Source organism: Cellulomonas sp. Leaf334 (assembly GCF_001424195.1).
Lineage (GTDB): Bacteria > Actinomycetota > Actinomycetes > Actinomycetales > Cellulomonadaceae > Cellulomonas.
In genome coordinates this window covers 1-56,157 of sequence record NZ_LMOO01000008.1, presented here as the reverse complement: position 1 = coordinate 56,157, position 56,157 = coordinate 1, and the positions used below count along the sequence as shown (strand labels likewise).

The 56,157-nt window shown below is 72.4% G+C and carries 53 protein-coding genes and 1 pseudogene (1 of these 54 only partly in view); 35 read left to right on the top strand and 19 right to left on the bottom strand.

Annotation, left to right across the window (positions count from 1 at the left end):
- Nucleotides 1-694 carry the 3' portion of an FHA domain-containing protein gene (locus tag ASF78_RS18345; protein WP_056592975.1) on the top strand. Its footprint begins 119 nt before the window's first position, so the window shows 694 of its 813 coding nt (coding positions 120-813); its start codon lies beyond the left edge, outside the window; it ends in the stop codon at nt 692-694.
- Here the strand turns inward: ASF78_RS18345 and ASF78_RS18340 are convergent.
- Nucleotides 691-1,380 (bottom strand): rhomboid-like protein, encoded by a 690-nt coding sequence (locus ASF78_RS18340; protein ID WP_056592973.1) that lies wholly within the window; start codon nt 1,378-1,380, stop codon nt 691-693. The two genes, ASF78_RS18345 and ASF78_RS18340, sit on opposite strands and share 4 nt — an antisense overlap.
- A gap of 147 nt (nt 1,381-1,527) precedes the next feature.
- Here ASF78_RS18340 and ASF78_RS18335 point away from each other — a divergent pair, with 147 nt between their 5' ends.
- The 5 genes from ASF78_RS18335 to narI are packed head-to-tail and all read left to right on the top strand — an operon-like array spanning nt 1,528 to nt 9,443.
- Nucleotides 1,528-2,739 carry a nitrate/nitrite transporter gene (locus ASF78_RS18335; RefSeq protein WP_056592970.1) on the top strand — a complete coding sequence of 404 codons (1,212 nt, stop codon included), beginning with the start codon at nt 1,528-1,530 and terminating at the stop codon, nt 2,737-2,739.
- 8 nt (nt 2,740-2,747) lie between these two features.
- On the top strand, nt 2,748-6,440 hold the full coding sequence (locus ASF78_RS18330) for a nitrate reductase subunit alpha (protein ID WP_056592967.1): 3,693 nt from the start codon (nt 2,748-2,750) through the stop codon (nt 6,438-6,440).
- Nucleotides 6,440-8,101 (top strand): nitrate reductase subunit beta, encoded by a 1,662-nt coding sequence (gene narH, locus ASF78_RS18325; protein WP_056592964.1) that lies wholly within the window; start codon nt 6,440-6,442, stop codon nt 8,099-8,101. Before ASF78_RS18330 ends, narH begins: the two co-directional genes overlap by 1 nt.
- Nucleotides 8,098-8,703, top strand: a complete 606-nt coding sequence (gene narJ, locus ASF78_RS18320; protein ID WP_056592961.1) for a nitrate reductase molybdenum cofactor assembly chaperone — start codon at nt 8,098-8,100, stop codon at nt 8,701-8,703. Before narH ends, narJ begins: the two co-directional genes overlap by 4 nt.
- Entirely contained in the window at nt 8,700-9,443 is a 744-nt protein-coding gene (narI, locus tag ASF78_RS18315; RefSeq protein ID WP_056592958.1) for a respiratory nitrate reductase subunit gamma, read from the top strand. The genes narJ and narI overlap by 4 nt, the downstream gene beginning before the upstream one ends.
- Here the strand turns inward: narI and ASF78_RS18310 are convergent.
- Nucleotides 9,440-9,679 (bottom strand): hypothetical protein, encoded by a 240-nt coding sequence (locus ASF78_RS18310; protein WP_056592956.1) that lies wholly within the window; start codon nt 9,677-9,679, stop codon nt 9,440-9,442. The two genes, narI and ASF78_RS18310, sit on opposite strands and share 4 nt — an antisense overlap.
- 385 nt (nt 9,680-10,064) lie before the next feature.
- Here ASF78_RS18310 and ASF78_RS18305 point away from each other — a divergent pair, with 385 nt between their 5' ends.
- Both ASF78_RS18305 and ASF78_RS18300 read left to right on the top strand, forming a co-directional pair.
- A complete protein-coding gene (locus ASF78_RS18305; protein ID WP_082495187.1) occupies nt 10,065-11,714 on the top strand; it encodes a glycosyl hydrolase family 18 protein in 1,650 nt (549 codons plus the stop codon).
- A gap of 146 nt (nt 11,715-11,860) precedes the next feature.
- Nucleotides 11,861-12,400, top strand: a complete 540-nt coding sequence (locus ASF78_RS18300) for a hypothetical protein (protein ID WP_056592953.1) — start codon at nt 11,861-11,863, stop codon at nt 12,398-12,400.
- Here the strand turns inward: ASF78_RS18300 and ASF78_RS18295 are convergent, their stop codons facing one another.
- Nucleotides 12,401-13,186, bottom strand: coding sequence for an alpha/beta fold hydrolase (locus ASF78_RS18295; RefSeq protein ID WP_056592951.1), 786 nt, complete (start codon nt 13,184-13,186; stop codon nt 12,401-12,403). It lies immediately after the preceding gene.
- Nucleotides 13,187-13,310: 124 nt separating this feature from the next.
- On the opposite strand from ASF78_RS18295, the gene ASF78_RS18290 reads away from it, so the two are divergent.
- The 5 genes and pseudogenes from ASF78_RS18290 (at nt 13,311) to ASF78_RS18275 (ending at nt 17,824) form a co-directional block, all read left to right on the top strand.
- Complete coding sequence (locus ASF78_RS18290; protein ID WP_056592948.1) at nt 13,311-13,649, top strand: YciI family protein; 339 nt, start codon at nt 13,311-13,313, stop codon at nt 13,647-13,649.
- A pseudogene (locus ASF78_RS23440) lies at nt 13,646-14,119 on the top strand (sigma-70 family RNA polymerase sigma factor); the annotation flags it as partial. The gene ASF78_RS18290 and the pseudogene ASF78_RS23440, both read left to right, overlap by 4 nt.
- Nucleotides 14,093-14,851 (top strand): RNA polymerase sigma factor, encoded by a 759-nt coding sequence (locus ASF78_RS23435; protein WP_369816351.1) that lies wholly within the window; start codon nt 14,093-14,095, stop codon nt 14,849-14,851. The pseudogene ASF78_RS23440 and the gene ASF78_RS23435, both read left to right, overlap by 27 nt.
- 34 nt (nt 14,852-14,885) lie before the next feature.
- Nucleotides 14,886-16,352 (top strand): PQQ-binding-like beta-propeller repeat protein, encoded by a 1,467-nt coding sequence (locus ASF78_RS18280; RefSeq protein ID WP_162243376.1) that lies wholly within the window; start codon nt 14,886-14,888, stop codon nt 16,350-16,352.
- On the top strand, nt 16,349-17,824 hold the full coding sequence (locus tag ASF78_RS18275) for a PQQ-binding-like beta-propeller repeat protein (RefSeq protein WP_056592937.1): 1,476 nt from the start codon (nt 16,349-16,351) through the stop codon (nt 17,822-17,824). The genes ASF78_RS18280 and ASF78_RS18275 overlap by 4 nt, the downstream gene beginning before the upstream one ends.
- A 40-nt stretch (nt 17,825-17,864) precedes the next feature.
- On the opposite strand, the gene aztD is transcribed toward ASF78_RS18275, so the two are convergent.
- Nucleotides 17,865-19,115: a zinc metallochaperone AztD gene (gene aztD, locus ASF78_RS18270; protein ID WP_056592933.1), complete on the bottom strand. Its 1,251-nt coding sequence runs from the start codon at nt 19,113-19,115 to the stop codon at nt 17,865-17,867.
- A 66-nt stretch (nt 19,116-19,181) separates the two neighbouring features.
- Between aztD and ASF78_RS18265 the strand changes: the two genes are divergently transcribed.
- The gene (locus ASF78_RS18265) at nt 19,182-20,648 is read left to right on the top strand and encodes a PQQ-binding-like beta-propeller repeat protein (RefSeq protein WP_056592930.1); all 1,467 of its coding nucleotides are present in this window, start codon (nt 19,182-19,184) and stop codon (nt 20,646-20,648) included.
- Between the two features lie 21 nt (nt 20,649-20,669).
- The gene (locus tag ASF78_RS18260; protein ID WP_056592927.1) at nt 20,670-22,154 is read left to right on the top strand and encodes a PQQ-binding-like beta-propeller repeat protein; all 1,485 of its coding nucleotides are present in this window, start codon (nt 20,670-20,672) and stop codon (nt 22,152-22,154) included.
- A gap of 3 nt (nt 22,155-22,157) precedes the next feature.
- Here the strand turns inward: ASF78_RS18260 and ASF78_RS18255 are convergent, their stop codons facing one another.
- Entirely contained in the window at nt 22,158-22,934 is a 777-nt protein-coding gene (locus tag ASF78_RS18255) for an aldo/keto reductase (RefSeq protein WP_056593978.1), read from the bottom strand.
- 59 nt (nt 22,935-22,993) lie between these two features.
- Here ASF78_RS18255 and ASF78_RS18250 point away from each other — a divergent pair, with 59 nt between their 5' ends.
- From ASF78_RS18250 to ASF78_RS18240, 3 genes are all read left to right on the top strand, one after another.
- Nucleotides 22,994-24,484, top strand: coding sequence for a glycosyltransferase family 39 protein (locus ASF78_RS18250; protein WP_056592924.1), 1,491 nt, complete (start codon nt 22,994-22,996; stop codon nt 24,482-24,484).
- 220 nt (nt 24,485-24,704) lie between these two features.
- A complete protein-coding gene (locus ASF78_RS18245; RefSeq protein ID WP_056592921.1) occupies nt 24,705-26,744 on the top strand; it encodes a glycosyl hydrolase family 28-related protein in 2,040 nt (679 codons plus the stop codon).
- 82 nt (nt 26,745-26,826) lie between these two features.
- On the top strand, nt 26,827-27,141 hold the full coding sequence (locus tag ASF78_RS18240) for a cyclopropane-fatty-acyl-phospholipid synthase family protein (RefSeq protein ID WP_156374233.1): 315 nt from the start codon (nt 26,827-26,829) through the stop codon (nt 27,139-27,141).
- An 88-nt stretch (nt 27,142-27,229) separates the two neighbouring features.
- Here ASF78_RS18240 and ASF78_RS18235 read toward each other — a convergent pair whose 3' ends face one another.
- The 4 genes from ASF78_RS18235 to ASF78_RS23135 form a co-directional block, all read right to left on the bottom strand.
- Nucleotides 27,230-28,507 (bottom strand): alpha-amylase family glycosyl hydrolase, encoded by a 1,278-nt coding sequence (locus tag ASF78_RS18235; protein ID WP_056592914.1) that lies wholly within the window; start codon nt 28,505-28,507, stop codon nt 27,230-27,232.
- 83 nt (nt 28,508-28,590) lie between these two features.
- Entirely contained in the window at nt 28,591-28,944 is a 354-nt protein-coding gene (locus ASF78_RS22630; RefSeq protein ID WP_056592911.1) for an MmcQ/YjbR family DNA-binding protein, read from the bottom strand.
- 241 nt (nt 28,945-29,185) lie between these two features.
- Nucleotides 29,186-30,223: an HNH endonuclease signature motif containing protein gene (locus tag ASF78_RS18225; RefSeq protein WP_235518731.1), complete on the bottom strand. Its 1,038-nt coding sequence runs from the start codon at nt 30,221-30,223 to the stop codon at nt 29,186-29,188.
- Nucleotides 30,118-30,558, bottom strand: a complete 441-nt coding sequence (locus ASF78_RS23135) for a hypothetical protein (protein WP_056592905.1) — start codon at nt 30,556-30,558, stop codon at nt 30,118-30,120. Before ASF78_RS23135 ends, ASF78_RS18225 begins: the two co-directional genes overlap by 106 nt.
- A gap of 358 nt (nt 30,559-30,916) precedes the next feature.
- On the opposite strand from ASF78_RS23135, the gene ASF78_RS18215 reads away from it, so the two are divergent.
- Both ASF78_RS18215 and ASF78_RS18210 read left to right on the top strand, forming a co-directional pair.
- Nucleotides 30,917-31,198 carry a hypothetical protein gene (locus tag ASF78_RS18215; RefSeq protein ID WP_056592903.1) on the top strand — a complete coding sequence of 94 codons (282 nt, stop codon included), beginning with the start codon at nt 30,917-30,919 and terminating at the stop codon, nt 31,196-31,198.
- 57 nt (nt 31,199-31,255) lie between these two features.
- The gene (locus tag ASF78_RS18210; protein ID WP_056593975.1) at nt 31,256-32,008 is read left to right on the top strand and encodes a M15 family metallopeptidase; all 753 of its coding nucleotides are present in this window, start codon (nt 31,256-31,258) and stop codon (nt 32,006-32,008) included.
- 57 nt (nt 32,009-32,065) lie between these two features.
- Here the strand turns inward: ASF78_RS18210 and ASF78_RS18205 are convergent, their stop codons facing one another.
- Nucleotides 32,066-32,440 carry an iron chaperone gene (locus ASF78_RS18205; protein ID WP_056592900.1) on the bottom strand — a complete coding sequence of 125 codons (375 nt, stop codon included), beginning with the start codon at nt 32,438-32,440 and terminating at the stop codon, nt 32,066-32,068.
- 206 nt (nt 32,441-32,646) lie between these two features.
- Here ASF78_RS18205 and ASF78_RS18200 point away from each other — a divergent pair, with 206 nt between their 5' ends.
- A complete protein-coding gene (locus ASF78_RS18200) occupies nt 32,647-32,922 on the top strand; it encodes a hypothetical protein (protein WP_056592898.1) in 276 nt (91 codons plus the stop codon).
- Between the two features lie 166 nt (nt 32,923-33,088).
- Here the strand turns inward: ASF78_RS18200 and ASF78_RS18195 are convergent, their stop codons facing one another.
- Nucleotides 33,089-33,709: an FMN reductase gene (locus tag ASF78_RS18195; protein WP_056593973.1), complete on the bottom strand. Its 621-nt coding sequence runs from the start codon at nt 33,707-33,709 to the stop codon at nt 33,089-33,091.
- Nucleotides 33,710-33,729: 20 nt separating this feature from the next.
- The gene (locus tag ASF78_RS18190) at nt 33,730-34,884 is read right to left on the bottom strand and encodes an LLM class flavin-dependent oxidoreductase (RefSeq protein ID WP_056592896.1); all 1,155 of its coding nucleotides are present in this window, start codon (nt 34,882-34,884) and stop codon (nt 33,730-33,732) included.
- A gap of 207 nt (nt 34,885-35,091) precedes the next feature.
- Here ASF78_RS18190 and ASF78_RS18185 point away from each other — a divergent pair, with 207 nt between their 5' ends.
- The 8 genes from ASF78_RS18185 to ASF78_RS18150 all read left to right on the top strand — a co-directional run bounded on the left by ASF78_RS18185 (nt 35,092) and on the right by ASF78_RS18150 (nt 43,187).
- Nucleotides 35,092-36,174, top strand: coding sequence for a response regulator (locus ASF78_RS18185; RefSeq protein ID WP_056592894.1), 1,083 nt, complete (start codon nt 35,092-35,094; stop codon nt 36,172-36,174).
- Nucleotides 36,171-37,139 carry an ATP-grasp domain-containing protein gene (locus ASF78_RS18180; RefSeq protein WP_056592892.1) on the top strand — a complete coding sequence of 323 codons (969 nt, stop codon included), beginning with the start codon at nt 36,171-36,173 and terminating at the stop codon, nt 37,137-37,139. The genes ASF78_RS18185 and ASF78_RS18180 overlap by 4 nt, the downstream gene beginning before the upstream one ends.
- A 10-nt stretch (nt 37,140-37,149) precedes the next feature.
- Nucleotides 37,150-37,860, top strand: a complete 711-nt coding sequence (locus ASF78_RS18175; RefSeq protein WP_056592889.1) for a PHP domain-containing protein — start codon at nt 37,150-37,152, stop codon at nt 37,858-37,860.
- Complete coding sequence (locus tag ASF78_RS18170) at nt 37,857-39,341, top strand: glycosyltransferase family 2 protein (protein ID WP_056592886.1); 1,485 nt, start codon at nt 37,857-37,859, stop codon at nt 39,339-39,341. Before ASF78_RS18175 ends, ASF78_RS18170 begins: the two co-directional genes overlap by 4 nt.
- Nucleotides 39,338-39,523 carry a hypothetical protein gene (locus ASF78_RS18165; RefSeq protein ID WP_056592883.1) on the top strand — a complete coding sequence of 62 codons (186 nt, stop codon included), beginning with the start codon at nt 39,338-39,340 and terminating at the stop codon, nt 39,521-39,523. The genes ASF78_RS18170 and ASF78_RS18165 overlap by 4 nt, the downstream gene beginning before the upstream one ends.
- Nucleotides 39,520-39,870, top strand: coding sequence for a response regulator (locus tag ASF78_RS18160; RefSeq protein ID WP_056592880.1), 351 nt, complete (start codon nt 39,520-39,522; stop codon nt 39,868-39,870). The genes ASF78_RS18165 and ASF78_RS18160 overlap by 4 nt, the downstream gene beginning before the upstream one ends.
- Before the next feature lie 7 nt (nt 39,871-39,877).
- Nucleotides 39,878-41,668: a cell wall metabolism sensor histidine kinase WalK gene (locus tag ASF78_RS18155; RefSeq protein WP_056592877.1), complete on the top strand. Its 1,791-nt coding sequence runs from the start codon at nt 39,878-39,880 to the stop codon at nt 41,666-41,668.
- Nucleotides 41,669-41,783: 115 nt separating this feature from the next.
- Complete coding sequence (locus ASF78_RS18150) at nt 41,784-43,187, top strand: FAD-binding oxidoreductase (RefSeq protein WP_056592874.1); 1,404 nt, start codon at nt 41,784-41,786, stop codon at nt 43,185-43,187.
- 2 nt (nt 43,188-43,189) lie between these two features.
- On the opposite strand, the gene ASF78_RS22480 is transcribed toward ASF78_RS18150, so the two are convergent.
- The 4 genes from ASF78_RS22480 to ASF78_RS18135 all read right to left on the bottom strand — a co-directional run bounded on the left by ASF78_RS22480 (nt 43,190) and on the right by ASF78_RS18135 (nt 47,011).
- Nucleotides 43,190-43,405, bottom strand: a complete 216-nt coding sequence (locus ASF78_RS22480) for a hypothetical protein (RefSeq protein WP_156374231.1) — start codon at nt 43,403-43,405, stop codon at nt 43,190-43,192.
- A complete protein-coding gene (locus ASF78_RS18145; protein ID WP_082495185.1) occupies nt 43,386-44,123 on the bottom strand; it encodes a signal peptidase I in 738 nt (245 codons plus the stop codon). Before ASF78_RS18145 ends, ASF78_RS22480 begins: the two co-directional genes overlap by 20 nt.
- 5 nt (nt 44,124-44,128) lie before the next feature.
- A complete protein-coding gene (locus ASF78_RS18140) occupies nt 44,129-44,818 on the bottom strand; it encodes a TasA family protein (protein ID WP_056592871.1) in 690 nt (229 codons plus the stop codon).
- A 72-nt stretch (nt 44,819-44,890) separates the two neighbouring features.
- Nucleotides 44,891-47,011, bottom strand: coding sequence for a bifunctional diguanylate cyclase/phosphodiesterase (locus ASF78_RS18135; RefSeq protein ID WP_235518696.1), 2,121 nt, complete (start codon nt 47,009-47,011; stop codon nt 44,891-44,893).
- A gap of 175 nt (nt 47,012-47,186) precedes the next feature.
- Here ASF78_RS18135 and msrB point away from each other — a divergent pair, with 175 nt between their 5' ends.
- From msrB to ASF78_RS18120, 3 genes are all read left to right on the top strand, one after another.
- A complete protein-coding gene (gene msrB / locus ASF78_RS18130; RefSeq protein WP_056592868.1) occupies nt 47,187-47,591 on the top strand; it encodes a peptide-methionine (R)-S-oxide reductase MsrB in 405 nt (134 codons plus the stop codon).
- A 111-nt stretch (nt 47,592-47,702) separates the two neighbouring features.
- On the top strand, nt 47,703-48,482 hold the full coding sequence (locus tag ASF78_RS18125; protein ID WP_056592865.1) for an NERD domain-containing protein: 780 nt from the start codon (nt 47,703-47,705) through the stop codon (nt 48,480-48,482).
- A 110-nt stretch (nt 48,483-48,592) separates the two neighbouring features.
- Nucleotides 48,593-49,042: a MarR family winged helix-turn-helix transcriptional regulator gene (locus ASF78_RS18120; protein WP_056593967.1), complete on the top strand. Its 450-nt coding sequence runs from the start codon at nt 48,593-48,595 to the stop codon at nt 49,040-49,042.
- 72 nt (nt 49,043-49,114) lie between these two features.
- On the opposite strand, the gene ASF78_RS18115 is transcribed toward ASF78_RS18120, so the two are convergent.
- The 3 genes from ASF78_RS18115 to ASF78_RS18105 all read right to left on the bottom strand — a co-directional run bounded on the left by ASF78_RS18115 (nt 49,115) and on the right by ASF78_RS18105 (nt 52,919).
- Complete coding sequence (locus ASF78_RS18115; protein ID WP_235518693.1) at nt 49,115-50,773, bottom strand: MDR family MFS transporter; 1,659 nt, start codon at nt 50,771-50,773, stop codon at nt 49,115-49,117.
- Nucleotides 50,774-50,814: 41 nt separating this feature from the next.
- The gene (locus ASF78_RS18110; RefSeq protein ID WP_056592862.1) at nt 50,815-51,288 is read right to left on the bottom strand and encodes a MarR family winged helix-turn-helix transcriptional regulator; all 474 of its coding nucleotides are present in this window, start codon (nt 51,286-51,288) and stop codon (nt 50,815-50,817) included.
- Nucleotides 51,289-51,431: 143 nt separating this feature from the next.
- The gene (locus ASF78_RS18105; RefSeq protein WP_056592860.1) at nt 51,432-52,919 is read right to left on the bottom strand and encodes a sugar porter family MFS transporter; all 1,488 of its coding nucleotides are present in this window, start codon (nt 52,917-52,919) and stop codon (nt 51,432-51,434) included.
- 173 nt (nt 52,920-53,092) lie between these two features.
- Between ASF78_RS18105 and ASF78_RS18100 the strand changes: the two genes are divergently transcribed.
- The 3 genes from ASF78_RS18100 (at nt 53,093) to ASF78_RS18090 (ending at nt 55,651) form a co-directional block, all read left to right on the top strand.
- Nucleotides 53,093-53,692 (top strand): hypothetical protein, encoded by a 600-nt coding sequence (locus ASF78_RS18100; RefSeq protein ID WP_056592858.1) that lies wholly within the window; start codon nt 53,093-53,095, stop codon nt 53,690-53,692.
- A gap of 328 nt (nt 53,693-54,020) precedes the next feature.
- The gene (locus ASF78_RS18095) at nt 54,021-54,641 is read left to right on the top strand and encodes a DUF47 domain-containing protein (RefSeq protein ID WP_055911795.1); all 621 of its coding nucleotides are present in this window, start codon (nt 54,021-54,023) and stop codon (nt 54,639-54,641) included.
- A 5-nt stretch (nt 54,642-54,646) separates the two neighbouring features.
- Nucleotides 54,647-55,651, top strand: coding sequence for an inorganic phosphate transporter (locus tag ASF78_RS18090; RefSeq protein WP_056592856.1), 1,005 nt, complete (start codon nt 54,647-54,649; stop codon nt 55,649-55,651).
- The last annotated feature ends 506 nt before the right edge of the window (nt 55,652-56,157 follow it).

Sequence of the window (56,157 nt, the reverse complement as noted above, 5' to 3'; positions counted from 1 at the left end):
GTCGGCGGGCACCGCGACGACCTGCCCGCACTGCGGGGCACCCGCCTCGTCGCTCGCCCTGTTCTGCGAGGTGTGCGGCTACGACTTCACGACGGGCACCGCCCCGGCCCCGGTCGCCCCGCCGGCGCCGATCGCCCGGCCCGCGCCGACCACGCCGCCTGCGAGCGGCACGGAACCTGCGCCGCTCTCGGCACCCGTGCCTGTTGCCACGCCCGCTCCGGAGTCGGGCTCCGGAGCGTCCGACCCCGGCTCCGGCAGCGCCGCCCTCCCGACCCCCGCGCCCGACGGCGAGGACTCCTGGGTCGCCGAGATCTGGGTCGACCCCGACTGGTACGCGGTGCAGAAGGCCGAGGACCCGATGCCGTCGGCCGGCCTGCCCGGCCTGGTGCCCCTGCGGGAGCGCAGCGTGCTCGTCGGCCGGCCGTCGGCGTCGCGCAACATCCACCCCGCGGTCGACTGCGGGACGGACTCGGGCGTGTCCCGCCGGCACTGCCAGCTCAACACCGACGGTCAGCGCTGGTGGGTGGAGGACCTGCAGTCCGCCAACGGCACGTACGTGAGCCGTGCGGGCGACCCGCTGCCGACCACCCCGATCCCGGCCGGTCAGCGCCGCGAGCTCGAGGACGGCGACCGGCTCTACCTCGGGGCGTGGACGCGCATCGTGATCCGGACGGCGCTGCCGGGCGAGGTCTAGTCAGGTGTCTCGTCGCGCGCCCGGTGCTCCGCCGCGAGCACCCGGGCGGCGACGAGTGCGAGCAGGAGCCCGATCGCCAACGCGCTCGCGTGGCCGGCGTCGGTGAACGTCCGGGTGATCGCGCCGGGCACCAGCCAGTAGGCCGCCGTCGCGCCCAGGTACCACCAGCGCCAGCGGGACGGGACGGCCAGCACGAGGAAACCCATCGCCGCGGCCATGACATAGCTGACGCCGACGTCGGTGGTGGCCGCGACGCTCTCGTCGACGAACCCGTGGAAGATGCCGGTGGCCAGCCCGGCGGCGACCACGAGGCCGGCGCCGACGTGACCGGCGAGCCCGACGACGAGCGACGCGAGCCGCCCGACGAACCGCTGCAGGTATGCCAGCACCACCAGCAGCTGCACGACGAGCGCGAGACCCCAGATGCTCTCCACGACGAACGCGCTGCCCAGCATCGACAGGATCGGCTCGGCGCGCAGGTTGTCGAGGTTGCCGCTGACGCGGGCCAGGATCTCGGCGGTGCGCTCCTCGGGCTGGAGCATCACCACGAGCGTCACGACGGTGACGGTCGCGCAGTAGGCGATGGCCAGGTCGGCGTGCGCGACGGTCCGGCCGACGTCGCGGAGCACCGCGCGGACGACGTCAGCCGGGGCTCGCCGTCCCGGCGCGGAGCGCGCGACCGTCATGCCGGTCACGGTACCGGCGTGCCGAGCGCGCGACGTCGGTCACGCCCGATCAGGGTCGAAGGTCCCGGGGCGCGTTCCGGGCGTGCCTGGTAACTTCCGAAAGACACCAGGTCCGCGCGACGACGCCGGACGAGCTCGGGGGGTCTCATGGTGGAGCAGGCCGAGGGCAGGACCGCGGTGCGGGTGCTCGTCGTCTCGACGATCGGGTTCCTGGTCAACTTCTGGGCATGGGCGCTCATCAGCCCGCTGGGTGGGTCGTACGGGAAGGCGCTCGACCTGACCGGGGTCCAGCAGTCCGTCCTGGTCGCGGTGCCGGTGATCGTCGGGTCGCTGGGCCGGATCCCCGTCGGGGCGCTCACGGACCGGGTCGGCGCCCGGACGATGTTCCCCGTCGTCACGCTGCTGACCATCCTGCCGGTGCTGTTCATCGGGTTCGTGGCGGACACCTATCCCGCCATGCTCGTCGGCGGTTTCTTCCTCGGTCTGGGCGGCACGACGTTCGCGATCGGGGTGCCCGCGGTGAACGCGTGGTTCGCGCCCGAGCGGCGGGGGACGGCGCTCGGCATCTTCGGGCTCGGCATGGGCGGGACGGCGATCTCCGCGTTCACGACGGTGTGGATCACGGACACGTACGGGCCCGAGGCGCCGTTCGTGCTGGTCGCGTGCGTGCTCGCCGTGTACGCGGTGGTCGCGGCCCTGCTGCTGCGGGACAAGCCGGGTCGTCCGACGCCCCAGGGCTCGTTCCTGGCGCGGACCTGGGCGACGGCCCGTATCCCCGCGACCGGCCAGCTCTCGCTGCTGTACGCGCTGGGCTTCGGCGGTTTCGTCGCGTTCAGCGTCTACCTGCCCACGTACCTGGTGAACGCCTACGACCTGTCCGCGAGCGACGCGGCGGCCCGCACCGCCGGGTTCGTCGTGCTGGCGGTCGTGATGCGACCGGTCGGCGGGACGCTGTCCGACAAGATCGGCCCCGTCCCGGTGCTCATGGTGGCGTTCGTGGCTGCGGGGGCCCTCGCCCTGGTCGCCGCCCTCGAGCTGCCTCTGGTGCCCGTGGAGACGATCGCGTTCCTCGGTCTGGCTGCGGCGCTCGGCGCGTCGTCGGGTGCGGTGTTCGCCCTCGTCGCGCAGGTCGCGCCCGCGGACAAGGTCGGCGCGGTCACGGGCATCGTCGGTGCCGCCGGAGGCCTGGGCGGCTTCTTCCCACCGCTGGTCATGGGAGCCGTCTACGACCGGGTGGGCGACTACAGCCTGGGCTACGTCCTGCTCGCCGCGAGCGCGTTCGGCGTCGCCTGGTTCACCTGGGGTCCGGTCCGCCGGGCCGCCCGCGCACGTGCCGCCGAAGCAGCGACCACCAGCTAGGGAGCCTCATGACCATCGAGCAGGGACGCCGGCCGGGCCTGGACGAGGGGGTCGTCGAGGCGCTGCTGCGGACGCGGCGGTTCCTGCGGAAGAACGAGGTGTCGGCGGACCTGCGCACCTTGCACCAGATCGGCGGGCGGGACGCGGACACGTTCTACCGGGACCGCTGGAGCCACGACAAGGTGGTGCGGTCGACCCACGGCGTGAACTGCACGGGGTCGTGCTCGTGGAAGGTCTTCGTCAAGGACGGGATCATCACGTGGGAGGCGCAGCAGACGGACTACCCGTCGACCGGCCCGGACCGCCCCGAGTACGAGCCGCGGGGCTGCCCGCGCGGCGCGGCCTTCTCCTGGTACACCTACTCGCCGACCCGGGTCCGGTACCCGTACGTCCGCGGGCTGCTGCTGGAGATGTACCGGGAGGCCAAGGCGCGGCTGGGGGACCCGGTGCTGGCGTGGGCGGACGTCGTCGGCGACCCGGTGCGGTCGGCGCGCTACAAGGCGGCCCGCGGCAAGGGCGGGCTGGTGCGGGCGTCGTGGGCCGAGGCGGTCGAGATGGTCGCCGCCGCCCACGTCCACACGATCACGGAGCACGGCCCGGACCGGATCGCGGGGTTCTCCCCGATCCCCGCGATGTCGATGGTGTCGCACGGGGTCGGTGCCCGCTTCTACGCCCTGCTGGGTGCCCCGATGCTGTCGTTCTACGACTGGTACGCGGACCTCCCGGTCGCGTCGCCGCAGGTGTTCGGGGACCAGACGGACGTGCCGGAGTCGGGGGACTGGTGGGACGCCGGCTACCTGGTGATGTGGGGCTCGAACGTGCCGGTGACCCGGACGCCCGACGCGCACTGGATGGTCGAGGCACGGTACCGGGGGCAGAAGGTCGTCGCGGTCTCCCCGGACTACGCGGACAACGTGAAGTTCGCGGACGAGTGGCTGGCGCCCGCGCCGGGCACGGACGGTGCGCTGGCGATGGCGATGGGGCACGTGGTCCTGCGCGAGTTCTTCGTCGAGAGGACCACGCCGTACTTCGACGGGTACGTGAAGCAGTACACGGACCTCCCGTTCCTCGTCTCCTTGGAGCCGGACGGTGACGGGTTCCTGCCGGGCAAGTTCGTCACGGCCAAGGACCTCGGCGAGACCTCGGAGAACGCCGAGTTCAAGACGGTCCTGCTCGACGAGACGACCGGGCAGCCGGTCGTGCCGAACGGCTCGCTGGGGTTCCGCTTCGGCGCCGAGGGTGAGGGCCGCTGGAACCTGGACCTCTCCGACGTGAGACCGCAGCTCAGCGCCGCGGGCGCGGGCTCGGGCACCGCGGCTGTCACCCTGCCGCGGTTCGACGCCGTCGACGGGTCCGCGGGCAGCATCGTGCGGGGCGTCCCGACGAGGCAGGTGGCCGGCCGCACGGTCACCACGGTGTTCGACCTGCTCCTGGCGCAGTACGGCGTCGGTCGCCCGGGGCTGCCCGGGTCGTGGCCGACCGGGTACGACGACGCGTCGTCGCCGTGCACGCCCGCCTGGCAGGAGACGATCACCGGGGTGCCCGCCCGCAAGGCGGAGAAGATCGGCCGCGAGTTCGCCGCGAACGCGGAGGAGTCGACGGGCCGGTCGATGATCCTCATGGGCGCGGGCACCAACCACTGGTTCCACGCCGACACGATCTACCGCGCGTTCCTCACACTCACCAACCTGTGCGGGACGCAGGGCGTCAACGGCGGCGGGTGGGCGCACTACGTGGGCCAGGAGAAGGTCCGGCCCATCACCGGGTACGGCTTGTACGCGAACGCCCTGGACTGGTCGCGGCCGCCGCGCAACATGATCCAGACCGCGTACTGGTACCTGCACACCGACCAGTTCCGGTACGACCACTTCGGCGCCGACGCGCTCGCGGCGAGCAAGGCGGGCGGGCTGTGGGCGGGGATGACCACCGCCGACGTGCTCGCGCAGTCCGCGCGGCTCGGCTGGATGCCGAGCTACCCGACCTTCGACCGCAACCCGTTGACGCTGGCCGACGACGTCGCGGCCTCGGGCGTCCCGGCCGGCGAGTACGTGCCCAAGGCGCTGCAGGACGGGACGCTCCGCTTCGCGGGCGAGGACCCGGACGCGCCCGAGAACTTCCCGCGCGTGCTGACGATCTGGCGGTCCAACCTGCTGGGCAGCTCCGCCAAGGGCAACGAGTACTTCCTCGAGCACCTCCTGGGCACCGACTCGTCGTTGCGTGCGCAGGAGGCGCCGCCCGAGCACAGGCCCCGCGACGTCGTCTGGAGGGACGAGGCGCCGCGGGGCAAGCTCGACCTGCTGCTCACGCTCGACTTCCGGATGACGTCGACGACGGTGTTCTCCGACGTGGTCCTCCCGGCGGCCACCTGGTACGAGAAGTACGACCTGAGCAGCACCGACATGCACCCCTTCGTGCACTCGTTCAACCCGGCGATCTCGCCGCCGTGGCAGACCCGCACCGACTTCGACGCGTTCCACGAGATCGCGAAGGCGTTCAGCGCGCTGGCCGCGACGCACCTCGGGGTCCGGCAGGACGTCGTCGCGGTGCCGCTGACGCACGACACCCCCGACGCGATGGCGACGCCGTCGGGGATCGTGCGCGACTGGAAGGCCGGTGAGTGCGACCCGGTGCCGGGCGTGACGATGCCGAAGCTGGTCGTCGTCGAGCGGGACTACCCGGCGGTCGCGGACAAGCTCGGGGCGCTCGGGCCGCTCGCGTCGACGCTGGGTGCCACGACCAAGGGCATCACGTTCGACCTGACGAGGCCGATCGACTACCTCGGCCACAAGAACGGGCTGGTCCGCGGGGGTGCAGGCGACGGGCGGCCGTCGCTGCAGCGGGACGTGCACGTGTGCGAGGCGATCCTCGCGCTGTCCGGCACGACCAACGGGCACCTGGCGACCGAGGGGTTCCACACGCTGGAGAAGCGCACCGGCCGCAAGCTGGCCGACCTGGCGGCCGAGCACGAGGGCAAGCAGGTCACGTTCGCGGACACCCAGGCGGCGCCGACGCCGGTCATCACGTCCCCCGAGTGGTCCGGGTCGGAGTCCGGTGGTCGTCGCTACTCGCCGTTCACCATCAACGTCGAACGACTCAAGCCGTGGCACACCCTCAGCGGCCGGCAGCACTTCTACCTCGACCACGACTGGATGACGGAGCTGGGGGAGAACCTGCCGGTCTTCCGGCCGCCCCTGAACATGGCGGCCCTGTTCGGGGAGCCGCAGATCGGGTCGAACGGCGAGCTCGGCATCGCGGTGCGGTACCTGACCCCGCACAACAAGTGGTCGATCCACTCCGAGTACCAGGACAACCTGCTGATGCTCAGCCTGTCCCGCGGCGGTCCGGGGATCTGGATGAGCCAGCGGGACGCCGACACGATCGGGGTCAAGGACAACGACTGGATCGAGGCGGTCAACCGCAACGGCGTCGTCGTCGCCCGCGCGATCGTCAGCCATCGGATGCCCGCCGGGACGGTCTACATGCACCACGCGCAGGACCGGCTCATCGACGTCCCCCGCTCGGAGACCTCCGGCAAGCGCGGCGGCATCCACAACTCCCTGACCCGCATCCTCATGAAACCGAGCCACCTCATCGGTGGCTACGCGCAGCTGACCTTCGCGTTCAACTACCTCGGCCCGACGGGCAACCAGCGCGACGAGGTCACCGTGATCCGCCGGCGCTCGCAGGAGGTGCAGTACTGATGCGGATCATGGCGCAGATGTCGATGGTGATGAACCTCGACAAGTGCATCGGGTGCCACACCTGCTCGGTGACGTGCAAGCAGGCGTGGACCAACCGGGCCGGCACCGAGTACGTCTGGTTCAACAACGTGGAGACGCGGCCGGGGCAGGGCTACCCGCGCACGTACCAGGACCAGGAACGCTGGCAGGGCGGGTGGCGGCTGAACAAGCGCGGCCGGCTGAAGCTCAAGGCGGGTGGCCGGCTGAAGAACCTGGCGACGATCTTCGTCAGCCCGAAGATGCCGTCCCTGGACGACTACTACGAGCCGTGGACGTACGACTACGAGACGCTGACCACCGCGCCGCTGCAGGAGCACACGCCGGTGGCGCGGCCGCGGTCGCTGATCAGCGGCGAGCCGATGCAGATCGGGTGGAGCGCCAACTGGGACGACGACCTCGGTGGCAGCGCCGCCACCCTGGCGCACGACCCGGTCCTGGCCAAGGTGTCCGAGAAGGTGAAGTTCGAGCTCGAGCAGACCTTCATGTTCTACCTGCCGCGCATCTGCGAGCACTGCCTCAACCCGTCGTGCGCGGCGTCGTGCCCGTCGGGGGCCATCTACAAGCGGGCCGAGGACGGGATCGTGCTGGTCGACCAGGACCAGTGCAAGGGCTGGCGAAAGTGCGTCACCGGGTGCCCGTACAAGAAGGTCTACTTCAACCACCGCACCGGCAAGGCCGAGAAGTGCACGTTCTGCTTCCCGCGCATCGAGGTGGGCCTGCCGACGGTCTGCTCGGAGACGTGCGTCGGCCGCCTGCGCTACCTGGGCCTCGTGCTCTACGACGCCGACAAGGTGCTGGCGGCGGCCTCCGTCACCGACGAGCACGACCTGCTGGAGGCGCAGCGCGGCGTCTTCTGCGACCCGCACGACCCCGCCGTGGTGCGGGAGGCCGAGCGGGCGGGCATCCCGCGTGACTGGATCGAGGCGGCGCAGCGCTCCCCGATCTGGTCCCTGATCAGCACGTACAAGGTGGCGCTGCCGTTGCACCCGGAGTACCGGACGATGCCGATGGTCTGGTACATCCCGCCGCTGTCACCGGTGGTGGACGCGGTCGCGGAGACGGGGGAGGACGCCGAGGCGAAGGGCAACCTGTTCGCGGCCATCGACCAGCTCCGCATCCCGGTGGAGTACCTGGCGGAGCTGTTCACCGCGGGGGACACCGTCCCGGTCACCGGCGTGCTCAAGAAGCTGGCGGCCATGCGGTCCTACATGCGGGACATCTCGATGGGTCGCGACGCCGACCCGTCGATCCCCGCGGCCGTCGGGATGACCGACCAGGAGATGCTCGACATGTACCGGCTCCTGGCCATCGCCAAGTACGACGAGCGGTACGTCATCCCGCCCGCGCACGCGGAGGCCGCGCACGACCTGGAGGAGCTGGCCACCGAGTGCAGCCTCGACTACGAGGGCGGCCCGGGCATGGGTGGCTCGGGACCGTTCGGTGAGGGGTCCGGGGCGGGCACGCCGCTGGCCGTCGAGAACTTCCTGGCGTTGAAGGACCGGCAGACCGCCGACGAGGTCACGCCCACCGGCGGTCAGGGCGGCCGCGTGAACCTGCTCAACTGGGACGGCAAGGGCTCCCCGCCCCCGGGTCTGTTCCCCGAGCGGAAGGACCCGTCATGACACGCGACCGCCGCGGCGCGGCACTGACCCACCGGATCGCGGCACTCCTCCTGGAGTACCCGACCGCCGAGCTGGTCGCCCAGGTCCCGACCCTGCGCGCCGTCGCGCCCACGCCCGCGTTCGAGCCGCTGCTCGACCACCTCGTCGCCACCCCGCTCGAGGCCCTGACCGCCGAGTACGTCGACACCTTCGACCTGCACCGCAAGGTCTGCCTGCACCTCACCTACTACGCGTACGGGGACACCCGGGAGCGGGGGATGGCCCTGCTCGCGTTCAAGCGGGCGTACCGGGCGGCCGGGCTGGAGGTCAGCGCCGACGAGCTGCCCGACCACCTGTGCGTCGTGCTGGAGTTCAGCGCCACCGAGGACGTCGAGGTGGGCACGCGGCTGCTGCTGGAGCACCGCGCCGGCCTGGAGCTGCTCCGGCTCGCCCTGGTGGACCGCGGCTCGCCGTGGGCCGCGGCACTGACCGCCGTGTGCTCGACGCTGCCCGCGCTGCGCGGCGACGAGCGGGAGGCCGTCGCCCGGCTGGCCGCGGAGGGCCCCCCGGGCGAGCAGGTGGGACTCGAGCCCTACGGGGCGATGGCGGGGATGCCGCGATGAACGGCGTCCTGCTCTGGGTGGTCATCCCGTACGTGTGCCTGGCGTTCTTCGTGCTCGGGCACTGGTGGCGGTACCGGTACGACAAGTTCGGCTGGACCACGCGCTCGTCGCAGCTCTACGAGAGCCGGCTGCTGCGCTGGGGGAGCCCGCTGTTCCACTTCGGCATCCTGGCGGTGTTCCTCGGGCACGTGATGGGGCTGGGCATCCCGGAGAGCTGGACGCAGGCGGTCGGGATCTCCGACGAGGTGTACCACGTCATGGCCGTCTCGATCGGCGCCGTGGCGGGATTCTGCACGCTCGTCGGGCTCACGCTGCTCATCTACCGGCGCCGCACGGTCGGGCCGGTGTTCAGCGCGACCACGCGGATGGACAAGGTCATGTACCTGTTCCTCGCGCTCGTGATCGTGCTCGGTGTGTGGAACACGGTGGCGGGGTCGGTGCTCAACCTGAACGGTCACTACAACTACCGGGAAGGCGTCTCCGAGTGGTTCCGGGGCATCTTCCTGTTCCAGCCGAAGCCGGAGCTCATGGTCGACGCACCGTTCGGCTTCCAGGCGCACGCGATGGTCGCGATGCTGCTGTTCGCGCTCTGGCCGTTCACGCGGCTGGTGCACGTGCTGAGCGTGCCGGTCTTCTACCTGTGGCGTCCGTACGTGGTCTACCGCAGCCGCTCCGACCGCACGGGCAGCCGGGCGGCCCGACCGGGCTGGAGCCCGTCCGACGACCGGGTCCGGCGCTAGCCGCGGGGCGGGTGCAGGCGGTTCGTCGCCTCGGCCAGGAGGCGCTCGAGCACCGCGTGCCTGTCCAGGGCCCGCAGCAGCGCGTCGTCGTCGTGGCTCCGGCGGGCGTCGTCGACGGCGTGGTGCGCCTGGCTGGTCGCTGACGCGAGCCTGAACCACGAGGCGCCGGCGACCTCCCGGCGGACCTGCGCCTCGGTCTCCGCTGCGATGTGGTGATGCTGATCGACGACGGTCATGTCCTCGACCTCCCTCGTCCTGTTCGTTCCGTCCCCATGCTCCTCGCCGCCACCCACACGACTGTGACGACACGCGCGGCACTACCCACCAGGAGCGCGTCGACGTCGTCCACGTACATCTGAGGCCGCCCGAAGAATGTCGCGGCGCCACTCGTACCTCGGCATTCCTCGCGTCATTTCTGAGGCTTTTCACCTAGGTCGTGGTAGCGCGTCCACGCAGGTCAGAGAGTGCGCTTTCCCACCGATCTGTACCGGGTAAGACGGGCGAAGCGGTCATCGGCGAACCGTTGACTTCACCCTGTGACGGTTGTTAGCGTCACTGTGAACCATTAGTACACACTCCTTACATATTCGACGCTCCGACGATGGACAGGGGAACCGCACGATGGCTTTCGCTCAGCACTCCAGCTCGACCCCGACGGGACGACGACGTCCCGTCCTGATCACCACGGCTCTCGCCGCGGTGATGACGCTGCTCGCCGCACTGGTCGTGACCCAGCCGGCGTTCGCAGCAGGCTCGATCGGTGCCACCTTCACCTCCGCCGGCGACTGGGGCACCGGTCACCAGGTCACGGTCAAGGTGACGAACGCCGGGTCCGCCCCGGTGAACGCCTGGACCCTCGAGTTCGACCTCCCCGCCGGGGACACCGTCACCAGCTCGTGGGACGCCGACGTCACGCGGGCCGGGAACCACTACACGGCGAAGAGCAAGAGCTGGGCCGGCCCGGTGGCGCCCGGAGCCTCGTTCACGTGGGGCTACGTCGCGACGGGTCCGTTCAAGTCCCCCACGGCGTGCAGCATCAACGGCGTGGCCTGCACCGGCGGGACCCCCACCAGCACGCCGACCACCAGCCCGACCCCGACCCCGACGCCGACCACCCCGACGCCGACCCCGACCACCACCACGCCGCCGCCCCCGGGTGGCAAGAAGCTCGTCGGGTACTTCGCCGAGTGGGGCGTGTACGGCCGCAACTACCACGTGAAGAACATCCAGACGAGCGGCTCGGCCTCGAAGCTGACCCACATCCTCTACGCGTTCGGCAACACGACCGGCGGCAAGTGCTCGATCGGTGACTCGTACGCGGCCTACGACAAGGCGTACACGGCAGCCGACTCCGTCGACGGCGTCGCCGACACGTGGGACCAGCCGCTGCGCGGCAACTTCAACCAGCTCAAGAAGCTGAAGGCGATGAACCCGGGCCTGAAGGTCATCTGGTCCTTCGGCGGTTGGACCTGGTCGTCCGGCTTCACGCAGGCGGCAGCCAACCCGACCGCGTTCGCCGACTCCTGCTACACCCTGCTCAACGACTCCCGGTGGGCCGGCCTGTTCGACGGCATCGACATCGACTGGGAGTACCCGAACGCGTGCGGGCTGTCCTGCGACTCGAGCGGCCCCGCGTCGTTCAACAACGTCATCACGGCGCTGCGCAACAAGTTCGGCAGCAGCAAGCTGATCACGGCGGCCATCACGGCCGACGGCAGCACCGGCGGCAAGATCGACGCCGCGGACTACGCCGGTGGGGCGCAGAAGCTCGACTGGATCATGCCGATGTCCTACGACTACTTCGGGGCGTTCAACCCGACGGGTCCGACGGCACCGCACTCACCGCTGACGTCCTACTCGGGGATCCCGCAGGCGGGCTTCAACACCGAGGCGGCCGTCAACAAGCTCATCGCGAAGGGCATCCCGGCGAACAAGATCCTGCTCGGCGTCGGCTTCTACGGCCGCGGCTGGACCGGGGTCACGCAGACCGCACCCGGGGGGTCGGCGACCGGCGCCGCACCCGGCACGTACGAGGCCGGCATCGAGGACTACAAGGTCCTCAAGACCAGGTGCCCCGCCACGGGCACCGTCGGCGGCACGGCGTACGCGAAGTGCGGTTCCGAGTGGTGGGGCTACGACACGCCCAGCACGCTGGCGGGGAAGACGTCGTGGGCCAAGACCAAGGGCCTCGGGGGCGCCTTCTTCTGGGAGCTGTCCGGTGACACCACCAACGGCGAGCTGATCAGCGCGCTGTCCAACGGCCTGAAGTAGGCCACCACGCTGACGCTCGGCCGCCGGTCCTCTCCCCGGCGGCCGGGCGTCACGTCGTTTTCACCTCATCTGTCCCGGTTCTCCGGCCGTAAACTGGATGATCGGGCATCCATCGGTGAGGCCCGCGCGACGTGAGGAGTCGTGCGATGAGGCGAGCTTTCCTGTCGGTCGTGCTGCTGGTCAGCGCGTTCCTGATCGTTCCTGCGTCGCCGGCCACGGCGGCGCCGTACTGCGGACTCGTGTGGGGGTCGCTCGACGAGACGGCGGGAGACGTGTGGCCGTCGCCGATCGTCGACGTCCGCACCGGTCAGCACGCGTGCTACGACAGGCTTGTCGTGGACGTCGCCGGTGACGTCGGGGGGTACCACGTGTCCTACGGCCGGTACCTGGTGAACCCCGGTTCGGGTGAGTCGACGGCCCTCCGCGGCGGCATGGTGCTGCAGATCACGGTGAACAACCCGGCCCACGACGAGAACTACACCCCCACGTACAACCCGGCCAACCCGCTCGAGCTGCGCAACGTCGCGGGGTACCGCACGTTCCGCCAGGTCGTGTCCGCGGGGTCCTACGAGGGGTACACGACGATCGGGCTCGGCGTCCGGGCACGGTTGCCGTTCCGGGTCTTCGTGCTCGACGGGCCGGGCACGTGGTCACGCCTGGTGGTGGACGTCGCGCACCGCTGGTGATCAGGCCAGCAGGTCCCGCACGACCGTGGCGGTCGCCTCCGGGGGGATGCCGTGGTCGGCGCCGCCCGGGACCACCACGTGGCGGGCCCGCGGCAGCAGCGCGGCGAGCGCGGCGGCGGACTCCGGCAGACCCGGCCAGGTCTGCGCGCCGGTGATCACGACCGTCGGGACGTCCACCGCGCGCATCGCCTCCGTCGGTACGCCGAGCACCGAGGTGATCGTCGCGTCGTAGACGGTGCTCTGCGCGATCGCGACCAGCGACGCCCAGCCCGGCGAGCTGCGGAACTGCTCGACGAGGGGGGCGGGGATGCCGACACCCTCCGTCTGGAACAGCGCGACGGCGTCGTCCGGCCTCCCGTCGGCGATCAGTGCCGCCAGCCGCTGCGGCAGGTCCGCGGGACGCGCGGGCAGGGTGCCCAGCGCGAACGGAGCCTCGTAGAGCGCGAGGTGCGTGATGCGGACACCGGCCGCCGCCGCGGCGAGGGCCAGGTTGCCGCCGGACGAGAACCCGAACACCGCGGCACCACCGTCGGCACCGCCCGCGATGTCGATCACCGCGGCGAGGTCCTCGATCTCCCGCTCGATCGCGTACGGCGCCGTGTCCCCGCTGCGCCCGCGCGCGCGACGGTCGTAGGTGACCACGGTGTGGTCCTTCTCCAGCAGCGCCGCGACGTCGGCGCACGTGGTGTGGTCGTTGAACGCGCCGGTCGCGAAGACGACGGCCGGGCCTGTCCCGGCGTGCACGTACGCGATCGTCGTGCCGTCGGCGGAGGTGAGGGTCTGCATGAGGGCTCCTTCGTGGATGGTCTCCCGGAAGGACGAAGAGCACGGCGCTCGATGGACACTGTCCATCGAGGCGCCCGCCGCTCGTCCAGGGGCAAGGACCAGCCGTCGACAGTCAGGAGCCGTCATGCAGTACCTGTTGCTCATCAGTGCCGACGAGGAGCGTGCGGTGACGCGCCTGCGCGAGGCGGCGGCCGGCTCGTTCGACACCTGGATCACCGACCTGGAGCAGCGCGGGGTGCTGCGCGCGCACGTCGGGCTGCACGACAGCGCGACCGCGACGACCGTGCGGCTGCGTGACGGCGAGGTCCTGCTGACCGACGGCCCGTTCGCGGAGGGGCGCGAGCAGGTCGGGGGGCTCGCCGTCGTGGACTGCGCCGACCTCGACGAGGCGGTCGCGATCGCGGCGGCGCACCCCGCGGCGGCGTTCGGGCAGGTGGAGGTCAGGCCGGTGCGGGTCTCGTGACGGACGATGTCGAGCGGGTGCTCGCCGACACGTTCGCCCAGGACTGGGGGCGGCTCGTCGCCACCCTGATCCGGGTCACGGGCGACTGGGACCTGGCCGAGGAGTGCACCCAGGACGCGTTCGCCGCGGCCCTGCGCACCTGGCGTCGCGACGGCATCCCGGACGTGCCGCGCGCGTGGCTCACCACGACCGCGCGCAACAAGGCGGTCGACCGCATCCGGCGGGAGCGGATCGGCGCGCAGAAGGTGCGGTCGCTGGCCCACGAGCCCGAGCCCGACCTCGACGCCCTGGACAGCGGGATCTCCGACGACCGCCTCCGGCTGCTGTTCACCTGCTGCCACCCGGCGCTGTCCCTGTCGTCGCGCGTCGAGCTGGCGCTGCGGACCCTGTGCGGGCTGACGACGGCCGAGATCGCGCGCCTGTTCGGGGTGCCCGAGCCGACGATGGCCAAGCGGCTGGTCCGGACCAAGCACAAGATCGCGGTGGCCGGCATCCCGTACCAGGTGCCGCCGGCGGCCCGGCTGCCCGAGCGCACGCCCGCCGTGCTCGCGGTGCTCTACCTGATGTTCACCGAGGGCTACGCCGCGACCGCGGGTCCGCACCTGGTGCGCGTCGACCTGTGCCACGAGGCGATCGACCTGGCCCGCGTGCTGGCGGGACTGGTCCCGGACGACCCGGAGGCCGCGGGCCTGCTCGCGCTGATGCTGCTCCAGCACGCGCGGGCGTCGGCCCGCACGGATGTCGACGGCGCCCTCGTCCCGCTCGACGAGCAGGACCGCGACGCCTGGGACCGCGCCGCGATCGACGCGGGCCTCGCCGAGCTGCGCCGGGCGGTCCGTCGCGAGCGCGTCGGCCCGTACCAGCTCCAGGCGCTGGTCGCGGCGTGCCACGCGACCGCCCCGACGCCCTCGGACACCGACTGGGACCGGATCGTGAGCCTGTACGACGAGCTGGTGGCCGTGCTGCCGTCGGCCGCCGTGCAGGTGAACCGGGCGGTCGCGATCGGCATGGCCAGCGGCCCGCAGGCTGGTCTCGACGCGCTGGCCGGGACCCCGGACCACCCGGTGCGCCCCGCGGTCCGCGCCGACCTGCTGCGTCGGCTCGGTCGCACGGACGAGGCGGCGTCGGCGTACCGCGAGGCGCTCACCCGGACGGCGAACCAGGCCGAGCGGGCCTACCTCCAGGGCAGGTTGCGCGCCTGAGGCCTACTGTCGCGGGATGGGGCCGGTGCGTCGCATGCAGCAGGTGGAGGTGGTCGACGACGGCCACCCGGCCGTCGCTGCGGACGAGGTCCGGGCCGCCGGACGCGTCCGGCGCTGGTGGGCCGTGCTGCTCGTCGTCGTCCTCGTGCTCGTCGGTGCCCAGCTCGCCCTGGCCGCCCGCGACCGCACCCTGTCCAGCCGCCTCGCGCAGCTGCCCGGTGTCCTTCCCCCGGTCGAGGCGGACGTGCGCGCGCTCTGGCGGGTGGACGCCACCGACACGGAGGTGCTCACGGAGGGCGTCGCGGTCGAGGGGGACCTCGTCGGGGTGCGCACGGGGGCGGACGGGGCGCAGAGCGTCGTGGCGCTCGACGCGCGGACCGGGGCCGAGCGATGGGCGGCGCCGTTGGCCGACCCGGACGTCGTGCTGGCGCAGCGCGGCGCACGGGCCTCGGTGACGTCGTGCCTGCCGGTGCCCGACGCGGGGACGGACGCCACCGCGCACCGGGTCGCCTGCCTGGTGTCCGACGCGTTGCTGGCGATCGGCATCCGCGGTCGCCTGACCGTGACGCGACCACCCACGACGTCCCGCGTCGTCGTCGTCGACGCCGCGGACGGGCGGGTCGTCGCGGACCGGACGGCGCCGCCCGCGATCGCGTTCGCGGTGCTGCCGGGGCTCGTCGCGGTCGGCGTCCCCGGCCACGACGGGCACGCCGAGGTCACCGCGCAGGACCTGCTCACCGGCGAGGCACGCTGGCGCTACACCTCGGGCCGACCCGCGCTCGACCCGGTGGGCGACGTCTCGGGCTTCGGCGTGCTCGCGCTGGGCGGCGGTGTCGCGGTGCTCGAGGTCGGTTCCGCCGTGACGCTGCTCGGGGCCGACGGCACGGTCGCGCGGGAACGTCAGCGGTACGACCGGCTCTCCCGCGACGAGGCAGCCACCCGTCTGGAGGTGCTGTCGGGCTACCTGGCGTTCCGGCCGGTCACGACGATCGTGCAGCCCGGCAGGGCCGACGTGACGATCCCCGGCCGGCTGGTCCACCGGTCCGTCGACGACGGCAGCCTGCCGGGGATCGAGCTGATCGAGGGCTCCCGCATGCAGGCCCGGGACGCGACCAGCGGCGACCACCTGTGGCAGACCGACCGGCACACCAGCGGTCCGGTCCTCGTCCTGCAAGGGCTGGTCTACTGCACGAGCGGCGACGCCCCCGGGGAGGTCGTGGCGTACGACGGCCGGTCCGGGGAGGTCGCGTGGTCGGCGAGCATCGGCTCGTACGACCAGCTCGTCCGGCTGATGACCGACGGCCGGGTCCTTCTGGTCGGCCTCACGCCCGAGGAGGGCTCCGCCGCGGGCTCGCTCGTCGCGTTCTCGCTGCCCGGCGGGGAGCGGCTGTGGCGCGTGCCGCTGCCCGACGGGCTCGACGCGGCGTGGTCGCAGGGGCACGTGCTCGTCGCCGGTGAGGGTGCCGATCCCACGCCCGCTGCCGTGCTGGGCAGCTCATGAGCCTCGCCCGACCGGCGCGCGCCGGCGCGATGCAGCCTGTCGAGCTCGACGAGACGGGCGAACCCGTTCCCGCCCCGGCACCCCCTGCGCGGCGCCGCGGTGCGTGGCGGTGGGTCGTCGGCGTCGCTGTCGGCGTCGTCGCGGCGCTCGCCGGCACGCAGGTCGTCCTCGACGCGCGCGAGCGTGCGACCGGGGAGCGCCTCGCGGCGACGCCGGGGGTCGTGCGGCCCGTCGCTGCGGACGTCGACGTGCTGTGGGAGCCCGACGCGACCCGGAGGGCGGTGATCGCGCAGGGCATCGACGTCGACGGTGCGGTCCTCGGGCTCGCGGTCGCCACCGACGGGTCGCAGGCGTTCGTCGCGCTCGACCAGCGCACCGGTCGGGAGCGGTTCCGGACCGTGCTGCTCGGACCCGACGCCGACCGGGCGCGGTCCCTGGACCGGACCGCAGCCGGCACCTGCGTCGCGGTCCCGGTCGACGAGGGCGCGCCGGACCGTGCCGCGTGCCTGGTCAGCGACGGCTTCGTGCAGTACGGCGACGAGGGCGTCGAGACCCGCAAGCCTGCGACGACCACCCGGGTGGTCGTCCTCGACACCCGCGACGGGCACGTCGTCGCCGACACGTCCGCACCCGGCGCGACCTCGCTCGCGGCGGTGCGCGGGCTGGCGGTCGTGGCCGTCCCCGCGCGCGACGCGCAGACGGAGGTGACGGGCCGGGACCTGCTCACGGGTGAGGTCCGCTGGCGGTTCAGCCCGCCCGCGCCGGGTGCCGACCGCCGCGCGTTCGCCGACGAGGTGCGGCTGGTCGCCGTCGACGGCCTCGTCGGCGTGACCGTCCCCGGCTGGACGGCCACCGTCCTGTCGTCGTCGGGCGAGGTGCTGCGTTCGAGTCGGCCGGGGGACGCCGACCACGTGGTCGACCCCGTCGCCGGCCGGCTCGTCCTGCTGTCGACCACCGGCTCCGGCACCCTGCTGTCCACGCTCGTCGAGCGGGGCCGCGCCGATGTCGACGTGCCGGGCGAGGTCCTGCCGTTCACGGTCGACGACGGGAGCGTGCCGGAGCTCGTCCTGACGTCCAGCGGGGACGTGCGCGGCTGGGACGCGGCCACGGGCGAGCAGCGCTGGAGGTCCGACGTCGTCGCGTCGTCGAACGCCGCCCTGGTCCTCGGCGGGCGGGTGTTCGTCAGCACCCGGGCCGGGGTGGTCGCGCTCGACGGGGACACCGGTGACCTGCTGTGGCGGGCTGCGACCGTGGCGGGCACCGCGCCGGGGTTCCTCGTCACGGACGGACGGCACGTGGTCACCGCCGAGCAGCCCCTCACCGGCGGGATCAGCGAGCTCGTCGCCTACGGCCTCGATGACGGCCGCACCGTGTGGCGGGTCCCGTTCCCCGACAGCCTGCGGTTCAGCCTCTCCGTCGGGCACCTGCTGCTCGGCCGGGGCACGGACGGTCGGGTGGTGGTGCTCGGCTAGGGACGGGCGCCCCCGGGGTTCCGCCGGGGGCGCCCGTCGGTCAGTGGGAGTGCGTGGCGCCGGCGACGCCGGTCAGCTCGTTCGGGGTGACCGTCAGCCCGACGCTCTTCCAGATCTCCCCGGTGACAGGGTCGACGACGTGCAGCCGGCGCTGAGCGGGGTCCGTCACGTAGGCCATGCCGTCGAGCACGCGCAGGGTCGGCCGGGGCTGCTGCCAGTCCTCGGGCTCCGTCCACGGCTCGACCACCGGGGCGGACCGGACGAGCTGCCCCGTCGCGGGGTCGACGACGTGCAGGGCGCCGTCGGTGCCGAGGACCAGGGCGGACCCGTCCGCGCCGCGGCCGAGGGACCGGAACGAGTAGCTGGCGGGCAGGTCGACCAGCCGCAGGGTGCCGGCGACGGTGTCGACGAGCGAGACGCGGGTCGGCCGCTCGAGCTCGGCGTCGGGGTCGGACTTGTAGTCGCCGAGCACCACGGGAGACGCCTCGGTGCCGGCCTGGTTGCCGATGCGGCCGTACGCGTCCGGGGACGCGACCTTGGTGATCGTGCCCGCCCGGTAGACGAGGACGCCGTCCTGGCAGCCGACGACCACGGCCTCGTCGGCGGCCACCGCCTCGCCGTGCACCCCGGGGCACGCGTCCGAGCGGCCGGTCTCGGTGCCGTCGGCGTCGAGCACCCGGATGCCGGTCCGGGCGTCCTCGGTCCCCTCGCTGACCACGACCGTGCCGTCCTCGAGCTCGACGGCGACGCCGTGGTGCGCCGACGGGGTCGTCAGGGTGCGGGCACCCTCCGGACCGTCGGCGACGTGCGCGCTGTCGACCACGGTGACCGTGCCGGTGCCGTCGTCGAACAGGGCCGTGCGTCCGTCGTGGGGCACCACGTGACCGGGCTTCTCGGCGGGGAAGACGGTCCCGGTCAGCTCGGGGTCGGCCGCGTAGTAGTGGGAGTGGTCCCCGTGGGCCTCGGCCCAGGCCCCGGCGTCGAGGACGGTGAAGCCCTCCTCCGTCGAGACGAGGACGTGCCGGCCGTCGCCGGCGTCGTTGACGCGGGTGAACCCGTCGAGCGGGAGGTCGGCGAGGGTCTCGAGCGTGCTCGCGTCGAGCACCTGCAGGCCACCGTCGTAGGTGAGCACGAGACGGGACTCCAGGGTGGCGGTCTCGCGGGCGTCGGACGTGCTCTCGGGGGTCGGGGCGTCAGCCGGGGCACCCGCGCAGGCGGCGAGCAGGGTCAGGGGCAGGGCGAGCCCGGCGAAGGTCGTCCGACGTCGCAGGGCAGCTCTCGTGGAGGTCATGGCGCGACCGTAACAGCGAATGAGAACGAATATCAATTACTCCGTCAGTAGTTGTAGTGTCCCTGCATGGCGCGCGGCGGGGTGACGCAGGAGGTCGAGCTGCTCCACGACACCCCCGAGCCGACCCCTCCCGCCGCCGGGCCGCGGGTGAGGCGCTGGTGGCTGCCGGCGGCCGTCGTGGCGGTCGTGCTGGTGCTCCTCGGCGTGCAGTGGGTCGTCGACGCCCGGGAGGATGCAGCCGTGGCCAGACTGGCCGCGGTCCCGGGAGTCCTCGCCCCGCTCGGCGACGAGATCGAGACCGTCCGCGCGCTCGACGAGGAGGAGACGGTCGCCCTGCGGGACGCGATCCCGGTCGAGGACGGGACGACGGCGAACCTCCGGGTCGGCGAGGACGGCTCGCAGGCCTTCACGGCGACCGAGCTGCGCACCGGCGAGGTCGTCTGGTCCACGCCGCTGCTCGGTCCGGACGCCGCGCGGGCAGCTGTCCGGTTCCGCAGCTCGGGCGGCCGGTGCCTGCCGGACCCCACGCCGGGAGCGGCCGTGCCGGAGTACGCCGTCTGCACGGTCACCGACGGCTACGACGTGTCCTCGTACGCCGAGCCGCAGGAGTCGGTCCCGGCGACCGTCACGCGGGTCGCGGTGCTCGACACGGCCGACGGGCACCTGATCACCGAGTGGGACGTGGAGCACGACGCGCGCGTCGCGGTGCTGCCCGGCCTCGTGCTGGTCGGACGGAAGGACGGCGACGCCCTCGAGATCGTGGCCCACGACGCCCGCACCGGGGCGGAGCGGTGGCGGCACGAGAACCCGAGCGTCGTGAACAGGTCCGACCCGGTCGGCGTCTGGTTCATCGACACCGCCGGCGACCTCGTCGCGTACGCGGATGACGACGGGTTGACGATGCTCTCCGCGACGGGGACGGTGATCCGGCAGGACGTGCAGGCAAACGCGCTCGGCACCGACGACGGTACCGGGCTGCCGATGCTGACCTCTGTCCTGACCGACGCACCTGGCGCGCCAGGCGGGACGACGCTGCTCGCCCGCGACGGGGACCCCGCCGGTGACCGCGTGCTCCGAGGTCGCGTCGTCGGGCGGTCCGTCGACGACGACAGCGTGCCCGGTCTCGTGCTGACGTCGGCCGACAAGCTGTACGCGTGGGACGAGGAGACCGGTCGGGCGAGATGGGACCGTGAGCTCGCCGACGTGTACGACGCGCTCGTCGTGCGGGGTCGCATCTTCCTGTGCACGTCGAGCGGGATCGCCGCGCTCGACGGCCGCACGGGGGAGCAGGTGTGGGAGACGAAGGCACCCGCCTGCATGAGCTCCGGCCTGGCGACCGACGGCCGGGACCTCCTCCTGCTGTCCGTCGCGGGCGGCGCCGCCGGTCCGGCCGGGGTGACCTCCTACGACTTCGCGACGGGTGAGCGGCTCCGGGCGCTCGACGCCCCGGACGAGGTCGCCGCGATCCAGGTCCGCGACGGGCGCCTCCTGGGCCTCACGGTGACGTTCGACGAGGTCACCCTCCTCGACTGACCCGGCAGGTACAGTCCCGCCATGGCGCACGGTGGCGACATGCGGGAGGTCGAGCTCCTCGACGGTGACGACGACGTCACCGAGCAGCCCGAGGTGCCCGCGCGGAACCGCAAGGGGCTGTGGTGGATCGCGGCAGGCGCCGGTCTGGTCGCCCTGTCGCTCGTCGGCACGCAGCTCGTCGTCGACGCCCGCGAGGACGCCGCGGCCGCGCGGCTCGCCTCCGTCCCCGGCGTCTTCCCGCCGCTCGGCGACGAGCTGGAGGTGCTGCGCACGATGTCTGACGCAGACGCGAACACCCTGTGGTCCGTGGTCGAGATCGGCGAGGGGCGCACTGCCGCGCTGCTCGTCGCGCCGGACGGGTCGCAGTCGTTCACGGCGACCGAGCAGCGCACGGGCGAGACGCTCTGGTCGACCCCTCTGGTCGGGCCGGACGCGCGGCGCGCAGCGTCACCGGAGAACGGCTACGGCGGCGGGTGCCAGGGTGACGCGGAGCGCGGGGGACGTGCGACCGTCGCCGTGTGCCTCGCCTCCGACGGGTTCGTGCGCTACGACAACGACGGGACCGAGGAGCGGTTTCCCGCCACCACCAGCCGGGTGGTCGTGCTCGACATCCGTGACGGGCGCGTCATCGTCGAGTGGGCCGTCGAGGACGGCTCGCAGCTCGCGGTCGTCGACGACCTCGTCGTGGTCGGGACGCGGGACCCGCAGAGAGGCGTCATGGTGGTCGCGCACGACGTGCGGACTGGCGACGAGCAGTGGCGCTACCAGGAGCCCGCCGACGCCGACCCGCACGAGACGCCCGAGGAGCAGTACTGGGGACTCTTCGCCGCCGGCGCCGCCATCGCCCTGTACGACGACGACGGGCTCGTCCTCCTGTCGTCGACCGGGGAGCGCGTCCGCGACGACCTCAGGGAGGTCAGCCGCGACGCCAGCTTCGGTACCGACCCCATCACGGGCACGTTCTCGATCACGTCCTACGGCGGCACGGGTGGGCAGACCACGACGCTGCTCGCCCCCGACGCCGACCCCGCCGGGGACGTCGTGCTCCGCGGCGAGCCTGTGCACGTGAGCGTCGACGACGGCAGCCTGCCGGGCGTGGTCCTGACGTACCTGAGCCACGCGTACGCATGGGACCGCCGCACCGGCGAGCAGCTGTGGGAGGCGAAGGTGCAGCCCAACTACGGCGCCCTCGTGATCCGGGGCCGCGTGTACCTGACCACCTCCACCGAGGTCCTCGCGCTCGACGGCCGCAGCGGCGAGGTCGTCTGGCGGCACCCGCTGCCGTCCTACGGCGAGGGCTCGCTCGCCACCGACGGTCGCGACCTGCTGCTGCTGTCCTCGTCGTACGACGGCAGCCGGGAGGGCGGCGTGACCGTGTTCGACCTCGCGAGCGGGGACGAGACGCGGACGGTCCCGTTCCCGGACGGCGTCTCCGACGTCCAGCTGCTCCACGGTGTGCTCATCGGCTGGTCGAACGTGACCAGCGAGGTCACCGTCCTGGAGTGACGCTCACCGCAGCGCGTCGATCGCCGCCATCTCCTCGGCGGTGAGCGTGAACCCCAGGATGTCGAGGTTGGTCGCGATCCGCTCCGGCGTCGTCGACTTCGGGATGACCACGACGTCGTGCTGGACGTGCCAGCGCAGCACCACCTGCGCGGGTGTCACACCGTGGGCCTGCGCCGCGTCGGTCAGTGCCGACGCGCCCAGGTCCGTGCGCTTGAGCGGGCTGTACCCCTCGACGACGACGCCGCGCTCGCGGTGGGCGGCCAGCAGGTCCGGGTCGTGGTCACGCGGGCTGTACGGGATCTGGTTCACGGCCGGGGCCTCGCCGGTCGCGGCGATGAGCTCGTCGAGCTGGGCGATCGAGTAGTTGGACACGCCGATCGAGCGGACCAGGCCCTCGTCCCGCACCTCCCGGAACACCTGCCACGTCTCCGGGGACGCCTGGCGTCCGGGCGGCCAGTGGATCAGCCACAGGTCCAGGTGGTCGGTGCCCAGGGCCGCGAGCGACTCGGTGAGCGTGCGGCGGGCGCGGCCGGCGTGGTCCGGCGGGAGCTTCGTGGTGACGAACACGTCGTCGCGGTCGACGTCGATGGTCGCGAGCGCCCGGCCGACCTCCGCCTCGTTGCCGTACCCCGTGGCGGTGTCGACGTGCCGGTAGCCGAGCTGCAGGGCCGCGCTGACCGCGCGCTCCGCGGCACCGCCCTCGGACTGCCAGGTGCCGAGGCCGACGACGGGGATCTGCCCGCCGGGCAGGGTGAGGGTGGGGACCGGTACAGAGATCATGAGGTCCATCCTCACCCGGCACCTCCCGCTGCGCCCGACGGTGTCGCTACGCTCCCCGGGTGGTCGTCGCCGACGTCGGTCGGCGTCACGGTGTCCCCCCGGCCGTGGCTCCGTTCGCGACGCGCTGGGTGCTCACCGCCGCGGGCCTGGTGCTCGCGGTGCTCGTCGCGTCGTCCGGGCGGTACGGCCCGCACCGTGACGAGCTCTACTTCGTCGCTGCCGGCCGGCACCTTGCGTGGGGGTACCCCGACCAGCCGCCGCTGACCCCGCTGATCGCGCGCGTGACGGACCTGCTCGCACCGGGCTCGCTCGTCGCGCTGCACCTGCCGAGCGCGCTCGCGGCCGCCGCGGTCGTCGTGCTCGCCGCCCTGACGGCCCGGGAGCTGGGCGGCAGGACCGGGGCGCAGCTGCTCACGGCCGTCGCGACGGGGACCGGTGTCGTCGTCGTGACGCTCGGTCACATCCTGTCGACGACGACGATCGACACCCTCTTCTGGGTCGCAATCGTCTCCGTGGTGCTGCGGACGCTGTCCCGCGACGCACCCCGCGGGTGGCTCCTGGTCGGGCTGCTCGGCGGGGTCGGGCTGCTGGACAAGCACCTCGTCGCGTTCCTGCTGGCCGCGATCGTGGTCGGCGTCGCGCTGACCCCCCAGGCCCGGCACCACCTGCGTTCGCCGTGGGCCTGGGCGGGGGTCGGCCTGGCCCTGCTGCTCTGGCTGCCGAACCTGCTGTGGCAGGCGACCCACGGCTGGCCGCAGCTGGAGCTCGCCGCCGACATCCGCGACGAGTACTCCGGGGTCGGTCCGCGCCTGGAGTTCGTCGGGCTCCTGCTGGTCCAGTTCAGCCCCGTCGCCGCGGCGCTGTGGATCTACGGGCTCGTGCGGCTGCTGCGCGTCCCGGCGCTGGTGCGGGCGAAGCCGCTCGCGTGGGCGTTCCTCGTGCTGGTGGTCCTGTTCCTGGTGACCGGCGGCAAGGCGTACTACGTCGTCGGCGCGGTACCCGTGCTGCTGGCGGCGGGTGCGTGCGGGCTGGAGGAGCGTTGGTCGCGACGAGGGCTGGTCGTGGCCGGTGCGGTGCTCGCGCTGAGCGCGTTCGTCGCCTGGCCCGCCGCGCTCCCGCTCCTGCCCGAGCGGACGTTCGGCGCCTCGGTCTACCCGGAGCTCAACGACGACCAGGCGGAGATGATCGGCTGGCCCGAGCTCGTCGAGGCCGTCGGCCGGGCCGTGGCGGACAGCGGCGCCGCACTCGTCGTCACGGCGAACTACGGCGAGGCCGGGGCGCTGGAGTGGTACGGGTCCGACGTGCCCGTGTTCAGCGGGCACAACGGGTACGCCGCATGGGGTCCGCCAGGCCCCGACCTCGCCGGACCCGTGGTGCTCGTCGGGTACGGCGACGCCCCGGGCTGGGCGGTCGGGTGCCGGGAGGTGGGACGCGTCGACAACGGGGTCGACGTCGACAACGAGGAGCAGGGCGGGCTCGTGCAGGTGTGCGACGGGCCGCGCGGCTCGTGGGCCGACGTGTGGGACGAGGTCAGCAGACTGTCTGCCTGAGTCTCGCGGCGGCGCATCCTGCGCCCACACCGACCCGCGTCGTCGGGCTGACCCGATCCTGGTCGATATCGACAGTCCTTGCGTGCAACTACGTAAGTTCTTGCTTTGTGCTATCCAGTCTTGTCTCGCTGATTGTCCAGAACGTACGGTGTGTCCCGTCCATCCGGCGCCGTGCCCCTCAGGCACCCCGCGCCGTCCCGGCGGCGCAAGGAGGCGCTCCGTGAGGAACACAGTCAGCTGGTCAGGCCGTCGCGCGGCACGCGCTCTCGCGCTCGTCCTCGCAGCCGTCGTCGTCGTCGGCACGGGCAGCGCCGCCCAGGCCCACGGGCGGCCCCCCGCACCGGCGCCCACCCCGGTCACGCGCGCCGCCCTGGATCCCGCGCTCGTCAGCGGGCGGGGCGCCGCGGTGAGCTTCCTCGAGCAGGAGGCCGAGAAGGCCGTCACCACCGGCACGGTCATCGGCCCCGACCGGACCGCCTACACGCTGCCGGCGGAGGCGTCGGGCCGCTCGGCCGTGCAGCTCGCGCCCGGCCAGTACGTGGAGTTCACGCTGCCGAAGGCCGCGAACGCGCTGACGGTCCGGTACTCGATCCCGGACTCGCCCACCGGCGGCGGGATCACCGCCCCGCTCGACGTCACCGTCAACGGCTCCGGGAAGCGGACCATGACGCTGACCTCGCAGTACTCGTGGCTCTACAACCAGTACCCGTTCAGCAACGACCCGAACGCCGGGCTGCTGCACCCCGACTGGTGGATCACCGAGTGCGCGTGCGTCCCTGCCGCGACGACGCCCACCCCGACGATCACGACGCCGTTCCGGCCCATGCACTTCTACGACGAGCAGCGCCTGCTCCTCGGTCGCACCTACCCCGCCGGCGCCAAGGTCCGCCTCACGGCCCCGGTCGGGACGAACGCGGCGACGACCACCATCGACCTCCTCGACTCCGAGCAGGTCGGCCTGCCGCACGTCCGCCTCAAGGCCGCGAACGTCCTTCTCTTCGGCGCCGACCCGTTCGGCCGCAAGGACTCGGCGAACGCGTTCGACAAGGCCATCGCGTACGCGCAGAAGAAGGACCTGCCCGTGTACGTGCCGCCGGGGGTCTACCAGGTGAACCGGCACATCATCGTCGACGACGTCACGATCGAGGGTTCGGGGTCCTGGTACACGACCATCAAGGGTCGCGAGGTCGCGCTGCCCACCCCGGCACCCGACGGCTCCGTGCACACCGGTGTCGGGTTCTACGGCAAGTCGGCCGCGGAGGGTGGGTCGTCGAACGTGCACCTGTCCGGGTTCGCGATCCAGGGCGACGTGCGTGAGCGCATCGACACCGACCAGGTGAACGGCATCGGCGGCGCGCTGAGCGACTCCACGATCGACGGGCTGTACATCCAGCACACCAAGGTCGGCGTGTGGGTGGACGGGCCGATGGACAACCTCGTCGTGAAGAACAGCTACGTCGTCGACCAGATCGCCGACGGGCTCAACTTCCACACCGGCGTCACCAACTCCGTCGCGTCGAACAACTTCGTGCGCAACACCGGCGACGACGGGCTCGCCATGTGGGCGGAGAAGACCACGAACTCGGGCAACCGGTTCGAGCGCAACACGGTCCAGACGCCCACCCTCGCCAACGGCATCGCGATCTACGGCGGCCACGACACGACGCTCGTCGGCAACCTCGTGGCGGACCCGATCCGCGAGGGCAGCGGCATCCAGGTGGGGTCGCGGTTCGGGGCCGAGCCGTTCACCGGGAGCCTGTGGATCACCGACAACACCACCGTCCGCGCCGGCACGTACGAGCTCAACTGGAACATCGGGCTCGGCGCGATCTGGTTCTACGCGCTCCAGGGGGACATCGAGGCGGACATCCAGGTGGTCGGCGACCACGTCCTCGACAGCACGTACAACGCGATCATGGTCGTCGCCGACTGGCCGGTGAAGGACCTCTACTCGGTCACGAACCTCCACTTCAAGGACCTCCGCGTCGACGGCACCGGGACCTCGGTGCTCAGTGCGCGGGCGGCCGGGTCGGCGACGTTCGAGAACGTGGACGCGCGCAACGTCGGTGCCGTCGGCATCAACAACTGCGGGTCGTTCAACTTCCCGCCCACCGGGTCCGAGTGGTCGTCCGTCGACCTGGGCGGCAACGACGGCGGCGGCACCACCGGTCCATGGTTCGGGTCGTGGCAGCTGCCGAACACGATCACGTGCGACGACCGCCCGCCGGTCGTGGCCCCTCCGGCGCCGTCGCCCTGGTGACGGCAGGACCACCGCCGGGGGTGCGGTGAGGGAGGGGCGGTGAGCCGGCTGGGTACCGGCCCGCCGCCCCTCCCGCGCTACCGTGCCGACCATAGTCGTCGAGGTCCCCACCCGCTTCGCCTGGGCGGTCGACGTGATGCGCATCCGGCCCACCGACCGGGTGCTCGAGGTGGGGTGCGGTCGTGGCGCCGCAGCCGCCCTGGTCTGCGCCCGACTCGACGGCGGGCGGCTGCTCGCCCTCGACCGGTCGGCGACGATGACCGACGCCGCCCGCCGACGCAACCGGGCGAGCGTCACCGCCGGGGTCACCGGCGGCTGGACGGTGCACGCCACGGTCGCCGGGGATACCGCGCCCGTCGGGTCGATCGGTCTCGTCGCGTCGCCCCGAGAGCCATGACGGGCACCCGTCGGGCGCGCGCCTTCCGTCGTTCGCCGCCGCGTCGCTCCGGCGCCCCCGCCCCTGCGGAACCGCCCATCGGGCCGGGCTACGGCGCGACGACCGCCCACCCGTGCGGAGCGACGTCGGACCGCCCGCGGGTGTCGTCGTCGCTCGCGAGGACCTCGCCCGCGGGCCGTGCGAGCGGCGCGTCGTCCAGGTTCAGTGCCACGAGCAGGGCGTCGTCCCCGTCGCGGACCTCGTAGACGAACGTCGTGTTGGTCAGCGTGACCTGCGTGGTGCGGGCCCGGTGCAGCCACGCGTGGCGGCGGCGCAGGCCGATCAGCTCCTGGTGCAGCTGCAGGACCGGGTTCTCCGCGGTACCCGGCCCGCCGACGTCGAGCTCCGGCCGGACGGCGTCGTCGCCCCCCTCCCGCTCCTCCTTGACTCCGGTGAACCCGAGCTCGTCGCCCGCGTAGACCGTGGGCGTGCCACCCACCGTGAGGAGCACCACCACGGCGTGCGCCCGATGGCGGGGATCCTCGATGGTGCTCGCGATCCGGGTGGTGTCGTGGTTGCCGACGAACGTCTGTGGCGCGAACGACTCCAGGAACTCGTCGTGCCGCGTCAACGACCAGGCCAGCTCCCACAGGTTGGCGTCGCTGATCGAGCTCCAGACCGCCTTCCACAGCTCGTACTGGGTGACCGAGTCGACCGTCGACTCCTGCACGAACGCGGGGTAGTCGCCATGGATGACCTCCGCCACGAACCACGCCTCCGGGTGCTCGGCGCGCACGCGGGGCAGGACCTGCGCCCAGAACGACGTCGGCACCGCGTACGCCGCGTCCAGGCGCCAGCCGTCGGCACCGCGGCCCAGCCAGTGCGTCATCACCCGGACCACGTAGCCGACGACGCCGGGGTGCCCGTGGTCCAGCGTGACCAGCGCACCGTGGCCCTCGAAGCCGACGAACCCACCGTCCTCGTCGCGCAGCAGCCACACCTCGTCGTCGGACCGGCCCTCGATCGCGTCGACGGACCGGCGCGCGATCGCCGAGTCCCGGCCCACATGATTGAAGACCCCGTCCAGCAGCACCTTCAGCCCGCGCCCGTGCGCCTCCGCCACGAGGGTGTCGAAGTCGCCGACGTCACCGAGCCGAGGGTCGATGCGCAGGTGGTCGACGGTGTCGTACCCGTGCGTGGTCGACGCGAACACCGGACCCAGCAGGATCCCCGACGCACCGAGCGCGACGACGTGGTCGAGCCACGCGACCAGACGACCGAGGCGGTGCTCGTCGGGACCTGGCGGTTCACCCGGGAACGCGCCGACGGCCCCGAGCGGGTAGACGTGCCACCAGATCGCGTGTCGGACCCAGTCGGGCTCGGTCATCGGTTTCCTCGTCCCCGTCGTGGTTCGTCGTCGAGCGTAGGCCGTGCTGATCTCCCTCGGGCGGCTGACCGGGCGACCGACCGTCAGCGACCGTCCTCCGGAGGCCCGAGGTGCGGGTACCGACGCCGCAGCACCGGCGGCGCAGCCCACCACCACGACTCCGCGAGGTGCGCCTCCAGCGTCTCCGCATCGACCACGTCCATCGCGATCAGCACCAGGTTCGTGCCGGCATGGTGGTCGGTGGTCGAGTACAGCGCCGGCTGCTGCTCCACCAGCGCCAGCCGCTCACCGTCGTCCTCGACCCGGACGGTGAGCCGGTCCTCGTCCCACATCCGCGCCACCAGGTTCCGGTGGAACCACGCCGGCTGCCCCCAGCTCTGCCGCTCCGTCACCTCGGGCAGCGCGAGTGCCGACCGGCGGGCGTCGTCGAGGTCCATCGCGCCATCCTGCCGCCGACCACCCACACGGACGGCGAACCTCGGACCCGGTGACTGGGGTCCGGGACCACGCCCGCCCGACGACGGTCCTCGACAGTGCTTCCGGGCTCGCCCGCCGTCAGACGCCGGGCGAGCCCGAAGGTGGAGACCGTCGGGTCCCCGATGGCAGGACGCGCCTGCCTCGGCGGCGTGTCTCGTCTGCGGCACAACCATCTCGCCGCACCTCAGGACGACGCGGCCCTCAGAAGGGTGGGTCGCCGAGGTCGGGTGGACGTGGTGGAGGCGGTCGGTGGTGGAAGGCGTCGGGGGCGGTGTGGACCGGGACGGGGTGGCGGGCATAGGTCAGACCGTGGCGGTCGGTCCAGGTCGAGGTGCCGGTGACGGGGTTCCAGGTCACCTGCCACCAGCCGTTGGTCTTCGCCTGGTGGTGGTGCTTGCACAGGGCGTGCAGGTTCTCGAGCGACGTCGGCTCGCCGCCAGCACCTTCTCCGCGGCCCTCGACAGGGCCGGCGCCGGTGGTCAGGCCTCGTGCCCGTGCATGGTCGTACGGCTGACGGTGGTCGATCTCGCAGCGCGCAGCCGGTTGGCGACAGCCGGGGAAGGTACAGGTGACGTCACGGGCGGCGACCGTGCGGGTCAGGTCCGCACCGGGTCGGTACCTCCTGGTGCCGACGGCGGCGACCTGTCCGGCGGGATCCGTCAGGACGCGACGCCAGGTGGCGTCCTGGGCGAGCTCGCGGGCGACCTGGGCGGGGATCGGGCCGTAGGAACCGAGCGTGGCCGGGTGGTCGTCGAGGCCGAGCAGCGTCGAGGCGGCGACGGTGACCTGGAGGGCCGCGCGTTCGCCGTGCTTGCGGGGCAGAGGCGTTCCGTCGGGCGTCGTCCCGGCGTCCAGGATGCCGGTGAAGACGTCCGAGAAGGCGTCCGCTCGTCGTTGGTCCACCGTGCGGTCGTCGCCCTCCACGGCACTGTGGCCCGCCAGGGCGTCGATCGCGGTGAACGCCGCGGTGGCCTCCGCGGCGGGCAGGTAGGCGATCAGGCGTGCCATCGCGTCCGGGGCGAGGACGAGCTCGACGGACCGGCGGGAGCGTTCGGAGATCCGTCGGGCCTCGGCGACCTCGGGGTCGGTCGCGATAACGGCGGCGCGCAGGTGCCGGGTCAGCTGCGGGGCGGTCAGCTCGCCGGCGCGCGCGACCGCGTCGGCGACCACCGCGCGCACGGCACCAGGGGCGGCGTGCGACGCCTCGGCGAGGATGACGTCGACCTTGCGCGCGTCCAGCGCGCCCGCCGACCAGGCGTCGGCCAGAGCCGGGTGGCTTCCGGCACCCAGGCGCGCAGGAACAGGTCGGTGGCTGCGCGCCGGGTGCAGGCCAACGCGCACGCGAGCTCGTCGGGGATGCGGGCCAGAGCGTCGGACGTGCGGGCCTCGATCTCCCGGACGACCCGCGCCTGGGCGGCCTGGGCCATGTTCAGGACCTGCTGCCACGCGGAGACCATGTTCACCAGAGCGACGTCCGAGACGTCCGCGACCGGCACGCCCGTCAGCATCGACGCCAGCTCGCCGACCTCGACGGCCGGGATCGGGAAGGCTGGGACGTCCCGCAGGTTCACCACCGGGCCGCCCTCACTCGACCGAGAACGACCACCGTCGCACCCTCCCACTGCGCAGTGCACGGCGCCATGACCGGTCCGCCCACCGCCAGCGTCGCCCCCGCGGCGAGCGGTGTCCTCAGCGGCGTGAGCAAGGTGAGCGGCATCTGCCAGGGTCCCGGTGTCGTGGGTGAGGTCCGCGAGGTCGATGCCGTGCGTGAGCATGGTCGTCACCATCGCCTCCTCCCGCTCTCGCAACGCAGACTTCACCCGATCCGGGCATAGAACAACTGTACGACCAACCACCGACACGGGCCGCTGACCTGCACAAACGCGGGGACCGTCGTGAGAGCGCGAATGCGCCTGCTCGTACACTTGTTCGATGGCTCGGGAGATCGACTGGTCGAAGTGGCAGCGGACGCCGCGCGGCTGGGTGCGGGTGCCTCCGCAGGGATGCCCGGCGGGCCACCGGTGGACGACGAGCGGGCCGGGCCGGCCGTCGGAACGGTTCGTCACGTGCGGGTGCACGGTCGACCGGCACCACACGCTCTGGGTGTGCCCGACGTGCGGGATGCACTGCGCGGAGGGGTGCACGGACACGGAGCTCTGGGCGGGCACGACGGTGTCGTCGGGGATCGTCGGCAGCCGACGCGGGCTGGTGTGAGCGCGGCTGCCACGCATGGAGCGACCGGGCGACGCGGGTCGCGGGATAGTGGGTGGCATGAGGGGTCGGCTGGGCGTCGTCGTGCTGGTCGCCGTGCTGTGCGCGTCCTGCGCGTCGTCGCAGGCGAGCCGCGCGCCGACCACGGCGCCGACGGCGGCGTCGGCGGCTCCGAGCGCGGCACCGGTGACGGCCCCGCCGGTCGCGGACGTCCCCGACGCTCCCGTCGTCGCCCTGCCGCCGCCGGACTTCACGTCCTCCGTCTCCGAGATCACGCCGGAGCTGGCCGCTCGCATGGAACCGTCGTGGCGCCCGGGGTGCCCGGTCCCGCTGGAGGACCTCCGGTACGTCACGGTCACCCACCGCGACTTCGACGGCGCGAAGGTCCAGGGGGAGCTCGTGGTGCACGCCGATGCGGCGGAGGCGATGGTCACGGTGTTCCGCGCGCTGTTCGTGGCGGGCTACCCCGTCCGGTCGATGCGACTGGTCGACGACTTCGGCGCCAGTGACGACGCGTCGATGGACGCGGACAACACGTCCGCGTTCAACTGCCGGGCCATCACCGGCGGCACGGGCTGGTCGGAGCACGCGTACGGCCGGGCGATCGACGTGAACCCGGTGGAGAACCCGTACGTGTCGGGCTCGTCGGTGGGGCCCCGGGCGGGACGGGCGTTCGTGAGCCGTCCCGACAGCCCGGGGGTGATCCACTCCGGCGACGAGGTGGTCGCCGCGTTCGCCGCGGTCGGGTGGCTCTGGGGCGGCGACTGGGACTCCCCGGTGGACTACCAGCACTTCTCGCCGTCGGGACGGTGAGCCGAGCCGGGACGCCGAGCCGAGCCGGGCCGGGCCGCCGAAGCGACAGGGCCAACCTCAGCCGAGCCGCGCGTCCACCTCCGCCATGCGCCGCTCGGCGATGAGTCGCACGGTCGCGGCGCTCAGCGGCGCGTCGGCGTCGAACTGCAGGGTTGCGCCGGACAGCTTCCCCTCGTCGAGCACCCCGGCCAGCGACGTCGCCAGCGGCGGGCTCATGAGGTGCAGGCTGCAGTGCGTCCTCGCGACGGACAGTGCGACGAGCCCGGTCCCGCGGTACCGGATCGTGGGCACCTGGTACGAGATGACCTGCTCGGCGTCGGGGACGACCTCGAGCAGCCGGTCGCGCACGAGGCGCAAAGCCGCGCCCTGCTCGGGCGGGACGGCGTCGAGGTACTCCTCGACGGTGGTGGCGGGGTAGCCCTCGCGGACCATGGCTCCTCCTGGGGATGCACGACACGCCGATAGTGCGCAGGGTAGGGCGGCGCCACGAGGTGTGCGACCCCAGGAGCGGTCTGGACACCCGAGGTCTCGCCCAGCGGACCTCGGGTTGCACCGCGGGCCCGGACCTGAGCACGGTGGAGACGTCCGATCGAGCCGCCCGCGAGGGTGGCGCCACCGGCAACCGAGAGGAGAGCCTTGTGCTCACCCTGACCGACACCGCCCGTACCGCTGTCCACACGCTCACGACGAAGGCCGGTCTGCCCGACGAGACCGGAGGCCTGCGGATCGCGCAGCAGGAGGCCGGCGGCTTCGCGCTGGCGCTCGTCCCGGAGCCGTTCCCGGGCGACGACGTCGTGACCGACGGGTCGACCCGGGTGTACGTGGATCCCGAGGCGTCCGTGACGCTCGCCGACCAGCGCCTGGACGTGGAGCCGGCCCCGGACGGCACGATGTTCACGCTCGGCCCGCAGTGACGACGCGAACGAACGACGCGAGCGTGAGGCGGGCCTAGGAGCCCGCTCGGGCCGACGACGACGGCGAGGACCCTTCCCCCTCCGAGGTCCTCGCCGTCGTCGTGCACGCAGACGTGACGACGGCCCGACGCGAGCGCGTCGGGCCGTCGTGTCGTGCACCAGGTGGTCAGGCGCCGCCGAGGAGCTGCTCGAACGACGGCACCGCGTCGTAGAGCCCCACGGGTGCGGACGGCTCGCGGTCGGCGACCATCTCGGCGAGCTCCCGCCCGGCGCGACGGATGCGCTGGGGGAGCGGGTTGACGTCGTCGCCGCCCCCGTCGGCCCAGTCGTCGGTGGCCGCGAACACGGCGGTCCCGGCGACGTCGGCCCGCAGGTACGCGAACAGCGGGCGCAGCGCGTACTCCAGCGCCAGCGAGTGCCGGCCGGTGCCGCCGGTCGCGCCCACGAGCACGGGCCGCCCGACGAGGGCGTCCTTGTCGAGGATGTCGACGAACGACTTGAACAGCCCGGAGTACGACGCGGAGAAGATCGGCGTGACGGCGATGACGCCGTCGGCGGCGGTGACCTTCTCGAGGACGTCCTTGAGCGGGCCGGAGGCGAAGCCGGAGAGCGTCATGTTGACGACCTCGTGGGCGACGTCGCGCAGCTCCACGTGCTCGACCTGCGCGGTGATGCCGCGGGCGGCGAGCTCGGTGACGGTGGCGTCGGCGAGGCGGTCGGCCAGCAGGCGCGTGGACGACGGCTGGGACAGCCCGGCCGAGATGACGACGATGGAGCGGGTGCTCATCGTGAAGCCTTTCCCGAACATCAAGAAGAGAGCGAGTCTTCGGCGCGAAGACCGGTGAAGGTGTCCTCGGCGACGACCTGCTCGTGCACCGTACCCGCGGCCTTCGCTGCGGCGACACGGGAGGCGTGCGACGGGGGGTTCGCCGGCACGTGCGCCGGGCGGGCGGACTCGGCCTCGGCGCGCAGCACCGGGACGACCTCGGTCGCGAGGATGTCGATCTGCTCCAGCACGGTCTTCAGCGGGAGGCCCGCGTGGTCCATGAGGAACATCTGCCGCTGGTAGTGCCCGACCTGGTCGCGGAACTTCCCGTAGCGGTCGATGACCTGCTGCGGGCTGCCGACGGTCAGCGGGGTGTCGCGCACGAAGTCCTCCATCGACGGTCCGTGCCCGTAGACGGGCGCGTTGTCGAAGTAGGGCCGGAACTGCTTCACGGCGTCCTGCGAGATCTTGTTCATGAACACCTGCCCGCCGAGCCCGACGATGGCCTGGTCCGCCTGCCCGTGCCCGTAGTGCTCGTAGCGCTCGCGGTAGAACTTCACCATCTGCGCGGCGTGCTCGAGCGGCCAGAAGATCGCGTTGTGCAGGAAGCCGTCACCGTAGTAGGCGGCCTGCTCGGCGATCTCGGGGCTGCGGATCGAGCCGTGCCACACGAACGGCGGGACGCCGTCGAGCGGCCGCGGGGTCGACGTGAAGCCCTGCAGCGGGGTGCGGAACTTGCCCTGCCAGTCCACGACGTCCTCCTCCCAGAGGCGACGCAGCAGCGCGTAGTTCTCGATGGCCAGCGGGATGCCCTGGCGGATGTCCTGGCCGAACCACGGGTAGACGGGGCCGGTGTTGCCGCGGCCCATCATGAGGTCCATGCGGCCGTCGGAGATGACCTGGAGCATCGCGTACTCCTCGGCCAGCCGGACCGGGTCGTTCGTGGTGATCAGAGTGGTCGCGGTCGACAGGATGATGTTCTTCGTCGTGCCCGCGAGGTAGCCGAGCATGGTGGTGGGCGACGAGGGGACGAACGGCGGGTTGTGGTGCTCGCCGGTCGCGAAGACGTCCAGACCCGCCTGGTCGGCGTGCTGGGCGATGGTGAGCATGTTGCGCACCCGCTCCGTGTCGTCCGGCGTCCGGCCGGTCGTCGGGTCGGTGGTGACGTCGCCGACGGTGAAGATCCCGAACTGCATCTCGCGCCTCGCTCAGTGAAGAAGGTTCATGCGTTTGCATGTACTTGCCGCTCAACAGGGGGCACCCGCAACCTATTCCCGCCAGTCCCCGACGGGCACGTGTCCAGGTCCGGATCGGTCGGGTGACCCGCGAGCCCCGATGAGCCGTAGCCCGAGGCGCCCTATAACGTGGGTCGGACACCGGCCGGCTGGGGAGGGCGACTCGGGGTGAGCGAGCAGATCAGGGTGCTGGTCGTCGAGGACGACGCCGACACCGCGCAGTACGTGCGCACGGTGCTGGAGCGTCGCGGCGGCATGGACGTGACCGTCGTGCACGAGCCGATGTCCGCACTCGCGGAGGTCGCAGCGAACACGTTCGACGTGGTGCTGACGGACATCCAGATGCCCGGCATGAGCGGGCTCGAGCTGCTGGTGGAGCTGCGCTCGCGCGCGGCCGGCACCCCCGTCGCCGTCATGACGGCGTTCGCCAGCGTGGACTACGCCGTCGAGGCGCTGCGTCGCGACGCCGACGAGTTCCTGGTCAAGCCCGTCGCCGCCGCGACCCTCCTGGAACGGATCACCGCGCTCGCGGTCGAAGGTCGCGCGAAGCGCGCCGCCGAGGGCCCCACGGAGACCGTGCTCGCCGTGGGGGCGCACCCCGACGACGTGGAGATCGGCGTCGGCGCGACGCTCGCGTCCCACCGTGCGGCCGGTGACACCGTCGTCATCCTCACGCTGTCCAGCGGGGCCATCGGGGGAGACGTGCAGCTCCGTCGCCACGAGGCGCTCGCCGCGGCCGGCGTCATCGGGGCGCGCCTCTACCTGCACGACTACGAGGACACGCGCCTCGACCCCGCGGGCGGCGTCATCACGACGATCGAGGAGCTCATCCGGGAGGTCGAGCCCTCCGTCGTCTACACGCACACCGAGCACGACCGGCACCAGGACCACCGCGCGGTCCGGCAGGCCGTCGACGTCGCCGCCCGCCGCGTCCCGTCGCTCGCGTGCTTCCAGAGCCCGTCGTCGACCATCGACTTCCGGCCCACCCGCTTCGTCCCCGTGGACGGGTTCATCGAGGCCAAGCTGCAGATGCTGGCGGCCTTCGAGTCGCAGTCGCACCGCGACTACATGGATCCGGACCTCGTGCGCGCCACCGCCCGCTACTGGTCGCGGTTCGGCGGCGGCCAGCAGTACGCCGAGCCGCTGGAGATGGTGCGCGCGGCCGCGATGCTCAGCACCAAGGCGAGGGCGGCCGGCGTCACCGCAGCCCCCGCGTCCGACATCGTCGACGAGCGCGGAGGTCACGCATGAGGGTCCTGGTCACGGGTGCCGGAGGGCCCGCGGGGGTCGCTGTGATCCGCTCGCTGCTCCGCCGCGGAGACGTCGAGGTGATCGCCGCGGACATGGACCGGTGGGCCAGTGCGCTGTACCTGGTGGACGCCGGGTCCCGGCACCTCGTGCCCGCCGGCCGGGCCGAGCACTTCGTCGACGTCGTGCGGGGGATCTGCCGCGACGAACGCGTCGACGTGCTCTTCCCGACGGTCGACGTCGAGCTGCCCAAGCTCGCCGCCGTGCGTGACGAGCTGCTGGCCGACGGCACCATCCTCGCGTCGCCCGCGCTGCACACGCTCGAGACGTGCCTCGACAAGCTGGCGCTCGCCGCCGCGTGCGCCCGGACGGTGCGGGTGCCGCGCACCGAGCTGGTCGGCACACCGCAGGCGGTGTCCGGCTGGGACTTCCCCGTCATCGTCAAGCCCCGCCGCGGCGCCGGGTCGCGCGGGGTCCGGCTCGTCGGGACGCAGGCCGAGCTCGACGCCGTGCACGACGCCGAGGAGGACCTGCTGGTCCAGGAGCTCCTGCCCGGCGACGAGTACTCGGTCGACGTCCTGGCGGGGCTCGACGGCCGGGTGATCGCGGCGGTGCCGCGCGCGCGGCTGCGGGTGGACTCCGGGGTCGCGGTCGCCGGGGTGACCGTGCACGACGACGAGCTGATCGAGACCGCCTCGGCGGTGGCCCGCGCGATCGGGCTCACGACGGTCGCCAACGTCCAGCTCAAGCGGGACGCCGACGGTTGCCCGGCCCTGCTCGAGGTGAACCCCCGGTTCCCGGGCGCGATGCCGCTGACCATCGCGGCGGGCGTCGACATGCCGTCGCTCACGCTCGACGCCGTCCTCGGCCGGCCCGTGCCCGACCACGTCGACTTCCAGGAGATCGCGAACGTGCGGTACCTGGAGGACGTCTTCCTCCCGATCGCCGACATTCTCCCCGCCCCATGAGGGCAGTCCGGTGAGGAGCCCGTCCCTCGACGGCGACCACCACGTCCACTCGACGTTCTCCGACGACGCCGTCAGCACCCCCGCCGAGAACCTCGCCGCCGCGCAGGCCGTGGGGCTGCGCACGATCCGCATGGTCGACCACGTGCGGGTGTCCACGACGTACGTCCCGGAGTTCCTCGCGGCGGTCCGTGCCCTGCCGGCCGTCGACGGCCTGACGGTGCTCACCGGTGTCGAGGCGAAGATCCTCGACGCGTCCGGCGCCGTCGACGCCCCGCCCGAGGTGCTCGCCTCCCTCGGCGCACCCCACGGGCCCGACCGTGTCCTGCTCGCCGACCACCAGGTCCCGGGCCCGGACGGCCCGTGGAGCCCACGGTCGACCCGGGAGCGGATCGAGGCGGGGCTGGACCCCGCGGACGTGGTCGAGATGCTGGTCACGGCCACGATCCGTGCGATGCACGCCGTCGGGCGCGCGCAGCTGGCGCACCCGTTCTCGATCCTGCCGAAGATCGGGCTCACCGAGGCTGCCGTCCCGGACGAGCTGCTGGACGCGCTCGCGGTCGCCGCGGTCGAGACGGGCACCCCCGTCGAGGTCAACGAGAAGTGGCACTGCCCGAGGACCCACGTCACCGGCCGGCTGCGCGCCGCCGGGGTGCTGCTCGTCGCGTCCACCGACGCGCACCAGGCCGCCGACGTCGGCTCCTACGACTGGGTGCGCGGATGAGCGATGTCGGGCAGAGCGTCCTCGTCGCGGTCCTCGTCGCCCTCGTCGGCATCGGTGCCATCCCGGTGCTCGCGGGGCTCTACCAGTACCTGCTCGTCCCCGTGCACGCGTTCCGCAACCACCTGCGCGACGCCGCGCCGCACCTGCCGCGCGTCGTCGTCATCGTGCCCGCCTGGAACGAGGGCGCCGTGCTGGCGGCCTCGCTCGACCGGCTGATGAGCCTGCAGTACCCGCCGGACCGGTTGAGGGTCTTCGTGGTGGACGACGCGAGCACGGACGACACCCCCGACGTGGTCCGGGCCAAGGCGGTGCAGTACGACGACCGCATCGTGCACCTGCGTCGCGAGCAGGGCGGCCAGGGCAAGGCCCACACCCTCAACCACGGCATCCGGTACGCCCTGGCGGACGACTGGATGCAGGCGCTGCTCATCATGGACGCCGACGTCATCTACCGCCCGGACTCGCTGCGTCGCATGGCCCGGCACCTCGCCGACGAGAAGGTCGGGGCCGTCACCGCGTTCATCCGGGAGGGCAGCGGCCGGCCGGGCAGCGTGGCCCGCTTCATCGGGTACGAGTACGTGACCGCGCAGGCCGCCGCCCGGCGCGCGCAGAACATCATGGGTGCCATGGCGTGCCTCGCGGGCGGTGCGCAGCTGCACTCGCGCGAGAACCTCGAGGCGGTCGGTGGGCAGGTGGACACCTCCACGCTCGCCGAGGACACGTACACCACGTTCCTCACGCAGCTCAGCGGTCGTCGCGTCGTGTTCGAGCCGGCCGCCGTCGTGCTGGCGGAGGAGCCGGACACGGTCACCGCGCTGTGGAAGCAGCGGGTGCGCTGGGCCCGGGGCAACGTGCAGATCACCCGCAACTTCCGGCGCGTGTGGTTCCGGCCGTCCCGCACGCACAACCTCGGCAACGTCGACTTCGGGATCATCTGGTTCGCGATCTACCTGCTGCCCGTCGCGATGGGGTTCGCGGCCGTGGGCCTGGTCGGTCTGTACTTCGTCGCCGAGGTGACGGCGACGCAGGTGTTCCAGGGCTTCTGGTGGGTCGCGGTGACCGCCTACGTGTTCATCACCGCGGTGACCCTGCTGCTCGACCGGGAGACCGCGCGCCGCTCCTGGGTGCAGGGGCTCGTCTTCCCCGGGCTCGGCGCGCTGGTGGTGATGAGCGCCGCCTGGTTCCCGAACCTCTGGGAGGAGCGGATCCCCGCGCTGCTCGGACTCGAGATGTCCCAGACCGGCAGGATGGTGTGGACGCTGACGCTCTACTCGTGGTCGGTCATCGCGATGGCGCTGGCCTGGGTGGTCAAGCTGCTCGAACGGTCCCGTGCCGTGCGGTGGCTCGCCACGCCTCTGCTGTACGTGGTGGGCTTCGGTCCGGTGCTGTGCGCGATCACCCTGGACGCGTACGTCAAGCAGGCGCGGGGGGCGACCGCGGTGTGGGACAAGACCGAGAAGACGGGACGGGTGATGGGATGAGCGGTTCTCACCGGGCGGCCCCGGGCGACGACGCCCGGTGGTGGGCGACGCTGACGCCCGACGCCCTCGACGACGAGATCCGGTCCAACCGGCGCTCCGAGCGACGCCTGCTGGTGGTCGTCGCCCTGGTCTCGCTGGCGATCACGGCCGCTGCGCTCCTGCTGCACGGCGGTGTGGCGTGACCCCCCGCGTGCTGATCGTCGACGACGAGCCCGACGAGCTCGCGCTGATCACCCGGCACGTGCGCCGGCTCGGCCACGACGTGGTGGCCGTGAAGAGCGCCGAGGAGGCGCTGGCCAGTCCTGAGCTCGACTCCGTGGACGTCGCCATCGTCGACCTGCGGCTCCCCGGGATGGGGGGCTGGGAGCTCATCGACGTGCTGCGCGTGCGCCGTCCCGAGCTGCCCGTCGTGGTGACGTCGGTCCTGGACGCCGACGACTACCCGCACGTCGAGGCCTGGCTGCCGAAGCCGTTCTCCGGTGACGGTGTCCAGGCGGCGCTGGCGCGGGTGCTGGGCGGCGCACCGTGAGCCCCGCATGACCGAGCTCTGGTCCAACGAGCGCGCAGACCTGGTCACCATGGGCTCGCGCTACATGCGCCGGCTCGCGCGCCACCTGGGGCCGGACGGCGGGGTGGTGGAGCGTCAGCTGCCGTTCGTCGGGGTGTTCCTGGTCGCGCTGCTCAGCCTCCTGATCCCCGGGGTCCTCGTCGCCAGCCAGCGCGACGTCGTGATCGCCGCGCTGCTCACGGTCGCGCAGCTCGTCCTGGCGCGGTTCCTGCCGTGGGCCCGGTGGCCCGAGGGGCGTCAGGACATCCTGCCGATCATCCAGCTCGTGGCCGTCGCGTTCCTGCGCGCCGGTACGGGCGGCCCGGGCTCGCCGTACACCACCATCGTGTTCTTCCCCGTGATCGCGCTCGCCTCCCAGCGGGACCGGCGCGGGATCTGGCTCGCGGGGCTCGGCGTGGCGGGCGTCGTCCTGTCGCCCGTCCTGCTCACGTCGACGTTCAGGCTGACCGTGGACACGGTGGTCCGGACGCTGTTCGTCTCGCTCGTCGCGCTGGTGGTCGCCGCCACGGTCCACGAGATCACCGCCCGCCTGCGGGCCCGCAGCAACGCCCTCCTGTCGCTGCAGATGGACCAGGCCGTGCTCCTCGACCGTGCGCGGGCCGACGCCGCCTCGCTCGCCCGCGTCGCCGACCAGCGCCGCGCCGCGCGGGACGCCCTGGTCTCGGTGATCGACTCCGCGACCGAGCAGGCCATCATCGCGACCGATGCCACGGGCCTGGTCGAGGTCTTCAACGCGGGTGCGGAACGGCTGCTCGGGTACGGGCAGGGCGAGGTGGTCGGTCGGCTGCGCCTGACCGACTTCCACGACCGCGAGGAGCTGGAGGCGCGGCGCACGGTGCTCTTCGCCGACGACTCCCCGATCGACCACCCGCAGACCCTCGTCGACGCGCTCGTCGCACCGGCCCTGGCCGGTCGTCCGGAGGTGCGCGACTGGACCTACGTGGCGCGGGACGGGTCGCGCATGACCGTCCGGCTCGCGGTGACGCGGCGCTCCGAGGCGGACGGCACCACGACGGGGTATGTCGTCGTCGCCTCCGACGTGACCTCCGAGCGCGAGGCGTCGCGCCTGCAGGACGAGTTCGTCAGCCTGGTCAGCCACGAGCTGCGCACACCCCTGACGTCCGTGCTCGGCTACCTCGAACTCCTCACGGACGGCACCGACCCGCTCACGGACGAGCAGCGCGAGTACCTCACCGTGATCGAGCGCAACGCCCGCCGGCAGCTGCGGCTCGTGGGCGACCTGCTGCTCAGCGCCCAGGTGGACGCCGGCCGCTTCTCGATCTCGCCGCAGCGCATGGACCTCGCCGACGTCGTGCACGCGGCGGTCGACGCCGCGAAGCCGGTGGCCGACGCGGCGGGGGTCACGCTCGCGGTGACCGCGCGGGAGACGCCGCTGAACGGGGACCCGGTACGGCTGGGGCAGGCCGTCGACAACCTCGTCTCGAACGCGATCAAGTTCACGCCGTCGGGAGGCACGGTGTGGGTGGGGGTGACGTCCCGCGGCCCGCAGGGCTCGGAGGGTGCGGAGGTCGTCGTCTCGGACACCGGCATCGGCATCCCGCCCGACGAGCTCTCCCACCTGACCACCCGGTTCTTCCGGGCGTCGACGGCCACCCGGCGGGCCATCCCGGGCGTCGGGCTCGGGCTGTCGATCACCAAGGCGGTGGTCGACGCGCACGGCGGGTCGCTGTCGATCACGAGCACCGTCGGCGAGGGGACGGCGTTCACGATCTCGCTCCCCGCGACCCCGCCCGGCTGAGCGGGCGTACTTCCCGGTAACTTCGGACATCCCGGGATGTATCAGACGGGGGACCGGCGTCCCTTCCTGCCCGTGCGTCGATGACGGCGCAGGACAGGACGACGAAGGAACCCCCATGACCATCCTCAGCTCGCCGATCGACGCGGACTACCGCCCCGCCACCACCGTGGCCGTCGCGGCGCTCACCGGCGCCGGCGTCCCCGTTCACCTCCCGGGAACCGAGGCGTACGCCGCCCTCACCGGTACCAGCAACCTCACCAAGGCGATCCGGCCCGTCGCCGTCGTCCCCGTGCGTGACCCCGCGGACGTCACCCGCACGGTCCGGGTGGCTGCGACGGCCGGGCTGCGGGTCGCGGTCCAGAGCACCGGGCACGGCGCGACGGAGAGCATGCAGGACGCGATCCTCGTGAGCACCGCGGCCCTCGACGAGCTCACCGTGGACGCCGACGGGCGCTGGGCCCGGATCGGAGCAGGCGTGCGGTGGGCAGCCGTCCTCGAGGCCTGCGCACCCCACGGGCTCGCCGCGCTGGCCGGCTCCTCACCGGACGTGGGCGTCGTCGGCTACCTGACCGGTGGTGGGCTCGGCCCGGTCGCCCGCACCCACGGGCTCGCCTCGGACACGGTCCGTGCGTTCGAGGTGGTCACCGGGGACGGCGTCGCCCGTCGCGTCACCGCGACGAACCACCCTGAGCTGTTCTGGGGCCTGCGCGGCGGCAAGGGGACGCTCGGCATCGTCACCGCCGTCGAGATCGACCTCGTCGAGCAGGCGGAGCTGTACGCGGGCGCGCTCTGGTTCGCCGGTGCCGACGCCGCCGCGGTGGTCCGCACGTGGAGCCGGTGGTGCGACGTGCTGCCCGAGGAGGGCACCACGTCGCTCGCCGTGATGCGTCTGCCGGACCTGCCGTTCGTCCCCGAGCCGCTGCGCGGCACCACGTCCGTCAGCGTGCGGTTCGCGTGGACGGGTGTCCCGGCCGTCGGCGAGGAGATGATCCGGGCGGTCCGCTCCGTCGCGACCCCCCTGATCGACACCGTGCAGGTCATCCCCTACGCGGCGCTCGGCGCCGTGCACACCGACCCCACGGACCCGCTGCCGCTGCACGAGCACCACAGCCTGCTCGACGCGTTCCCGCTGGAGGCCGCCGACCGGCTGCTCGAGCTGGTGGGTCCCGACGCGCGCTGCGCCCAGGTGATGGTGGAGGTCCGTCAGCTCGGCGGCAAGGTGCTCGACGACGGCGGCGTGCCCAGCGCGTTCCCGTACCGGGACGCGGCGTTCTCCCTGTTCACGATCGGCATCATGGTCCCGGAGGTCGCCCAGGTGGTCACGCAGGACACCGCGCGCGTGCACGACGGGCTCGCGCCGTGGGTGCGCGACGGTGGCCTGCCGAACTTCACCGACGGCGCAGGCCCGCAGTGGGCGCAGCGGGTGTTCACGCCCGCGGTCGCACGACGCCTGCAGACCCTGTCGATGGTGTACGACCCCGACGCGGTGCTGCTCGCGGCCCGCGGCGTCCGGTCCTGACGCTAGGGCTGCTCGGGCGCCACGAAGAACGTGATCGAGACGTTCGTGCTGTCGGTGAACTGCGCGGACGTCGCCCCGACCAGCGGGCTCACCAGGGCCGCGACCGCGAACGCGAGCGCGACGCCGAGCCGCACGAGGCCGCCGCGGTCCACGGACAGGAAGCCCCGCCGCGGGGTGGGGTCCTCGGGGGCGGGAGGCTCAGTCGAGGAGGAGCTCATCGACCCTCCTGTCCGTGAGGTCCGTCCTGGGGGTGGGACGGTCGCGGCGGGCACGTCGCGCGTCACCCATCGCGAGCAGCTCGAGCGTAGCGAGCGCGAGCAGCGGAGGTACGAGCATCACGGCGCGCCCCTGCGCGGACCCGGCCCACTGCAGCACCCAGCCCCAACCCTCGTGCACGGCCAGCTGGACACCGCGGATGCGCCCGATCGGGGTCGCGTTGACGTCGGCCTCCGCGTTGGCGTCGCCCTTGGTCACGACGTACGACTTGGTCAGACGTTCTCCGTTGGCGTCGACCTTCGGCACCATGCGGCCGGTCGCCTCGTCCTGCCGGAGGTCGGGCAGCTTGCGCAGCGCGACGATCCGGTGCGTGACCAGCTCGTCGGACCCCGTGGGCCAGAACGAGATGACCTGCCCGACCTTCAGGTCGGACTCGTTCGAGATCGCCCGGAGCACGACGGCGTCGCCCGCCTCGAACTTCGGCGCCATCGATCCCGACGTCACGATGAGGATCCGCTGCTGGTGCATCTGGAACCACAGCGGCACCGCCAGCGACGTCGCGTACGCGAGGCCGCACACGACGACGACCGTCCACAGCGCGACACCGAGGACCCGCCGCCACGCCGGCTTCGGGGCACGAGAGCGCCGCCGACCGGTCGCGCGCGGCGCGCGTCGGTCGACGGCTGGGGCGTCTCGTCGCCCGTCCGACCAGGAGGTCATCGAGCTCAGTTGTTGGCAGTCTGCTCGGCGTTGAAGATCAGGTCGAGCTCCACCGCGGAGTCCTGGTACGCGTTGTCGGCCGCGATGGGGAAGTCGACCTGGAAGCAGAGCCACTCGCTCGCACCGGCGGGCAGGCTGCGGTCACCCGTGTCAGGCCCCATGGTCGGGACGCCCACCAGCGGCGTGGCTGCGCCCGGCCAGTCCTCGCCGACGCCCGGGTTGTTGATCGGGGTGACGGCGGCGACGCCGGCCGCCGAGCAGGCGTTCTCGGACGTGACCGGGTACACCGTGAGCGCCAGGATGTCGCGGAGGTCGCCAGGGGTGGCCGGCGGGTCGAGGACGGGGTCGTCCTCGGGGTTCGTCGTCGGCGTCGCGAAGTACGAGATCGCGTACCGCAGCTGGAGGGAGCCGTTGCTCTGGACCTGCAGCGGCGTGAACGTCGAGTCCCCGGGTGCGAGGTTCTGCGGCGAGAACGCGAACGGCACCGCGTCGCCGATCTCCAGGTCGACCGTGCCGCTCTCGATGGTGGCGGACTGCGCGTCGTTGTCGGTGAAGATGGCCGACGTCGTCAGCGTCGTGGCACCGACCGCCGCCAGGCCGACGATCGCCACCGTCGTCCAGAGTCGCCGTCGCCGCGGTGCGTCGTGGTGCACCGGCGCCGGGTCGATCATCTCTTGCAGCAGGTCGTCCATCATGTGGGAACCCCCCTTAGGTGAAAAGAGTGTTATCGGCATCCGTGCGCCCGACTTGAGCCGAACGCACGATACTCACCCGTTCGTGTCACCCGTGCCAGGTGACCTCGGCGGACGCTGGTGGCGTGTCGTGGCCGGACGCGTCGGGGCGACCGCGACGCCACCTCGGGCACCTCCCCGGTCCCGGCGCGGCCGCGGCACCGACGGGGCGAGCCGCAGGTCGTCGGCAGGCACGGCCTGCGAGTACAGGAAGCCCTGCGCCTGGTCGACGCCGAGCCGACGCAGGATGAGGGCGGTGGGCTCGTCCTCGACGCCCTCGGCGACCACCCGCAGGTCGAAGGAGTGGGCGAGGTCGACCATGGCCTGCACGACGACCTCGGACCCCTCGCGGCCGTCCACCCCGAGGTCCGAGACGAACAGCCGGTCGATCTTCAGCTCGTCCACCGGCAGGTCCCGCAGCTGGGAGATCGACGTGTTCCCGATCCCGAAGTCGTCGATGGCCACGCGGATCCCCAGCGCACCGAGCCGCTCCAGGACAGGCACCACCCGGGACGGGTCCGCGACGAGGGCGGTCTCCGTGATCTCGACCTCGAGCAGGTCCGCCGGCACGGTGTGCTCCTCCAGCAGCGACTCGATGAGGTCCACGACGGCCACGGTGGTGACGTCGTGCGCGGACAGGTTGACCGCGACGGGCGTCGCGCGGCCCTCGGCGCGCCAGGCGGCGAGCTGCGTCACGCACTCGGTCAGCGCGTACCGCGTGACGTCGTGGATGAGCCCCGACTGCTCGGCCAGCGGGATGAACGTCGTGGGCGGCAGCACCCCGCGCGTCGGGTGCACCCAGCGCATCAACGCCTCGAGGCCCACGGTCCGGCCCGTCGCCAGCTCGATCTTCGGCTGGTAGTGCATGCGCAGCTCGCGTGGGGCGCCCGGCGCGGGGGTCAGCGCGCGGTGCAGGTCGCCGAGCAGCACGAGGCGCGCGGGCGACGAGTCGTCCTCGTCCGCGGAGTAGACCGAGACGCCGGTGCGGTGGTGCTTGGCCGCGTACATCGCGACGTCCGCGGTCCGCATGAGCGACGACGGGTCCGTCGCGTGGTCGGGCAGGCACGCGACGCCGACGGACGTGTCGACGTGCAGGGGCAGCTCACCGAGCATGAACGGCGGGACGAACAGCCCGCGCACGCGCCGGGCCAGCCGTTCGGCGTTCGCGACGGAGCGGACGTCGGGCAGCAGGATCGCGAACTCGTCGCCACCGAGCCGGGCGACGACGTCGTCGTCCCGCAGCGCGCCGCGCAGCCGCTCCGCGACCTGCTCCAGCAGCTCGTCGCCACGGTCGTGTCCGAGCGAGTCGTTGATGTCCTTGAACCGGTCGATGTCCAGGAGCATGAGCCCCACGCGCGAGCCGGTCTCCTCCGCCTCGAGGATCGTGCGGCGCATCCGCTCCGCGAGCATGCGCCGGTTGGGCAGGCCCGTGAGCGAGTCGAGGAGCGCGAGGCGGGCGTTCTCCAGGGCTGTGGCCTGCAGCCGGCGGGACGCCGTCCACACCGTCCGGAACAGCACCATCCACAGCGCGAGCAGGCCGATCGCCACGACGAGGGCCAGGGTGCGGACCGCCTCGGACAGCGCGGCGCCCGCGGCGGTGTGGTCGAGCATCACCTCGGCGGCGCCGATCACCGTGCCCTCGCGAGCCGGGTCGGGGTCGGCCACGACGTCGGCCTGCACGGGCACGTAGACGTCCAGGACCTGCAGCTCCGTGCCGCCGCCGTCCCCGGCGTCGGCGCCGCGCACGTCCGTGATCACGCGCGCGCTCGGCTCACCGCCCGTCGTGACGAGGTCGAGCCGGTCGCCGTCGGGGAACCCGGTCTCCGTCTTCTCCGCCGAGCTGTAGATGAGGGAGCCGTCGAGCGACCAGAGCCGCAGCTCCACGAGCCGCTCGCCGAACCCGGAGGTCGCCACCTCGACGGCGTCCTTCTGGGCCTGGTCGAGGTTGTCCGGGAGCACGAAGGAGTCGGTCGGCACGGTCGCCGCGGCGTAGGTCGTGACGGTCTCCGCGGTCGCGATCCCGTCGCGCACCGACTGCTGGCTCATCACGCTCCACGTGACCCACACCAGCGCGCACCCGAGCACGCCCATGGCGACGCTGCTGATGACCGCGAACGACCGCGTCAGCGGCCAGCGGCGGCGGACGGCTCTTGGCACGTGGACCTCACGAGCTGGGGCGAGCGCGGCTCGGGAGGGCCGCGCTCAGGCGAGAGTATGCGGAAGATGTGCCGCGCGACGACAGGCCAGGTCAGCGCGTTGCGTTCGCGGGTCAGGAACTTCTGCGGGCCGGCCACGGTTACACCCGACGCCCCACCCATCCCAGGAGGATCCGATGACGTACGAGGTGTCCAAGACCGACGAGCAGTGGGCCCTGGAGCTGGAGCCGCAGGAGTTCGCGGTGCTCCGCCGCGCCGGGACCGAGCGGGCGTGGACCGGCGAGCTGCTCGACGAGAAGAGAGAGGGTGTCTACCGCTGTCGGGCGTGCAGCAACGAGCTGTTCCGGTCCGACACCAAGTTCGACTCGCACTGCGGCTGGCCCAGCTTCTTCTCACCCCTGGCCGGCGACCGCGTCGAGCTGATCTCCGACCGCAGCCTCGGCATGGTCCGCACGGAGGTGCGCTGCGCGAGGTGCGGGTCGCACCTCGGGCACGTCTTCGACGACGCGCCGCAGACCCCCACCGGCGACCGGTTCTGCATGAACTCGGTGAGCCTGACGTTCGAGCCGGCGGGTTCCTAGTCCACCCTTCCGGGGTGTCCGTCGGCGCGCCGAGAAGGACACCCCGGACGTGTGACGTCCAGATGGTCGACACGTGTGAAGTCCGGCCCCGCGGATGCCGATAATGCACACGTGGAAGATGTCCTGACGGTGCGACGGTGGAGGCGCTACGGCGCCGACCGTCTCTATGTCACGCAGGAGAGCGGTGCCCGGGTCGGCTCGGTCGACCTGCAGTCCGGTGAGGTCGTCGTCGACGACCCGCTGCACGAGGCCGGCCTGCGTCGCGCCGCGCAGGCGTACCTGCGCGCGGACGTCGCCGAGCTGGCGATGTCGCTGCCGAACCCCAGCGCGGCCCTCGACCCCGTGGACGAGTCGGCCCTGCAGGCGTGGCTCGGCGGGGACGACTGGGACTCGATCGACCTCGCGGCGATCCGCGGCGAGCGCGGCAGCTCCGTGCGGACGCGGCTCGAGCGGATGGGCGACGAGGGCTGGCAGGTCGTCCACGACGTCCCGCTCGGCCGGCAGGGCAGCATGGTCGAGCACCTCCTCATCGGTCCGGCCGGGATCTTCACGCTCGCCGAGCGGCGGCACCCCGGCCAGCGCGTCGTCGTCGAGGGCCGCACCATCGCCGTCGACGGGCGGTCCATGTCCTACCTGCGGGATGCGCGCCTCGAGGCCACCCGGGTGCAGGGCGCCCTGCTCGCCGCGGCGTGCGCGGCGATCACGGTGCGCGGTGTCGTCGTCGTGCACGGCGATCTCGAGGTGCGCACGGTCCAGCCGCAGCACGACGCGTTCGCCATCGCCCGCCAGGACGTGCAGACCGTGTTCCGCGCCATGCCGGTCCGGCTCGACCCCGCCCGGGTCATGGCGATCGCGCACGTCGCCCGCCAGCGCGCGACCTGGTCGCGCTGAGCCGCACACTGGGTGTTGACACCCGATCCTTGCGGTGATCTGCTGAAACGCTTCCCTCTGCTCGGGTGGCGATGCGGCGGTTTCGGTAGGGGTCCCGTCAGGATGTGACCGTGGTCGACGAACAGTTCCGCCAGCTCGAGCGCGAGCTCGGCCTCCTCCTGCGGCGTGCCCAGGCTTCCTCCGCCTCGATCTCTCGGGACGTGCACCCCGACCTCGAGCCCGCCGCCTACTCGCTCCTCGCGCTCATCGCGGCGTCCCCGGGCGTGCGGGCGAGCGACCTGGCCCTGACGATCGGGGTCGGGCGGGGCACGATGTCCCGGCAGCTCGCCCGGCTCGGCACCCTCGGGCTCGTGTCGCGTCGCCCCGACCCCGACGACTACCGGGGCCAGCTCCTCGAGCTCACCGACGAGGGCCTGCGTCGCTTCGAGACAGCTCAGCAGGCGCGGCGCGCGTTCCTGCGCCAGGCGCTGGACGCGTGGGCCGCGTCGGACATCGAGGCGCTCGCGACGCAGCTGGGCCGTCTGAACGAGGACCTCGCGGCGGCCCGCCGGGCGCACTGAGACCCGGCCCCCAGCACAACAGCGCCGCCCGGTCGGAGGGGCCGGGCGGCGCTGTTGCGGGGTGCGGTCGGATCAGCTGCGCGCGGCCGCCTTCTGCTCCGCGTCGAGCGCGTCGAGCTCGGCGTCCACGTCGACCTGGCCGGCCGTCGGAGCCTCGCCCTCCTGCTCCAGCAGCTGCTCGATGCCCGAGCGGGTGCCCAGGGGCACCTCCTTGAGGAACAGGACCGCGACCAGCGAGATGAGCGCGACCGGCGCGGCGACGAGGAACAGGTCGGCGATGGCGTTGCCGAACGACTGCTCGACGACGATCCGCACGTTCTCCGGGAGCGTGGACAGGTCCGGGATCGCCCCGGCGGAGCCCATCGCGGACGGGTCGATGCCGAGGGCGACGAGGCCGCGGGCCATGAGGTCGGTGACCCGGTGGGAGAGGACGACGCCGAGCGCGGACACACCGAGCGCGCCGCCGAGCGTCCGGAAGAACGCCACGGTCGACGTCCCCGAGCCGATCTCGCGGACGTCCAGGGTGTTCTGCACGGCGAGCACGAGGTTCTGCATGAGCATCCCGACGCCCGCGCCGATGATCACGAGGTAGAGGGACACCAGCGTGAACGACGTGTCGAAGTGGATGGTGCCCATGAGGCCGAGGCCCGTGGTGAGCAGGACGGCGCCGGCGACCATGAACTTCTTGTACTTCCCGGTGCGGCTGATGATCTGGCCGGAGACCGTCGACGAGAGCAGGAGGCCGACGATCATCGGGATGGTCAGCAGACCGGACTGGGTGGGGGTCTTGCCGCGCGCCAGCTGCATGTACTGGCTGAGGAAGACCGACGTGCCGAACAGGGCGACACCCACGGCGATGCTGGCGACGACGGACAGCACCAGGGTGCGGTTCCGGAAGAGGTGCAGCGGGATGATCGGCTCGCTCGCGCGCGACTCGACCCAGATCGCGGCGGCGAGCGTCAGCAGGGAGACGCCGACCATCGCGGCGGTCTGCCACGAGGCCCAGTCGAACGACGTGCCCGCGAACGTGATCCAGAGCAGCAGCGTCGCGATGCTGACGGACAGGAGCGTCGCGCCGGCGTAGTCGATCGTGACCTTGCGGGCCGTGCGTGCGGGCAGGTGCAGCGTGCGCTGGAGCACGATGATCGCAGCCAGCGCGAACGGCAGGCCGAGGAAGAAGTTCCAGCGCCAGCCGGCGCTGTCGGTGATGACGCCGCCGAGCAGCGGGCCGCCGACCATGCCGATGCCCATCACGGCGCCCATGAGGCCCATGTACCGGCCGCGCTCGCGGGGGCTGATGATGTCCGCGATGAGGACCGTGCCGAGCGCGGTGAGGCCACCGGCGCCGATGCCCTGCAGGGCGCGCATGCCGATGAGCATGCCGGTGTCGTGGGAGAGCCCGGCCAGGGCCGACGAGATGACGGAGATGGCCAGCGCGAGCTGGATGAGCAGCTTGCGGTCGACGAGGTCGGCCAGCTTGCCCCAGATCGGCGTGGAGATCGTCGTGGTGAGCAGGGTGGCGGTGACCACCCACGTGAACGCCGACTGCGTGCCGTCGAGGTCGGAGATGATCCGCGGCAGCGACGAGGACACGACGCTCGTCGCGAGGATCGAGACGAACATCCCGAGCAGGATGCCGGACAGGGCCTCGAGGACCTCGCGGTGGGTCATCTTCGGGGTCGGCGTGCTCTCCGCCGTGCTGGTGGGTTCTGGCGTGGTGGTGCTGGACATGGTCTCGCTCTCGTGGTGACGGCGGTGCTGGCTGGGGAGGTTCAGGCGGGGGTGAGGACGGCCTCGGCGGGGGCGAGGTCGGCGATCGTGGCGGTCAGCCGGTCGAGGGTCGCGCGGGCGTCGAGCAGCTCCTGCGGGGACCAGTCGGCGAACACCTCGTGGGCGCGCCGCTCCAGGACGGCGGCGATCTCGACGGCCAGCGAGCGGCCGGCGGGGGAGAGGCGGACGGTGCGGACGCGACGGTCGCCGTGGTCGACCGCGCGCTCGACGAGGCCGTCGTCGACGAGCTGGCTGACCTGGCGGCTGGCCACCGAGATGTCGACGCGGAGGATGTGCGCGAGGTCGCTCACCTGCAGGGTGCCGCGACGCTCGAGGATCCGGACGATCGCGAACGCGCCCTTGGAGCAGCCGACCTCGCGGGCGACCCCGAGCGACGACTCGCGCAGCGCGCGGCTGAAGGCCTCGACGGACCGCAGCAGCAGCTGCGGCGGGGCCTCGGGCGGGACGGACGGCATGGCACTCCTCTTTGTTGCTCGTAGCAACCATAAGTTCAACACTTGCTTCAAGCAACTGATGGTCGTGAGTATTCCGTCACACAGCGACCACACAGCGACGCGGCCGGACCCGTGGAGTGGTCCGGCCGCGTGCGGTGGTCTGGTCAGGCGGGGGAGGAGCTCCCCCGACGGGTCCGGTCGACCTTGACGCCCTCCATGTCCTCCAGCTCGATGCCCTTGGTCTCGGGCACCTTCCAGAGCGTGAAGAAGAAGGACAGCGTCGCGAAGATCGCGTACATGAGGTACGGGATCGATGCCCCGAACGCATCGAGCATCGGCGGGAACGACACGGTGATGAGGAAGTTCGCGACCCACTGCGCGGCGGCCGCGACGCCGAGGGCGGCCGCGCGGATGCGGTTGGGGAACATCTCACCCAGCAGGACCCAGACGAGCGGACCCCAGGTCGCGCCGAAGAAGACCACGAACAGGTTGGCCGCGACCAGGGCGATGACGGCCCACGGGCCGTCCAGCGTCAGGTCGTCGCCCGTGCCCGTCGACTGCGTGAAAGCCAGCGCCATGAGGCCGAGCGTCACCGCCATGCCGAACGAACCGGTGAGCAGGAGCGGTCGGCGGCCGACCTTGTCGATGAGCGCGATGGCGATGAACGTCACGAGCACGTTGGTGACCGACGTGATCGTGGAGATCATGAACGACTGGCTCTCCTCGAACCCGACCGCCTGCCACAGCGTCGTCGAGTAGTAGAAGATCACGTTGATGCCGACGAACTGCTGGAACACCGACAGCAGGATGCCGATCCACACCACGGGCAGCAGCCCGAACCGCGGACCCTTCAGGCTGGCCTGGGACTCGAGCTTCTTGTCCGTCTCGATGGTGTGCTCGATCTGGACGATGTGCGCCTCGACGTCGTCACCCTCGGGGAGCGTCGTGGCCAGCACCTTCTTGGCCTCCTCGCGCTTTCCGGTGGCGATGAGGTAGCGCGGCGACTCGGGGATCCGCAGGGCGAGGATGCCGTACACCGCGGCCGGGATCACCGCGACGATGAACATCCAGCGCCATGCCTCGAGGCCCAGCCACAGGTCCTCGGACGCCCCGCCCGCCGACGTGGCGAGCAGCTGGTCGGAGAGCAGGGCCGCGAAGATACCGAGCGTGATCGCGAGCTGCTGGAGCGAACCCAGCCGGCCGCGCATCGCCGCCGGGGCGATCTCGGCGATGTACGCCGGCGCGATGACCGACGCGATGCCGATGCCGATACCGGCCATGACGCGCCACAGGACCAGGTCCCAGACCCCGAACGCGATACCGGACAGGATCGAGGAGACGAAGAACAGGACCGCGCCGAGGAACATCACCCGGGTCCGGCCCCAGCGGTCGGCGAGCTTGCCGCCCAGCCACGCGCCGAACGCGCAGCCCAGCAGGGCGATGGCGACGACGAGGCCGGTGACCGCGGGGTCGATCTCGAACTCGCCCTCGATCGCGTCGACCGCACCGTTGATGACCGAGCTGTCGAACCCGAACAGGAACCCACCGACGGCGGCCGCGACCGCCAGGCCGATGGCCTTGTTCTTGTAGGGGTGCGGCGGAATTGCAGCCCCTCCCGTCGCCCCCTGCGGCGACCCTGACGCGTCGGACATGGTCTGCACCTCCGTGAGCCGCCCGAGCCGCTCCCGGGGCGATGATCCCCACCCTGGCCCTGACCGGGTGAGTGCGCACGTCGGAGGCGTGCCTGGTAGCCGCAGGCCGACGAGCGAGGCAAGATCGTCCGATGGACGGCACAGGTGGAGCGAAGCGCCCTCGGCGTCCCGCCATGCTCGACCCCGCACAGGCCGAGGAGCTTCCCGGCGGCTACGACCCGGCCCTGCGCAACGAGGCGGCGCACACGACCGCGGCGGCGCTCGTGCACCAGGGTCGTGCCAACACCGACCCCGAGGTCGTCGCCCGGCTGGTCTCGCTCGTCGAGCGCGAAGGTCTCGACGTCGTCGCCGCCCTGTGGTCCGAGAGCCAGGCCGACAGCCTCCCGGGCGCGCTCTGGCGGCTGTACGTGCTGCGCGAGTGGGTACGGCGGGACCCCGCGACGGTGGCGGACCGGTACCGCCTCGGCGTCGCGGCCGCACCCGTGCACGACGTCGTCGCCGGTGTGGCCGACGCCCCCGGACCGGCCGACGTCCTCGCGGTCGCCGACGCGGTGCTGTCCGGGGTCTACACGGGTGAGCTCGACGTCGCCCTGGAGCGCGCGGCGGCGTTCAGCAGGGTCCTGGCGACGGGTGCGGCCTTCGACGCCGACCACCTGGACGACGTCGACCCGTCGGCCGCCCAGCGGCTGACCCGCGGCGCCGCGTCCCTGGTGCGCACCGCGGAGGAGCTCGAGCACGCCGCGTCGCTGTGGCGGGCGGACCGGCTGGAGTGACGTCGCCCACGTCCGCACGGGTGAACGCGCAGGTCCGGGCCGGATAGCCGGGCCGCGGGGGAGTGATCACCCCGCCCGGACGGGTGGTCGGGCGTACGATGAGCGGCGACGTCGGGCCGCGGTAGCCCCGGGCTCCATCTCAAGCCGCTTCGAGCGGCCTCGCGCCGAGAGGCGCTCCGCGGTCCGGCGTCGCCCCCACGAGCAGGTACCCACGGACGTCGTCCGGCTGTCACCATGTGTCCATGCGCGCGTCGTCGTGCGTTAGGCATCCGAGCCACCGTGACCTAGCCTGATCCCCGCCCTTCCTCCCCCTCCTCCGGAGCCCGCTGTGCGCCTGCGCCTCACCCCGCGCGACACCACGTTCTTCGACCTCTTCGCCGCTCAGGCGATCCATCTCGTCACCGGCGCGAACCTGCTGGGCGAGATGCTCGGGGCCGACCGCTCCACCCGCAAGGAGATCGGCAAGCGCATCGCCGACGCCGAGCACGAGGCGGACGACGCGACGCACTCGATCATGCGTCGGCTGAACCAGACGTTCGTCACCCCGTTCGACCGGGACGACATCTACACGCTGGCCTCGAGCCTCGACGACTGCATGGACTTCATGGAGGAGGCCGCGGACCTCATCGTCCTGTACAAGGTCGACGCCCTGCCGGCGCGCGTCTCCGACCAGGTCCAGGTGCTCCAGCGCGCTGCCGAGCTCACCGCCGAGGCCATGCCCCGGCTGCGCTCGATGGACTCGCTGTCCGAGTACTGGGTCGAGGTCAACCGCCTGGAGAACCAGGCCGACAAGATCCACCGCAAGCTCCTGGCCCAGCTGTTCGACGAGGTCACCGACCCGATCCAGCTGATGAAGGTCAAGGAGATCGTCGAGAAGCTCGAGGACGCCGCCGACGCGTTCGAGAAGGTGGCGAACACCGTCGAGACCATCGCGCTCAAGGAGTCCTGAGCCCGGTGGAACTGGCGCTCGTCGTCGTCGTCGTCGCGTTCGCGCTCGGCTTCGACTACACCAACGGATTCCACGATGCGGCGAACGCGATCGCGACCTCGGTCTCGACGCGCGCGCTGACGCCCAGGGTCGCGCTGATCATGGCGGCGGTCTTCAACCTCGTCGGCGCACTGCTCGGCACCCAGGTGGCGACGACCATCGCCGAGGACATCATCAGCATCGGCAGCGTCAGCTCCGAGGAGGCGCTGATCATCGTGCTCTCCGGGCTGATCGGTGCGATCACGTGGAACCTCATCACGTGGTGGCTCGGGCTCCCGTCGTCCTCCACGCACGCCCTCATCGGTGGGCTGACCGGCGTCGGCATCGCGTCCGGTGTCACCGTGCACTGGGACGCGATCCTCGACAAGGTCGTCATCCCGATGATCTTCTCGCCGCTCGTCGGCTTCTCCCTGGCGTTCGGGCTGATGGTCGGGGTGCTCTGGCTGGTGCGGAACTCCGCGCCGGCCCGCACCATGCGCCGGTTCCGGCTCGCGCAGACCGCGTCCGCCGCCGCGATGGCTCTCGGGCACGGACTGCAGGACGCGCAGAAGACCATGGGCGTGATCATGCTCGCCCTCGTCGCGGGGGGTTTCTACACGCAGGGTGACGCCATCCCGCTGTGGGTCAAGCTGTCCGCGGCCGGCGCGATCTCGCTCGGCACCTACGCCGGTGGCTGGCGGATCATGCGCACCCTCGGTCGCAAGATCATCGAGCTCGACCCCGCACGCGGCTTCGTCGCCGAGTCCGTCGCCGCGTCCGTCCTCTACGCCAGCGCCTACTGGCTGCACGCGCCCATCTCGACCACGCACACGATCACCTCGGCGATCATGGGCGTCGGCGCCACCAAGCGGCTGTCCGCGGTCCGCTGGGGCGTCGCCAAGAACATCGGTGCCGCGTGGGTGCTGACCATCCCGATGGCCGCCCTCGTGGCGGCCTGCGTCTACTGGATCCTCAACCCCATCCTGACCTGACCGGCGACGCCCGGGTGTCGTCTCCCCGGGCCGCTGGTGGGCGACGTGCACGGCTAAACCTTTCGCAGGCTCCGTCCGGCTCTCTGGCCCCTTGTGCGCAGGAAAGCGCAATCCTACCCTCGGGAAACCGGTTGCTCACATGGTGGAACCAGCACGCGACGTCGGGTGCGGGCCGACCTGGAGCACGCGGCGCCCATGCGCACCGAGGCCCCTCCCCTGAGCTTCGAGGGACCGCTCGCTGCGCACGCGCACTCCCGCACTCTTCTCTCGAAGGCGAGGCAAGTGATGAGACGAGCAGTCACGGCACGACTGGTTGCGATCGGGGCCACGGTGGCCCTCGCGACAACGATCGGACTGGCCGCAGCGTCGACCGGCGCGCAGGCGGCGACCGGTGGGGTGACCGGTTTTGCGACGCAGAACGGTGGCACGACCGGTGGTGCCGGTGGTGCGACCGTGACGGCGTCGACCGGGACGGTGGTGCGACCGTGACGGCGTCGACCGGGACG

Coding starts and splice junctions, on each gene's coding strand:
- ASF78_RS18340 (WP_056592973.1), bottom strand. CDS start 1,380: ATGACGGTCGCGCGCTCCGCGCCGGGACGGCGAGCCCCGGCTGACGTC.
- ASF78_RS18335 (WP_056592970.1), top strand. CDS start 1,528: ATGGTGGAGCAGGCCGAGGGCAGGACCGCGGTGCGGGTGCTCGTCGTC.
- ASF78_RS18330 (WP_056592967.1), top strand. CDS start 2,748: ATGACCATCGAGCAGGGACGCCGGCCGGGCCTGGACGAGGGGGTCGTC.
- narH (WP_056592964.1), top strand. CDS start 6,440: ATGCGGATCATGGCGCAGATGTCGATGGTGATGAACCTCGACAAGTGC.
- narJ (WP_056592961.1), top strand. CDS start 8,098: ATGACACGCGACCGCCGCGGCGCGGCACTGACCCACCGGATCGCGGCA.
- narI (WP_056592958.1), top strand. CDS start 8,700: ATGAACGGCGTCCTGCTCTGGGTGGTCATCCCGTACGTGTGCCTGGCG.
- ASF78_RS18310 (WP_056592956.1), bottom strand. CDS start 9,679: ATGACCGTCGTCGATCAGCATCACCACATCGCAGCGGAGACCGAGGCG.
- ASF78_RS18305 (WP_082495187.1), top strand. CDS start 10,065: ATGGCTTTCGCTCAGCACTCCAGCTCGACCCCGACGGGACGACGACGT.
- ASF78_RS18300 (WP_056592953.1), top strand. CDS start 11,861: ATGAGGCGAGCTTTCCTGTCGGTCGTGCTGCTGGTCAGCGCGTTCCTG.
- ASF78_RS18295 (WP_056592951.1), bottom strand. CDS start 13,186: ATGCAGACCCTCACCTCCGCCGACGGCACGACGATCGCGTACGTGCAC.
- ASF78_RS18290 (WP_056592948.1), top strand. CDS start 13,311: ATGCAGTACCTGTTGCTCATCAGTGCCGACGAGGAGCGTGCGGTGACG.
- ASF78_RS23435 (WP_369816351.1), top strand. CDS start 14,093: ATGGCCAAGCGGCTGGTCCGGACCAAGCACAAGATCGCGGTGGCCGGC.
- ASF78_RS18280 (WP_162243376.1), top strand. CDS start 14,886: ATGCAGCAGGTGGAGGTGGTCGACGACGGCCACCCGGCCGTCGCTGCG.
- ASF78_RS18275 (WP_056592937.1), top strand. CDS start 16,349: ATGAGCCTCGCCCGACCGGCGCGCGCCGGCGCGATGCAGCCTGTCGAG.
- aztD (WP_056592933.1), bottom strand. CDS start 19,115: ATGACCTCCACGAGAGCTGCCCTGCGACGTCGGACGACCTTCGCCGGG.
- ASF78_RS18265 (WP_056592930.1), top strand. CDS start 19,182: ATGGCGCGCGGCGGGGTGACGCAGGAGGTCGAGCTGCTCCACGACACC.
- ASF78_RS18260 (WP_056592927.1), top strand. CDS start 20,670: ATGGCGCACGGTGGCGACATGCGGGAGGTCGAGCTCCTCGACGGTGAC.
- ASF78_RS18255 (WP_056593978.1), bottom strand. CDS start 22,934: ATGATCTCTGTACCGGTCCCCACCCTCACCCTGCCCGGCGGGCAGATC.
- ASF78_RS18235 (WP_056592914.1), bottom strand. CDS start 28,507: ATGACCGAGCCCGACTGGGTCCGACACGCGATCTGGTGGCACGTCTAC.
- ASF78_RS22630 (WP_056592911.1), bottom strand. CDS start 28,944: ATGGACCTCGACGACGCCCGCCGGTCGGCACTCGCGCTGCCCGAGGTG.
- ASF78_RS18215 (WP_056592903.1), top strand. CDS start 30,917: ATGGCTCGGGAGATCGACTGGTCGAAGTGGCAGCGGACGCCGCGCGGC.
- ASF78_RS18210 (WP_056593975.1), top strand. CDS start 31,256: ATGAGGGGTCGGCTGGGCGTCGTCGTGCTGGTCGCCGTGCTGTGCGCG.
- ASF78_RS18205 (WP_056592900.1), bottom strand. CDS start 32,440: ATGGTCCGCGAGGGCTACCCCGCCACCACCGTCGAGGAGTACCTCGAC.
- ASF78_RS18195 (WP_056593973.1), bottom strand. CDS start 33,709: ATGAGCACCCGCTCCATCGTCGTCATCTCGGCCGGGCTGTCCCAGCCG.
- ASF78_RS18190 (WP_056592896.1), bottom strand. CDS start 34,884: ATGCAGTTCGGGATCTTCACCGTCGGCGACGTCACCACCGACCCGACG.
- ASF78_RS18180 (WP_056592892.1), top strand. CDS start 36,171: ATGAGGGTCCTGGTCACGGGTGCCGGAGGGCCCGCGGGGGTCGCTGTG.
- ASF78_RS18170 (WP_056592886.1), top strand. CDS start 37,857: ATGAGCGATGTCGGGCAGAGCGTCCTCGTCGCGGTCCTCGTCGCCCTC.
- ASF78_RS18165 (WP_056592883.1), top strand. CDS start 39,338: ATGAGCGGTTCTCACCGGGCGGCCCCGGGCGACGACGCCCGGTGGTGG.
- ASF78_RS18155 (WP_056592877.1), top strand. CDS start 39,878: ATGACCGAGCTCTGGTCCAACGAGCGCGCAGACCTGGTCACCATGGGC.
- ASF78_RS18150 (WP_056592874.1), top strand. CDS start 41,784: ATGACCATCCTCAGCTCGCCGATCGACGCGGACTACCGCCCCGCCACC.
- ASF78_RS22480 (WP_156374231.1), bottom strand. CDS start 43,405: ATGAGCTCCTCCTCGACTGAGCCTCCCGCCCCCGAGGACCCCACCCCG.
- ASF78_RS18145 (WP_082495185.1), bottom strand. CDS start 44,123: ATGACCTCCTGGTCGGACGGGCGACGAGACGCCCCAGCCGTCGACCGA.
- ASF78_RS18140 (WP_056592871.1), bottom strand. CDS start 44,818: ATGATGGACGACCTGCTGCAAGAGATGATCGACCCGGCGCCGGTGCAC.
- msrB (WP_056592868.1), top strand. CDS start 47,187: ATGACGTACGAGGTGTCCAAGACCGACGAGCAGTGGGCCCTGGAGCTG.
- ASF78_RS18115 (WP_235518693.1), bottom strand. CDS start 50,773: ATGTCCAGCACCACCACGCCAGAACCCACCAGCACGGCGGAGAGCACG.
- ASF78_RS18110 (WP_056592862.1), bottom strand. CDS start 51,288: ATGCCGTCCGTCCCGCCCGAGGCCCCGCCGCAGCTGCTGCTGCGGTCC.
- ASF78_RS18105 (WP_056592860.1), bottom strand. CDS start 52,919: ATGTCCGACGCGTCAGGGTCGCCGCAGGGGGCGACGGGAGGGGCTGCA.
- ASF78_RS18100 (WP_056592858.1), top strand. CDS start 53,093: ATGCTCGACCCCGCACAGGCCGAGGAGCTTCCCGGCGGCTACGACCCG.